Origin of the sequence: Streptomyces sp. NPDC059861 (assembly GCF_042731435.1) — a bacterium.
GTDB lineage: Bacteria > Actinomycetota > Actinomycetes > Streptomycetales > Streptomycetaceae > Streptomyces.
Genome location: NZ_JBHWJQ010000010.1, coordinates 115,215 through 170,312, shown reverse-complemented (window position 1 = coordinate 170,312; position 55,098 = coordinate 115,215). Strand labels below are relative to the sequence as shown.

Genomic DNA, 55,098 nt, shown 5'->3' with positions numbered 1-55,098 from the left:
CCTCCGTACGGAAAACAGTACCCCAATCACCAAGGGAAGGTAAAGCGCCTGGCAAAGCAAAGGTCAAGTTCCCTGGTCACATGGGCTTTACCGATGCTTGGTGCGGGCGGCGGCGACCCGGTCGAGCACCTGCTGGAGCACCCGGCTCCCGGGCGGCACCAGCGACGGCTCGTACGTCCAGGCGTGGCCCACCCACGGGTCGGCGAGGTGGTCGTCGGGCATCGGGGTCAGTCGCAGCAGCGAGCGCCACAGCGGGTCGAGCAGCGGCCCGTAGGCGGCGGCGTCCTCCCGGTCCGCGACCATCATCAGATGGACGCCGACTGCCGGGCCCTCGTCGGCCAGATAGCGCAGCTGGGTGACGGCCCGGTCGTCGAAGCCGTGCGGGAAGTCGTTGACCACCACCAGGTTCTGGGAGGTGTCGAAGCCCGGCGGGAGGGCGTCGGGCACACCGCCGCGCACCGCCATCTGCACCAGGTCGACCCGCTGCGTGAGCGTGCCCAGGACGTCCGCGACCCCCGCGGCACCGACCGCGGGCGGCGCCGCGAGCACTCCGCTCTGCACCAGCGGGACCAGCGTCTGCGCGCCCGATCCCGCGGCGTCGATGACGTACACGGTGAACTCGCCCGCCGGATGCACGGCGAGCAGCCGCGCCACATGCGCCACCGCCGACTCCATCGCCAGACGCCGCAGGTCGTGCGCGTCGCGGAACATGTCGTCGGACGAACCGGCACGTCCGCTGTCGATCCACAGACCACGCTCCAGCGGAAGCCGGACCAACAACGGGACGCGCAGCTCGGCGGACTCCGGCAGATACAGGTCCCCCAGCCGCAGGGCCATGGGCATCTCCATCGGCACGCGGTACCCGTGCCAGACCGGGTTGTCCCAGCGGGCGTAGGCCGGGGGCAGCGCGGGCTCGACGACGTCGGTCTCGGCGGTCAGCTGGGCGACGTCCCGGTCGAATGCCTGCCGGGCCTCGTCGACGAGCCGGCTGTGCCGGGCGCGGGCCGCCTCACGCGCGGCGTCGGCCTGTCCGCCGATCCGGCTGCGCGGGTCGGACAGGACCGCTTCCAACTCCTTGTCCATGCGCGACTCGGCGAAGTCCACGGCGCTGCGGTACGCGGCGGCGGTGCGGGCCAGGTCCTCGAACATGCCCCACACCTGGTTGTAGAGCCGCTCGTCCATGGACCAGCCGGTCGCGTCGCCCGCGACGGGCCGGGCGGGCTGACCGGGCGCCGCGGGGGGCGCGGCCGGCGGGGGCGGGGGCGGCGCCGAGTTGCGGCGGCGCGGGTGGTTGTAGTCGATCGGGCCGCCCGCCGGCACGGACGGCTGGGTGAGGGCGGAGGGGTCGGCCGGCGCGGAGGGGTCGGGGGGAACCGATCCTCCCGGGTAGCCCGTACCTCCCGCTGTGGTGCCCTGCGGCGTCTGCGTTCCGTAGGGCAAGCCGCTGTGCTCCTGACCACGGGTGGGTGCGGCGGTCTGGCGGGTGCGGTCGCCGTCCGCCGTACGGGGCGGGGGCGCCGCCACCGAGCGGGCCATGCCCTGGGCGACCGCGTCGTTGATGGCGGTGGCGAGTTGGTGAGCCTGGGGCACGCCCTGGTCGGCGAAGAGCTCGGCGAGGCCGCCGGCGTAGCCCTGGCCGACGGCGCGCACCTTCCAGACGCCCTGGCGGCGGTAGATCTCCAGGGCGACCACGGCCGTCTCGGCCTCCAGGCCGGTGATGGTGTAGCTGGCGACCTCGGTGCCGTCGAGCCCGGTGACCGCGACGAAGGGGGCGGCCACCGCGCCGAAGCGGGCCGGCCCCCCGGCGCCGGTGGGCAGGGCCAGCAGCACATGGACGCGATGCACGGTGTCCGGCATCGCGTCCAGGTCCACCGCGAGGCGGTGGGCCGCCGCCGCTTGGCGGGGCACCTCCAGGCCCGGCAGGGTGGGTGTGCCCGGGTGGGCCACCCGCTCCGTGTCCCGGACCTTGCCCTGCTCGTCGCTGAGCGTGGCCGCGGCCACGATCGGCTTGCCGGCCGAGACCCTGATTTCCAGGCGGGCCTGGGAGAGCGGATGGTTCTGCCCCCGCACCAGCTCGGCCGTCATCGCCTCAATCCCCCTGTGTGACTGTTGTTGTCGTGTGCCGCTCGCTCAGACCCTCAGGCCCGCCGCCTCAGAGGTGCGGCAGGACCGACGGCATCAGGTCCTGGAAGGTGCGGCCGTTGGCCGGGGTGCCGAGGGCCGTCATGGACCAGCCGGTGCCCACGCGGTGCACCTTCGCCATGATCTGGGCCGTGTAGGCGCCGCCGCCGGCGAGCGTGTAGCGGGCGAGCTCCTGGCCGTTGGTCTCGTCGACGAGGCGGCAGAAGGCGTTCTGCACCTCCTGGAAGGTCTGGCCCGTGAACGAGTTCACGGTGAAGACGATCTGGTCGATGTGGACCGGGAGGCGCTGCAGGTCGACGAGGATCGCCTCGTCGTCGCCGCCCTGGCCGACACCGCCGACGAGGTTGTCACCGGTGTGACGGACCGAGCCGTCGTCGCTCACCAGGTGGCGGAAGAAGACGACGTCGACCGGCTGCTTGTCCGCGAACAGGACGGCGGAGGCGTCGAGGTCGATCTCCCGCGTGCGCGAGCCGAACAGGCCGCGCCGCGGAGCCGCCTGCCAGCCCAGACCCATGCGCACCGCGGTCAGGGTGCCGCCGTCGTTCTTCTGCAGACTGATGGCCTGACCCTTGGTCATGTTGACGGTCACGCGCTGATTCCCCTCTCGAGCATTCCCCTGTTGCCGCGAAGCCGCGGATGACGAGCACCTTACGCAGGGGCACTGACAGCCACGTACTCCGCTCCGCACTTTGTGTCGGTCTTGCAACACAGCGCAGCCGCGGCGAGGTCACAGCGGGCCCGCCGGCCCATCAGGCCAGGCCGGCCTCCCTCATCTGACGCAGTTCCTTCTTCATCTCGGACACCTCGTCGCGCAGCCGCGCCGCGATCTCGAACTGCAGGTCCGCGGCGGCGGCGCGCATGCGCTCCGTCAGCTCCTCGATCTGCTCGGAGAGTTCCGCGGCGGGGCGGTCGGTCGGCACGGTCTCCTTGGCCTTGCCCTTGGCGCGCTTGGCGGGCTTCGCGTCCTTGACCGCGTGCTCCTTCAGCGAGGGCACGGGTGCCCTCGTGCCGCGGCCGTCCTTGCGGGACTGGCGGTAGCCCGTGCCGAGCAGCTGCTCGGTGTCGACGTCCTCGCGCGCGATCTGCGCGACGATGTCGTTGATCTTCTTGCGCAGCGGCTGCGGGTCGATGCCGTTCGCCGTGTTGTACGCGACCTGCTTCTCCCGGCGGCGGTTGGTCTCGTCGATGGCCTTCTCCATCGCCGGGGTGATCTTGTCGGCGTACATGTGGACCTGACCGGAGACGTTGCGCGCCGCGCGGCCGATGGTCTGGATCAGCGACGTGCCGGAGCGCAGGAAGCCCTCCTTGTCGGCGTCGAGGATCGCCACCAGGGAGACCTCGGGAAGGTCGAGACCCTCCCTGAGGAGGTTGATGCCGATCAGGACGTCGAACTCGCCCGCGCGCAGCTCGCGCAGCAGCTCGACGCGGCGCAGGGTGTCCACGTCGCTGTGGAGATAGCGGACGTGGATGCCGAGTTCCAGGAAGTAGTCGGTGAGGTCCTCGGCCATCTTCTTCGTGAGCGTGGTGACCAGGACGCGCTCGTCCTTGTCCACGCGCGTGCGGATCTCGTGCACCAGGTCGTCGATCTGGCCCTCGGTGGGCTTGACCACGACCTCCGGGTCGATCAGGCCGGTGGGCCGGATGATCTGCTCGACGACACCGTCGGAGCGGGACAGCTCGTACTGGCCGGGAGTCGCGGACAGGTAGACGGCCTGGCCGATGCGCTGCTGGAACTCCTCCCACTTCAGCGGGCGGTTGTCGAGGGCCGAGGGCAGCCGGAACCCGTGGTCCACGAGGGTGCGCTTGCGGGAGGCGTCGCCCTCGTACATGGCGCCGATCTGCGGCACCGTGACGTGCGACTCGTCGATGACGAGGAGGAAGTCCTCGGGGAAGTAGTCCAGCAGCGTGTTCGGCGCGGAGCCGGGGAGGCGGCCGTCGAAGTGCATCGAGTAGTTCTCCACGCCGGAGCAGGTGCCGATCTGGCGGAGCATCTCGAGGTCGTACGTCGTGCGCATCCGCAGCCGCTGGGCCTCCAGGAGCTTGCCCTGCTTCTCCAGCTCGCCGAGCCGCTCCGCCAGCTCCTTCTCGATGTCGTTGACGGCCCGCTCCATGCGCTCGGGGCCCGCGATGTAGTGGGAGGCGGGGAAGACGTACAGCTGCTGGTCGTCGCTGACGATCTCACCCGTGAGCGGGTGCAGCGTGGACAGCGCCTCGATCTCGTCGCCGAACATCTCGATGCGCACGGCCAGCTCCTCGTAGACCGGGAAGATCTCGATGGTGTCGCCGCGGACCCGGAAGGTGCCCCGGGTGAAGGCCATGTCGTTGCGCGTGTACTGGATGTCGACGAAGCGGCGCAGCAACTGGTCGCGGTCGATCTCGTCGCCGACGCGCAGCGGCACCATGCGGTCGACGTACTCCTGCGGCGTGCCGAGGCCGTAGATGCAGGACACCGAGGCGACGACGATGACGTCGCGGCGGGTGAGCAACGAGTTGGTCGCCGAGTGGCGCAGGCGCTCGACCTCCTCGTTGATCGAGGAGTCCTTCTCGATGTAGGTGTCCGACTGCGGGACGTACGCCTCGGGCTGGTAGTAGTCGTAGTACGAGACGAAGTACTCGACGGCGTTGTTCGGCAGGAGCTCGCGGAACTCGTTCGCCAGCTGGGCGGCCAGCGTCTTGTTCGGGGCCATCACCAGGGTAGGGCGCTGGAGCTTCTCGATCATCCACGCGGTGGTGGCGGACTTGCCGGTGCCGGTCGCGCCGAGGAGCACGACGTCCTTCTCGCCGGCTTCGATGCGCCGGGCGAGGTCGGCGATGGCCGCCGGCTGGTCGCCGTTGGGCTGGTAGGGACTGACGACCTCGAAGGGCGCCACCGTGCGTTCGATGCTGGAAACGGGCCGCATGGCATCAACCGTACGACCCCGCACTGACAACGGGCTCCGATCAGCGGTTCTGCGGGGTGCGGGAGCCGCTGCGGGCCGGAGGCCGGCGGGTGCGGAGCGCGATCCTGCGGGTCCGGTGCGGCAGGTGGGCCGGGACCCCCGGCTTGGGCTCGGGGCGGGGCGGGGCGGGTCTGCCCATGATCATCAATGGGTCGAACAGGACCACGACGCCCGCGAGGCACAGCAGTGCGAGCGGGCCGATCAGCATCGGGGCGAGCAGGGCGGCGGGCGCGTCGCCCGTGGTGGGGTCGGCGGCGCCGTGCACGTGGACCTTGAGTGCCGCCATGCCCGTGTAGTGCATGCCGCTGACCGCGAGACCCATGACGAGGCTGGCGCCCACGCTCCACAGGAGCCCTCTGACCTGCCCGGCCGCCCACAGGGCGGCGGTGGCGGCGGCCATGGCGATGAGCACGGAGGCGGCGACGGTGACCGTGTCGTACTCCAGCTTTCCGTCCAGCTCCAGGCCGGCCATGCCCAGGTAGTGCATGGACGCGATGCCGAGGCCGGTCACGGTGCCACCGGTGAACAGGGCGGTGCCGGACGCGCCCCGGTAACCGACGATGAAGATCCCGACGCCGACCATCAGGATGGCGACGCCCAGGCTGGCGTAGGTGAACGGCTTGTCGTAGTGGATCGGGGCCTCGTGGACCGTGAAGCCCATCATCCCGATGAAGTGCATGGTCCAGACGCCGGAGCCGATCGCCAGGGAGCCGAGGGCCAGCCAGCCGGGGCGCCAGGAGCCGCCCACGAGCTGGGCTCTGGTGGTGCAGCGCAGGCCGAGGGCACCGCCGAGGCAGGCCATGACGAAGGCCACCAGCGGTGTGACGAGGCCGTAGCTGAATCCATCGACCGTGCCCTGCATGCGCGGCTGCCCTTCCGCCCCATTCCGTCCCGGAATACCGTGAAATGCTCCCCCTCCCAGAACCGCCCGAGCGGTCAGGGTTGAGGCAGAGAGTATGACTCGCACCGGAATGGTCGAACGACTTTCCGGCAAAGAAACACGGCTCTGCCCCAGTTGTGCCGTACCGGTGAGTGGTCGCGGGCAACTCCATTCAATCTGTGTCCATCCTGTACCCCTCTGGCGTTGGCCCTCCGATGCCACGGTGGATCCTGTCCGTGATCGGTTCGACGCGAGGAGTACGCATGCACGCGCGCGCAGTTGCCGCCACGACCACCGCGCTCCTGGGGAGCATCGCCGTGCTGTTCCCCGCCTACGGCGCCGGGGCCGACGGCGATGCTGCCGGGCCTCCCGTGGTGCTGGCCCACCGGGGCGCCTCCGCCTATGCGCCCGAGAACACCCTGGCCGCCGTCGACAAGGCCGCCGAGCTGGGCATCGAGTGGGTCGAGAACGACGTGCAGCGCACCAAGGACGGCGAGCTCGTGGTGCTGCACGACGACACCCTGCGGCGCACCACCGACGTGGAGCAGGTGTTCCCCGGCCGAGCGCCGTGGAGGGTCAAGGACTTCACCGCCGCCGAGATCGCGCGCCTGGACGCGGGGAGCTGGTTCGGGTCCGCCCACGCGGGCGCGCGCGTGCCGACGCTCACGGAGTACCTGCGCCGGATCGAGCACCATCACCAGAAGCTGCTCCTGGAGATCAAGCAGTCGGAGCTGTACCCGGGCATCGAGGGCGAGACACTGAAGGTGCTCGGCAACGAGGGATGGCTGGACGGGCAGCACCTGGCGGACCGGCTGATCGTGCAGAGCTTCGACGTGGACAGCCTGCGCACCGTGCACGAGCTGGGGCCCGCGGTGAAGACCGGCTTCCTCGGTACGCCGTCCCTGGCCCAGGTGCGAAACTACGGGCGCTTCGTCGACCAGATCAATCCCTCCTACACGTCCCTGACGGCCGGCTACGTCTCCGCCGTGCACGCGATCACCGGTGCGCACGGCAGGCCGCTGGAGGTCTTCACCTGGACCGTCGACGACGCCGCGACGGCCCGCAAGGTCGCCGGGTACGCCGTCGACGGCGTCATCACCAACAAGCCCGACGTCGTCAGGGACGCGCTCGGCGGGCAGTGACGTTCCGGCACCGGAACCGGCGGGCGTTGTCGGTGGCGGGTCGTACGGTGGGCGCATGGACAGCCATGGGCAGTACGAGCAGCAGGTCGTGTGGGCCGTCGTCGCCGGCGACATCGGTCCGCTGCTGCTGGCCGCGACCGGCGAGGGCCTGGTCAACGTCGTGTTCCACGCCACGGCCCCGGTGCGTGACAAGGCGCTCGGGCGGCTGGCGTCCCGGCTGGGTGTCGAGCCGGTCGAGGCACCCGGCTCACCGCTGCTGACCGAGGCGATACGACAGGTCCAGGCCTACTTCGCGGGCGAGCGCCGCGCTTTCGAGCTGCCGTTGGACTGGTCGCTGATCTCGGGCTTCAACCGCGAGGTGCTGCGCGAACTGGCGTCCGGCGTGCCGTACGGCTCGGTCGTCGGGTACGGCGATCTGGCAGGCCGGGTCGGTCAGCCGGGCGCCGCCCAGGCGGTGGGGACGGCGATGGGCGCCAACCCGCTGCCCGTGGTCGTGCCCTGCCACCGGGTCGTGGAGAGCGACGGCGGCATCGGCGGGTTCGGCGGCGGTCTGGAGACCAAGCGGAAGCTGCTCGCGCTGGAGGGCGTACTGCCCGAGCCGCTGTTCTGAGACGGGCCGGGGGCCCACCCGCGGGCCCCCGGTGCGGGCGTCTCAGGCGTAGTGGCGCGCCTCGAAGAGGTTGCCGTCCGGGTCACGGAAGTAGAAGTTGCGCCGGGCGTTGCCGCGGGCGCCGAAGGAGTCGTGTCCCATGTCCGTCATGGGAACCCCGCGTTCCGCCAAGCGGTCGCGCAGGGCGTCGAAGTCGCCCTCGGGCAGGGCGAGGCAGACGTGGTTGACGGGATGCCCGGAACTCTCCGCAGCGCCCGGGAGCATCGTCATGCGCTCCGCCGCGCTGCGCGGCATGAGGTCGATGATCGTCTCCGCGTTCACGCGTACCGAGGGAAAGGGCACCTGCCCCGCGGCGAACTCGCTGCGCCTGACCGGCTCCAGACCGACCGCCTGCTCGTAGAAGTCGGCGGCGGCGACCGGATCGCGCACCCAGAGGACGACGTGGTCGAGACGTGCGGTGTTGTCGGTCATGCCCCCAGGCTGGTGCCGTCCGGCACCGGCCGCAAGGGTTTGACGGGGCGCGCCGCCCGCCAGAGATGAGGGAAGACCGACTGACAGGAGGCAGGCGCGTGACGCTGGTGGTGTCCGAAGAGGTCCGGGAGGCGGTCCACGCACGTCGGCCCGTGGTGGCGCTGGAATCCACGATCATCGCGCACGGGCTGCCGCGGCCCCGCAATCTGCGGGTGGCACGGGAGCTGGAGGAGGCGGTACGGCAGGAGGGCGCCGTACCGGCCACGATCGCCGTGCTGGACGGGCAGCCCCGGGTCGGCCTGGACAAGGAGCAGCTGGAGCGGGTCGCGAACGAGGACGACATCCGCAAGCTGGGCCACCGCGATCTGCCGCTCGCCGTGGCCGCCGGGGCGAGTGGGGCGACCACGGTGTCGGCGACCGCGCTGCTGGCGGCGCTGGCGGGCGTACGGGTGTTCGCGACCGGCGGGCTCGGCGGGGTGCACCGGCAGTGGACGGTGACGCAGGACGAGTCCGCCGACCTGGGCCTGCTGGCGCGGACGCGGATCACGGTGGTGTGCGCGGGCGTGAAGTCGATCCTGGACGTGCCGGCGACGTTGCAGCGGCTGGAGACGCTGGGCGTGGCGGTGGCCGGCTACGGCACGGACCGCTTTCCCGGCTTCTATCTGTCGGACTCCGGGCACCCTGTGGACTGGACGCTGGACAGCCCGCGGCAGGTCGCCGACGTGATGCGGGCGCAGGACGCGGTCGGCGGGCCGGAGTCGGCGCTGATCGTGGCCAACCCGGTGCCGGAGGCCGAGCAGCTCGATCCCGGCCTGCACGCGCGTGTGCTGGCCGACGCGCTGCAGGCGTGCGAGGCGGAGGGCATCACCGGACAGGCCGTCACACCGTTCCTGCTCGGCCACCTGGTGCGGCACACCGAGGGTGCGTCGCTGAGCGCCAACTTGGCCGCGGTGCGCGGCAACGTACGGCTGGCGGCGCGGATCGCGGCGGCGTGGGCCGGGGCGTGAGCGGACCGGGGGCCGGCGCGCCGGGCGGCGCTGTGCTGATCGTCGGGGACGTGGTGACGGACGTCGTGGCCCGGCACCGGGGACCGCTGTCCGGGGGCACGGACACCGCCGCCGTGATCCGGACGCTGCCCGGGGGCGCGGGCGCCAACGTGGCCTGCTGGGCGGCCCATTGGGGCTGCGCGGACGTACGGCTGCTGGGGCGGGTCGGGCCGGACGCGGCGGCGTGGCACGAGCGGGCGCTGACCGCGGCGGGGGTCAGGGCCCAGTTGGTGGTCGACCCACAGGCGCCGACGGGGACGGTGATCTGCCTGGTGGACACGGGCGCCGCGGCCGAGCGGACTTTCCTCACCGACAGTGGCGCGTCGTTGCGGCTCGGTCCCGGGGACTGGTCGGACGCGCTGCTCGACGGCGTGGCCTGGCTGCACCTCTCCGGCTACCTGCTCTTCTCCGAATCCGGCCGGGCGGTGGTGGCGGTGGCCCTGGCGGCGGCACGCGCGCGTGGGGTGCCGGTCAGCATGGACCCGGCGTCGGCAGGGTTCCTCGCGGAACTGGGAGTGGACCGTTTCCTCGCGCTCACCGACGGCGTGGCGGTGCTGCTGCCCAGCCGGGACGAGGCCTGCCTGCTCACCGGGTTGCCGGACGCGGCCGACGCGGCGGCGAAGCTGAGCCGCCACGTCCCGCTGGTGGTGGCCAAGCAGGGCGCCGACGGTGCTCTGGTGGCCCGCTCCGGCACCGTACGCGCCCACGTCCCCGCCGCAGCGGCCAGGCCCCTGGACACCACGGGTGCCGGTGACGCCTTCACCGGCGCCTTTCTCGCCGCCCTGGTCGCGGGAGCCGAACCGGAGGCGGCAGCGCACGAGGGATGCGCGGCGGGGGCGCGGGCGGTGGAGCAGGTGGGTGGGCGGCCACCCGTGGGACCGGCCGTTCGGTGAGCGAGGCCCGAGCCCGGGTCAGGCGACCGAACCGGGTCACCGGCACACCGTCCGCGCGCAGCTGGGCGGGAACGCATCTCAGTCCCCGGACGAGCCCCCGGATGAGCCCGCCGCACACCTACCTCTTACGCCCCCACGCCGAAATCATCGGAGCGGCCGCCAGATCCATCGTGCCGGAGGCGATGTTGGTCAGGTGCTGCTCGACATCCTGGTCGGTGGCGAACTTCCCGGCGACGAGGTCTCCCCGTACCTGACGGATCGTCGCGGCCTCCAGGTCGGCGCAGGCCGGCGCCGCGACCGGGAAGTACGCGTCGGCCTCGACACGGACCATGCCGGACTGACGGAGCAGACGCGGCAGCCTGCGGCCGTTCTCGAGGTCGGTGCCCTGCCCGGCGAGGAACCGGTGCAGGCCGCGCCGCATCCGGTTCGCCAGTTGCTCCTCCGGGCCGTACTCGTCGGGGCAGATGAGGGGTTGCAGGGTGAGGTCGGTGTCCTCGACGAGGAGCCGGCCGCCGGGGCGCAGCGCCTTGACCATCGACCGCAACGCCCGCGCGCGGTCCGGCACATGAACGAGGGCGAGTCGCGCGTGCACCAGGTCGAAGGCCTCCCCTGGCGGGTCCTGCGCACCCACGTCGTGCACGCGCCGCTCGACGGGCGAGCGGGACAGCCCCGAGGCCCACGAGCTGTCGGTGCCGGTCACGACGATCTTGCCGGTAGGACCGACCTTCTTGGCCAGCCAGGACTCCACGGAGGAACCGCCCGCGACCTCCCAGCAACACCAGCCGGGACCGACGCCGAGCGCTTCGAAGCGCCGGAACGTCGTCGGGTCGAAGAGGCTTGCGAGGGCGTCGGAGAACGAGACCACCCGGGACTGGCGGCTGTCGGGCCGATAGCTGTTCTCGGTTAGCGTCATACCCTGATCATCCCACTTGTCCTACTTGTCCGAAGTATCTGACGCTCCGGTACGACGAGTCGGCTACGACGTGTGGTCCACAAGGCGTCCTGCACACGGGGGTCCACGGCGAGGACCGCGCCGAGGGGGCCAACTCCCGTCGTCCACAACCGGGAACCAAGCGGAATCGGGGCTTTCCACAGGCTTACCCGCTGCTCACGCGGTCCTGGCACACTGGCGCGACAGGCGCAGGAATGCGGCGCGAGAGGATCCACGCGAGGAGATGCAGATGTCCATGGCAGGGAATCTGCGGAAGGTCACGGGCCTTGGCAGGGGCGGCGGCCTGCGCAAGGTCGCGCGGCTGGCCAGGAGGCGCCGGCGCGTCGACCTGAGCCACCCGGCGCGGTCCCCACTGGGCTCCTCGGTGGTCAACTGCGTGGCCTACGAGGAGGGGACCCGGCTCCCCCTCGGTGGTGACCTCGTCGAGACGGTGAGCCGGGTGCGCAAGAGCGGGGCGGGTTTCGTCTGGCTCGGCCTGCACGAGCCGACCGACCAGGAGTTCGCCGGTATCGCCGAGCTCTTCGACCTGCACCCGCTGGCGGTCGAGGACGCGATCGAGGCCCACCAGCGCCCGAAGGTGGAGCGGTACGGCGAGACGCTGTTCGCGGTGTTCAAGTCGGTCTGCTACGTCGAACACGAGGAACTCACGGCCACCAGCGAGGTGGTGAACACCGGCGAGATCATGGTCTTCGTCGGCCAGGATTTCGTGATCACGGTGCGGCACGGCCGGCACGGCTCGCTGGGCCCGCTGCGCGAGGAGCTGGAGGCCGACCCCCACCAGCTCACCAAGGGCCCCTCGGCGGTGCTGCACGCGGTCGCGGACCACGTCGTCGACGAGTACCTGAACGTCATCGACGCGGTGCAGGCGGACATCGAACAGGTGGAGACGGACGTCTTCGCGGAGAACGGCGCACGCGCGGACCCAGGCCGTATCTACCAGCTCAAGCGTGAACTGCTGGAGCTGAAGCGGGCCGTGGTCCCGCTCGGCCGGCCGTTGCTGGATCTCGCCGTCCGGCCGATGCGGGTGGTGGAGCCCGAGATACAGGCCTACTTCCGCGACGTCTCGGACCACCTGATGCGCGCGACGGAGCAGATCGCCGGATTCGACGAACTGCTCAACTCCATCCTGCAGGCCCACCTCGCGCAGGTCACGGTCGCGCAGAACGAGGACATGCGGAAGATCACGGCCTGGGCCGCGATAGTCGCCGTACCCACGATGGTCTGCGGGGTCTACGGCATGAACTTCGACCACATGCCCGAGCTGCACTGGAAATATGGTTACGGCATGGTCATCGGCGTCATATCAGTGGCCTGCCTGGCCCTGTACCGCGGATTCCGGCGCAACGGCTGGCTGTGACCGCCCGGTGCGGGTGAGGCAGGCCGACGGTCAGCGGCTCGCGCTCCTGGCGTAGACCCGCTCCGCCCAGTAGGCGATCTGGTCCTCCGTCAGGTGCTGGGCGAGGTCGGCCTCGCTGATCATGCCGACCAGGCGCTTGTTCTCGATGACGGGCAGCCGGCGGATCTGGTGATCCTCCATCTCCTGGAGCACCTCGCCCACGTCGGCGCTCGCGTCGACCCAGCGCGGCGTGCCCTGAGCCATCTCGCCCGCGGTGACCTTGGACGGGTCGTGCCCCATGGCGACACAGCCGACCACGATGTCGCGGTCGGTGAGGATGCCGCAGAGCCGTTCGTTCTGGTCGCTGATGGGCAGGGCCCCGACGTTGAGCTCACGCATCAGCTGGGCGGCGCGGTCCAGGGTCTCGTGATCGGGGATCCACTGAGCGCCCCGGTGCATGATCTCTCCGGCAGTGGTCATGGAGTACCTCCCGGTGCCGGACGGCCGGCGCGGCGCGGAACACACCGCTAGTCCCGGCGCCTTCATTCTCGTCGGGCCGTCCTGCGCACGCACCCGGGAGCGGTCAGGGAGAACCCGATGATCTTCCGCGGTACGACGCGGTTGATCACCCGGGGCTCCTCGCCCCTCTCCGTCGGGGGATCGATGCGGTCGACGGCCGGGAGGCGTTCAGCCGCTCCACGCCGGGCGGCGCGGGTCGTCGGCGCGGACGAGGACGTCGGCCGTGCCGGCGGGGTCGGTCTCCTGCTCGTAGCGCTCGAAGGCGGGGAGGGTCCAGTGGCCGGCCTCGGGGGTGCGGCGGCGCAGGGCGCCCGGGGAGAGCAGGAGGTGAACGGTCAGGTCGAAGGGGAACCAGTGGCGCAGCAGGAGGGGGCCGTGCAGCAACAGGATGCCGCCGGGCGGGAGTTGGATGTAGGGGCTGCGCGTGGCGCGGTCGGTGACCGGGTCCAGGAGGTCGGGCAGGACGCGACCGTCGCCGTCCGCTTCGAGGGGCCCGAACACCTCGCGCCACAGGGCGCCGGTGTCGAACCAGCCGTCGTAGTAGGCGTCCACGTCCTGGTGCCCGTGCTCCAGACGGACGGAGGCAGGGCGAAGGAAGCCCTCCGTGCCGACGACCAACGAGGGGCGGCCGCGGGTGCGCAGGACCTCGTGGACGCGAGCGGCGAGGTCTCCCGGCGCGGCCGCCGGGGCGCCGTCGAAGGCGACGCGTGGCCAGGGGCTGCCGTCGGCCGGCTTCAGGTCGAGCAGGCGCTCGGCGAGGCGGTCGACGAGCCGGTCCCAGGTGATCGCTTCGAGTCGCACACGACCATGATTACGGACGCGGGGGTGGTGACGGACAGGGCCGCCCTACGGGGGGGTGCGGGGCGTGGAAGCCAGGGGGCCGTGGGAATGAAGCGGACATGGCAGTGCGCGTGACTCCCTCGTCGGCCGGCGTAGGCGAGATCAGAACACTCACCGGCTCCGGTACCGCTCCCGTTGTCATCCAGTCGCTGAAGAAGAAGCGCTGCGCCCGCTGCCGGGGTGGGCCGCTGTCGCTGCTCGTCATGGAGGACAGGGCGCCCCGGTGCCTCCACTGTGCCGACCTCGGGCATCTGGTGTTCCTGCCGCGCGGCGACACGGCGCTGACGCGCCGGGCGCGGGAGGAGAGCTCGCTGTCGGTCGTCGTCGTGCGGTTCAACCGGCGCAAGAGCCGTTACGAACGGCAGGGCGTCCTCGTCGAGGAGGCGGGGCTCGCCCGGGCCGAGGAGCGGTGCCTGGCGGACGCGGAGGCCCGCCGCAGGCGCCGGGCGCGGGACGCGCAACGCCGGGCGGTCGCGGACTCACGGTTCGCGGAGGCGTTCGCGGCGGAGATCCTGCGGCTGTTTCCGCGGTGCCCTCCGGAGCGGGCACGGGCGATCGCGGCGTACGCGTCGCAGCGGGGCAGCGGGCGCGTGGGGCGGTCGTCGGCCGGGCGGGCGCTGACGGAGGGGGCGGTGACGTCGGCGGTGGTGGCGACGGTGCGGCATGTGGACACGCCGTACGACCAGCTGCTGATGAGGGGAGTGCACAGGTACGAGGCGCGGCGCAGGATCGCGGCGTCCGTGCAGACGGTGCTGCGGGAGTGGCGGGAGGCGGAGCTAGGGTCCGTGGGATGACGGGACGGGCTCGTGAGGTGACGGGGACCGGCCGTGGGATGACGGGGGTGCTGACGGAGCGCGTGACGCGACGCGGGCCTCCTCGCGTGGACGCTCGCGTATGGGCTTGCGGCGCTGAGGAATGGTCCGGGTCGGTCGGCCGGGATTCACTGAGGAGGAGCGGGGACGACCGGTGTGCCGGTCGGGGGCCCGATACGACAGGGGAGGAGTGGGTGACGTGATCGACGGGCCGTACTTTGTGCTGACGGTCGTGGGGCTGCTCGGGGCGGGGCTGGTGGCGGGGGTCTTCTGCGGCTTCTCGACCTTCGTGATGCAGGGGCTGGCCGCGCTGCCCGCGGCGCAGGGCGTCGCCGCGATGAAGGCGATCAATGTGACGGCGTTGCGGCGGCCGTTCATGTCGGTGTTCCTGGGATCGACGCTGGTCTGCGCGGTGATCGCGGTGGTGACCTTCGTGCTGTGGCCGGACGAGGGGGCCGTGGAGCTGCTGGTGGGCAGCGCGCTGTATCTGTTCGGGTGCTTCGGGGTGACCGTGCTGGCGAACGTGCCGCGCAACAACGCGCTGGTCAAGGTGGAAGCGGGCACCGGGGAGGCCGCCGCCTACTGGCCGACGTACGTGCGCGAGTGGACGGCGTGGAACCACGTGCGGACGGTCGCCGCGGCCGGTGCGGTGGTGGCGTACCTGCCGGCCCTCGTGTGAGCCGCCGGCGGGGGCTCTGCGCGGGTCGCCGACGGGACGTATCGTGGCCGAAAGGGTGCCGCCGATGACGTACGGCCCGTCGTACCCCGATGCAAGGAATGCCGGCCATGGCCGATCCCAAGGGTTTCATGACCACACCCCGCCAGGAATGGCCCAGGCGGCCGGTCGAGGAGCGAGTGCGCGACTGGAACGAGGTCTATGTCCCGGGGGCGCTCCTTCCCATCATCAACCAGCAGGCGGACCGCTGTATGGACTGCGGCATCCCCTTCTGCCACGAGGCGTGTCCCCTGGGCAATCTCATCCCGGAGTGGAACGACCTTGTCTCCCGGGACGACTGGCGGGCGGCGAGCGACCGGCTGCACGCCACGAACAACTTTCCCGAGTTCACGGGACGGTTGTGTCCGGCGCCCTGCGAGGCGGGCTGTGTGCTCGCCATCAACCAGCCGGCGGTCACCATCAAGAACGTCGAGTGCGCGATCGCCGACCGCGCCTGGGAGGAGGGCTTCGCGCGGCCCAGTCCCCCGGACCGGCTGAGCGGGCGGACGGTCGCGGTGATCGGGTCCGGGCCCACGGGGCTGGCGGCGGCACAGCAGCTCACGCGGGCGGGACACACCGTAGCCGTGTACGAGAAGGACGACCGGGCCGGCGGGCTGATGAGGTACGGCATCCCCGAGTTCAAGATGGAGAAGCACCATCTGGAACGGCGGCTGGAGCAGATGCGGGCCGAGGGGACCAGGTTCCGTACGTCGACGGCGGTCGGGCGGGACATCGGGGCGGCGGAGCTGCGGTCGCGGTACGACGCCGTGGTGATCGCGACCGGCGCGACGGCGTGGCGCGAACTCGCCGTGCCGGGGCGCGAGCTGGCCGGTGTGCATCAGGCGATGCAGTACCTGCCGCTGGCGAACCGGGTGTGCGCGGGAGATCTGGAGGCCTCGCCGATGTCCGCGGCCGGGAGACATGTCGTGATCGTCGGGGGTGGTGACACGGGGGCGGACTGCTTGGGGACGGCGGTACGGCAGCGTGCGGCCTCGGTGACACAGCTGGACATCTACGCCCTGCCGGGGACCGAGCGGGACGAGGACGTGGAGCCCTGGCCGACGTACCCGAAGATCTACCGGTTGTCGGGGGCGCACGAGGAGGCCGGCGAGCTGCGGACCGCACCGGCGGCGGACGCGGACGCGCGCCTGTTCGCGGCGTCGACGCTCCGCCTCTCGGGGGACGCCGAGGGGCATGTGCGGGCCCTGCACCTCGTGGAGGTGGACGCGCGACGGCAGCCGGTGTCCGGCACCGAGCGCGAGCTGCCCGTCGACATGGCGCTGCTCGCGCTCGGCTTCTCCGGGCCCGACCGGGAGGACGGGCTCATCGACCAGCTCGGCCTGGCGATGGAGCCGCGGGGCACGATCGCGCGGGACGCCGGGTTCGCGACCAACGTCCCGGGCGTCTTCGCCGCGGGGGACGCGGCGCGGGGGCAGTCGCTCATCGTGTGGGCGATCGCGGAGGGGCGGGCGGTGGCGGCGGCCGTCGATCGCTATCTGACGGGGAGCTCGGCACTGCCGGCGCCCATTGGACCGTACGACCGGCCGATGGTGGTGTGAGGGGACCTCGCGAGCCGGGGGTCCGTGAGGTTGGCGACCCCGGCGTGAGAATCCCGCTCACGCCGGTGGTCGCGAGGGAGGGCGCACCCCTTCCCTCAGCACGGTCAGCGGCGCCGCTCGTCCGTCCCCGCCACCTTCGCCGTGGACAGCGCAACCCGGTTCCAGGTGTTGATCGCGCAGATCAGGGCGATGACCTGGGCCAGTTCCTGGTCATCGAACCAGGCCGCCGCCTCGGCGTAGACGTCGTCGGGGACGCCCGCGTCGGCGACCGTGGTGAGCGCCTCGGTGAGGGCCAGGGCGGCCTGCTCCTTCGGGGTGAAGAAGTGCCGGGCCTCGCGCCAGACGGCGACCATGTGCAGCCGGTCCTCGCTCTCACCGGCCTTGCGGGCGTCGTTGGTGTGCATGTGCAGGCAGTACGCGCAGTGGTTGAGGTGCGAGGAGCGGATCTGGATCAGCTCGACGAGGGCCGGATCGAGACCGTCCCGCGCCGCCGCGTCGAAGCCGATGAGGGCGCGGAAGGCCTTCGGGGCGGACTTGGCGAAGTCGAGCCGGGCCCGGCCGGCCTCGGCGACGGCCGCAGCGGAGCCCACGGGAGCCGTGGTCGTCGTGGTCGCCGGGTCGGTCGCGTGGGTCGTGTCGGTCGGGGTCGTCGTATGCACCGTGTTCGTCGTCATGTCCTTCAACCTACGGGCCGCAAAGACCGACAGTAGGGTGCACTTCCATGGCAGAAACGTGGGTCAATTCCGCCCAAGGCATCGGCGCGGACCTGCACTTGGAACTCGACGGTCCGGGCGGTCGCCGCGCCGCCCTCATCCGGGCCCTGCGGGACGCCGTACGCAGCGGCCGGCTCGCCCCCGGCACCCGTCTGCCCCCGTACCGCTCGCTCGCCGCCGACCTCGGCGTCGCCCGCAACACGGTCGCCGACGCCTACGCGGAACTCGTCGCGGAGGGCTGGCTGACCGCCCGTCAGGGTTCGGGCACCCGCGTCGCCGAGCGCGCCGAGCCCCTCAAGGGCGGCCCCCGGGTCGCGAAGAAAGCGCCCGCACGCGCGCGTGGCCCCCGGCACGACCTCCGGCAGGGCACCCCGGACGCGTCCGCCTTTCCGCGCGCGGCCTGGCTCGCCTCCTACCGGCGGGCGCTTCAGCAGGCACCCAACGAGGTGTTCGGGCCGGGCGACCCCGCCGGCCGCCGGGAGTTGCGCGAGGCACTCACCGAGTACCTGGCACGCGCGCGTGGCGTGCGCACCGCGCCCGGCCGCATCGTGGTCTGCTCCGGCTTCGCGCACGCGCTGCGGCTGTTGTTCGGCGGTGGCGTCCTGCGCGGGCCGCTGGCCATGGAGGCGTACGGGCTCGGCTTCCACCGGGAGTTGCTGACGTCGGCCGGTGTCCGTACTGTCCCGCTTCCCCTGGACGAGGACGGCGCCCGCGTCGACCTGCTCGCGGGCGAGCGGGCCGTGCTGCTCACGCCCGCCCACCAGTTCCCGACCGGCGGCCCGCTGCACGCCACGCGCCGCGCCGCCGTCGTCGACTGGGCACGCGCGCGTGGGGCCGTGGTCCTGGAGGACGACTACGACGGTGAGTTCCGCTACGACCGCAAACCCGTCGGCGCCGTCCAGGGCCTCGACCCCGAGCGGGTGATCCTCGTCGGCTCGGTCAGCAAGAGCCTGTCACCGGCGCTGCGGCTGGGCTGGATGGTCCTGCCGGAGCGGTACGTCGACGGCGTCCTCGCGGCCAAGGGCGAGCGCGAGGCCTGGGCGAGCGTCCTGGACCAGCTCAGCCTCGCCGACTTCATCACCACGGGCTCCTACGACCGTCATGTGCGCCGGATGCGGCAGCGGTACCGCAGCCGCCGGGACCGCCTCGTCGCCGCGCTCGCCGAGCACGCCCCGCACGTCGAGGTCACCGGTGTCGCGGCCGGCCTGCACGCGGTGCTGCGGCTGCCGCCGGGCACCGAGCGCTCCACGGTCAAGGCCGCCGCCTGGCGGGGCGTCGCACTCGACGGCCTAGCCGCGTTCCGGCACCCGCGGACCGGCATGACCGCGGGGGACGGCCTGGTCGTCGGCTACGCGACCCCCTCGGAGCACGCGTACGGGGCGGCACTGGACGCGCTGTGCGGCGTTCTGCCGCCCCCGTGAGCCGTGACGAAGGCTGCCGCGCCCCCGTGACCCGTTACCCGTTACCCGTTACCCGTTACCCGTTACCCGTGACGAAGTCTGGACGTGGACACTTACGCCTTCCGCCCCACCGCGCCGTACCCCGGAATCACCCCGTCGTCCTGACCCGGCACCGGCTCCCCCAGCTCGGGACGCCATTCGGGCACCACCACGACGCCCGGCTCGACCAGTTCCAGCCCGCCGAAGAAGCCGGCGAACTCGTCCCGCGAGCGCAGTGCCAGCGTCACGCCCGCGGCCCGGAGCTGCTCGGTGGCCGCCGCGGACTCCTCCGGGGTGAAGTCGGCGGTGGCGTGGGTCATCATCAGGTAGCTGCCGGACGGCAGTACGGCCAGCAGCTTGGAGACCAGCTCGTGCGCGCCGTCCTCGTCGGGCACGAAGTGCAGCAGCGCGACGAGGGAGAGTGCCACGGGCCGGCTGAGGTCCAGGACCTTCGCGGCCCCCTCGATGATGGTGGCCGGATCCCGCACATCGGCCTGGAGGTACTCGGTCACGCCCTCGGGCGTGCCGCGCAGCAGGGCCGCCGCGTGGGCCAGCACGATCGGGTCGTTGTCGCAGTAGACCACGCGCGCGTCCGGCGCGACGGACTGCGCGACCTGGTGCAGGTTGGGCTCGGTCGGGATGCCGGTGCCGATGTCCAGGAACTGCCGTACGCCGTTCGTGGCCAGCCAGCGTGTGGCCCGGTGCATGAAGGCGCGGTTGACCCGCGCCATGACCGGCACCCGGGGGTCCAGGGCCAGCATCTGCCGGCCCATCTCCTCGTCGACGGGGTAGTTGTCCTTGCCGCCCAGATACCAGTCGTACATCCGTGCGGGATGGGGCTTGCTGGTGTCGATCGCGGTCATGAGGCGCTCCGTGGGCGTCGGACGTGATGTGTGATCAATTCAGCACCAGAATAAAGTAGTTGAGTTGTGAACAGGCAACCGAAGAAGCACCTCTACAAGCGAAAGTCCGTCAGGACAGCAGGAAGTCCGCTTCCCCCGCCTTCGCACCCTCGATGAACGCGGTCATCTCGTCGGAGGTGTAGATCAGCGCCGGCCCGTCGGGGTCGGTGGACTGCCGGACGGCGATACGGCCGTCGGCGAGCTTCATCGCCTCCAGACAGTTGCCGCCGTTGCCACCGCTCCACGGCTTGTGCCAGCCCTCGCTGCCCAGTTCCCGGGCGGGCATGCCGTTGTAGATCCGCTCTGCGCGGACCCGCGGCTTGGGCTGGGACGTGATGCGATCCATTCACAGCTCCTTGCGGAGATCCTCCAGGATCTCCTTCGTGCGATGTGCCGTAGCGGCCTGCGCCGCCATGCGGTCCATGACCTCCAGGTGGGTGGCCACCTCGACGCGCGCGTCCAGGTAGACGGCGCCGGTCAGGTACTCGCTGTAGACCATGTCCGGGAGTTCGGGCACGGCGAACCGGAACAGCACGAAGGGCCCGTACGTGCCGGGGTGCGGCCCCGTGGCGAACGGGGCGACCTGCAACGTCACGTTGGGCAGCTTCGTCGCGTCGAGCAGCCTTTCGATCTGGGCACGCATCACCTCCGGGCCGCCGACCGGGCGGCGCAGCACGGTCTCGTCCAGCACCGCCCACATCCTGGGCGCGTCCCTGCGGGTCAGCAGGTCCTGGCGTTGCATACGCAGTGCGACGTGTCGTTCGATGTCCTCGGGCCGGGTCTGACCGACGGCGCCCGACCTCAGGACCCCGCGCGCGTAGTCCTCCGTCTGCAGGAGCCCGGGTACGAAGTGGGGCTCGTAGCTGCGGATCAGGGAGGCGGCACCCTCCAGGCTCACGTACATCGAGAACCAGCCGGGCAGGATGTCGTGGTACCGCTGCCACCAGCCGGGTTTGTTGGCCTCCTCGGCCAGCTCCACGAAGGCGTCGGCCTCGTCGTCGGGGATCCCGTAGGCCTTCAGGAGCAGTTGGAGGTACGGGATCTTGAGGGATACCTCGGCCGTCTCCATACGGCGGATGGTGGCGGGGGCGACGCGCAGGACACGGGCCGCTTCCTCGCGTTTGAGCCCGGCGCGTTCGCGCAGGTCGAGCAGGCGCCTGCCGAGGACGACCTGGCCGACCGTCGGCGCCGACCGCGGCTCGCTCACGCTCCACCTCCGCCCATCGAAACCCTGACAACTGCGCGATCCGTAGGGATCCCGCAGTCATCCCGCATCGATCCCGTACGAATCCTGTACGAATCCTGACAGCCCAGCGGCGCCATTCGAAGACCTATTCGAAGGTCGGGGCCGACCTCGCAGATCTCAACTGGCGCCGCATCACATGCTGTTGCGAGCAGTGTGCCACGACCGTTCACCGCGTCACACAGCACTCTGCAATTTTCAGAGTGACACTTGCCAAGTTGTTCGCGGCAGGGCGATAGTGGCAAGCGTGATTCCGTCCGTGCCCTTAGGAACAGACGCCACCGCAGGCCTCTTCGGCCTCGGTGCCGATGGAGGTCCCTCCGCTCGCGCCGGTGCGAGAGTGGGGGAGGCAGCCGATCCCTTCGGGTCCGCCGCCGAGCGCCGGTTCCGCTTCGAGCTGGCCGCGCATCCGGGTTCTCCCGCGCAGGCCAGGCGCCTGACGCGGATCCGGCTGAACGGCTGGGCCGTGTGCGAGGACACCTGCGACACTGCCGCACTGGTGGTGTCGGAGCTGGTCACCAACGCGATCCTGCACACCGCGAGCGATGTCGTCGTCTGCGAGCTGCAGGACGAGGACGACCTGGTGCGCATAGCCGTGCGTGACCAAGGATGCGCCACCGGTGAGCCCCACCCGTCCTCGGTCAGGGCCGAGGAGGAGCACGGGAGGGGACTGCTCCTCGTCGACGCGCTCGCACAGGCCTGGGGCGCCCACGAACACGGCCCCGGCCTGCTGGTCTGGGCCGAGCTGCCGCGCCAGGCCGACAGCGCGCGCGGCGACCTCGGCTGGGGCGCCCGCCCCAAGCCGGACCCGTCCGGCGGCTCGGGCGAGGACGACGACGAGGCACACGCGCGCGTGTGCCGCCCGGCGCACGGCGAAACGGGGACCGAATGGGTGTGACGGCCGCCGCTCCCGGCGGCGGACAGGCACTCACCCTGGACACGTTGGTCCGCCTCAGCCGCGGGCTGCGCAGGCCGGAGGCGCCGTCGCTGCGGCTGTCCGTGCCCGACGGCATGACCGCCCCGCTTGGCTGCGACGCGGTGCAGGTGCCCGCCCGCTTCGGCCCGCTCGTCCTGCCCCGCCTCCCGCGCGTGGGCTGCGTCTACGCCGACGACGCGCACTGGTGGTGGCTGGTCCCGTCCGACTCGGACTACGCCCTGGAGTGGCCCGCCCCGGCGCGCTACGCGACCGGTGCGCTGGTCCCCGAGGCCCCCCGTCTCATCCACCGCCCCGACGGCACCCTCCCCTACACCCCGCCGATCCCGCTCTATCTGGCCCTGTGCCGCATCATCGGGACGGCACCGAGCTGGTCACGGGCCATCACCGCGTAGGGCTCCGCGGGGGCCTTCCGGGATACGGCCCCCGGACGTCGTAGGCGCCCCCGCGCCGTGGGCGTCCGCCCGCCGTACGGGCGAAGCGAGCCGGCACCACACGACCGACTGCCCCGGGCAGCCCTGATCCCCGGGGCGCACACCCTCCCCCCGCAAGCCCCACCCACCGGCACATCCGCCCGCGCGGTCCCTCTCCGTGCGCCCTCAACCCACGGCCCGCACCCCCACGCACCCGGGCGTACGCCCCCGCCCCCCACCCTGCGCCCTGCCCAGTCGCCGACCGTGCCGCGATAGTGGCCGTTCGTGCGCGTTCGGGGGAGGTCGACCGTGGGGACCAAGGGCGGCGTAGGCAAGCCGGAGGTGTCCGAGTCGGAGCGACTGCTCTTCGGCGGCCCCCTCCGCTACGACATGGGTTGGAACCAGCACGCGGACGCCTTCCTGGAGCTCGGCTTCCGGGCCATGATCACGCGGATGCCCGCCCTGCTCGCCGCGAGCCTCCGGCTGGCCCGGCAGGCCGACCCGGGTGCCGCGCGGATCGTGCTGGCGGCCGAGGTGGGCCGGGGGCTCGCGCAGGCGGTGAGTCTGTTCGCGGTCAACAGCGTGCTGAGCGGGCTGATGGGCACCGGCCCCATCGAGGACCGGCTGCGCGGCGCCGTCCCCGCGCTGATAGCCATCACCGTCGTCCTGCTGCTCGGCGCGCTGCTGCGGGCGGCGTCGACGTACGCCACCGGCCGACTGGAGCCCAAGGTGGAGCGCGTGGCCACCGAGCGGTACCTGGAGCGGGCCGCGGCCGTCGAGCTCGCGGCGATCGAGGACCACGCCTTCCACAAGCTGCTGGACACCGCGCAGTACGGCGCCTCCTCGGCCCGCCGCATGATCTTGTACGGCACACGGGTGGTGAACGCGATGATCTCGCTGGTCGCGGCGGCCGGCGTGCTCACCGTGCTGCATCCGCTGCTGCTCCCGCTGCTGGTGACGATGACGCTGCCGAGCGCCTGGAGCGCGCTGACGAACGCCCGGCGCCGCTACGAGTCGTTCCACACCTGGGTGCAGCACGCGCGCGCGGGTCACCTGATCAGCGGCCTGCTGACGGAACCGGAGGCGGCGCCCGAGATCCGTGTGCACGGTGTGGGCCCGTTCCTGCTGCGGCACTTCCGGGCGATGTCGGAGGCCGCTGAGGCGGAGCAGGCCAGGCTGGCGGGGCTCGCGGCCCGTACCGGCCTGATCGCGGCGGCCTGGACGGGCCTCGCGACGGTGTCGACGTACGCCACGCTGGGCGGTCTGCTGCTCGCGGAGGCGATGTCCCTGGCGGTGGCGGGCACGGCCGTGATCGCCATCCGGACCGGCTCGGCGAGCCTGGAGACGCTCGTCCTGGAGATCAACCAGCTGCACGAGGAGGCCCTCTTCGTGGGTGATCTGGAGCGGCTGTACGTCGAGGCCGCCGAACGGGCGATTCCGGTCGGCGGCGCGGCCCTGCCGGAGGACCCGCGGGAGATCCGCTTCGAGAACGTCACGTTCAGCTACCCGGGTGACGCCACCCGCCCCGCGCTCGACGACATCACCCTGACGCTGCCGCTGGGCCGGATCATCGCGCTGGTCGGCGAGAACGGATCCGGCAAGACCACCCTGGTCAAGCTGCTCGCCGGGCTGTACAAACCGGACCGGGGCCGGATCCTGTGGGACGGCGTCGACGCGGCGACCGCGGACCGGCACCGGCTGGCCGAGCGGGTCGCGATGGTGGCGCAGGACTTCAAGCGGTGGCCGTTCACGGCCCGGGTGAACGTGGCCGTGGGCCGCCCCTCGGCGCCGGTCACCGAGGAGCGGCTCGCCGCGGCGGTCGTGGAGGCGGGCGCCGAGGACGTGGTCGCGGATCTGCCGCGCGGTCTGGACACGCTGCTGGCCCGCAACTTCAGCGGCGGGCACGAGTTGTCCGGCGGCCAGTGGCAGCGGCTCGGCATCGCCCGGGCGGCGTACCGGCGGGGCAGCATCCTGATCGTGGACGAGCCGACGGCCGCCCTGGACGCCCGGGCCGAGCTGGAGGTGTTCGACAAGATTCGCGCGCTGGCCGGGACCGGCCAGACGGTCGTGCTCATCACCCACCGGCTGGCGTCCGTACGCCATGCGGACCTGGTGCACGTGCTGGACGAGGGCCGGCTCGTGGAATCGGGAACTCCGGAGGAACTGCTGGTCAAGGGCGGCGTCTACGCGGAGCTGTACGGGTTGCAGGCCGAGCAGTTCGCGATGCGGGCGCCCGCGCCGGAGGCGGGCTGACCCCTGCTCACTCCGCGCCGTCGCCACCTCGGACGATCACCAGGAACGTGTCCGTCGCGAGGTCCATCACGACCTCGGCGGGCAGCCCCTCCGAGCGACGTGCCTGCGCGAACTCCTCCGCCGGCCACGAGCCTCGCGGGCCGCCTGCGGGAAAGCGTTCGACCACCATTCGCCCGTTCACCATCCTGCACCTCCAGAAAGCGTCGTACTTGTAGGAGTTAACGCCGTCGGAAGGGAAATCGCCTCGCCAAGTGACACGACTGAGACGTAGTTGACACTCGTTCACCGTCAAACGTGCGGACGGCTTCCTCATTTCCGCGTTTACCGTTACCCTCCGCTTCACTCCTCGTACTCGTCGTGATAGCGGATCCGTTCACTGCCCGCGGGTGCCCCGAATGCCGACGCGCGCCCCTTGGGTTCCTCCCACTCCTCCTGCCGGCCCAGCGCGGTGAGGTCGAGAAAACTGGTGGTCGAGCCGAGCCCGTCGAGCCCGCGCTCGTACGTCGAATAGGTGTGGAACACCCGGTCCCGGTCCCGCAGGAAACAGCTCACGCCGGGCCGCTCGACAAGTTCACCCTCGTGCGTCAGCGTCGCCTCGAAGTCGACGTTGAAGTCGTTGCCGTACGACGAGTACCAGGGCAGCGTCCAGCCCATCCGTGCCTTGAACGGAAGGATCCTCGTGTACGGCGTCCGCGACACGGCGGCGAATGTCGTCCCGCGCGCGTGGAGATGCGCCAGATGGCCGACCTGGTCGAGGAACGCCGAGCAGCTGCGGCAGCCGGCCTCCCACTCGGGCGGAAACATGAAGTGGTAGACGACGAGCTGCTGCCGCCCCTCGAAGAGGTCGAGCAGGGTGGCCTTCCCGTCACCCCCCTCGAACACGTACTCCGTGTCGGCCTCCACCATCGGCAGCCGGCGGCGCTCGGCGTTGAGCGCGTCCCGCGCGCGTGTGGCCGCCTTCTCCTTGACCAGCAGTTCCTGACGCGCCCTGCGCCACTCCTCGCGCGAGGCGATCTCCGGAAGCGACATGGCCCCTCCTGTGCAACGGTCCCGTTGCGGGTGGTGACCGGTGGACGGGGCGGAACTCATCGCTGATCCACGAAATTTTTCGGGAGGTTTTCCCGGGCCCGGTGACCAAGGGCGCCGCGTCAGGTGTCGTACTCCTGGATACGGCGTCCGTGGCCACGGTCGACCAGCGCGGGCATCCGCTCGCACAACTCGCCCACGACCGCCCCCACGTCCAGGGTCAGCAGCTCGCGGTCCCGCATCAGGACCCGCCCGTCGACGACGGTCGTGCGGACGTCGCTGGAGCGGGCGCTGTGCACCAGGGTCGCGGCGAGGTCGTGCACGGGCTGGGTGTGCGGGCCGGTGAGGTCGACGAGGACGATGTCGGCGCGCCGCCCCGGGGCGAGGGAGCCGACGGTGTCCCCCAGGCCGACCGCCCGGGCGCTCTGCAGCGTGGCGTGGTGCAGGGCCTGACGCGCGGTCAGCCAGCGTGGGTCGCCCTCGGCGGACTTCTGGACGAGGGCGGTGAGCGCCATCGACTCCCACACGTCGAGGGAGTTGTTGGAGGCGGCGCCGTCGGTGGCGAGTCCGACGGGGATGCCGAGTGCGCGCAGGGCACGTACGGGTGTGGTGCCGGGCCAGCCGAACTTCAGATAGCCGCGGGGGGCGGTGGCGACGGCGATCCGGCCGGCCGCGCGTTCCAGGAGGGGCAGGTCCCGGTCGAGGATGCCCGTGCCGTGCGCGACGAGGAGGTCGGTGTCGAGCAGTCCGGTGCGCTCCAGGATGCCGATGGGGGTGACGCCGTGGCGGGCGAGGCTGGTGTCGGTCTGGTCGCGGTTCTCGGCGGCGTGGAGGTGCACCGGCAGGTGGTGGGCGCGGGCCAGGCCGGCGGTCGCGGCGAGGTCCGCGTCGTCGACGGTGTAGGGGGCGTGCGGGGCGAGGGCGGTGGTGATACGGCCGCCCGCGCGCCCCCGGTTGCGCAGCGCGAAGTCGAGACTGCGCTCGCGTCCTTCGGGCCCCTGCGAGGAGAAGAACGCCTCGCCCAGATGGGCCCGCATCCCGCACTCCTCGACGACGGCGGCGACCGCGTCCATCGTGAAGTAGTGGTCGGCGAAGCAGGTGACGCCGCCCCGGATCATCTCGGCGCAGGCCAGCCGCGCGCCCAACTCCACGGCCCTCTCGGTGAGATTGGATTCGACGGGCCAGACGACGTCGTTGAACCACGCCTCGGTGGGCAGATCCTCCGCGAGGCCGCGCAGGGCGACCATCGGGGCGTGGGTGTGGCAGTTGACGAGGCCGGGGAGGGCGACCTGGCCGGCGGCGTCGATGCGCTCGACGGCCGGCAGGTGCCGTACGGCGTCGGCGGTCGTGACGGATTCGACGACTCCGCCCCGTACGACGACCGCGGCGTTCTCCTCGAACCCGATCCGCTCCTGGTCGTCGTGCACGAGGACGGCGCACCCGGTGATGACGAGGTCCGCGGGGGCTTCTGCGCGCGGGTGCGTGGGGGCTTCTGCGGGAGAAGGCGTCATCCCGCCAACGTACGACGCGGCCGCCGGAGCGCGTGAAGTGAACGACGCATCATGTCGCGGGTCTGTCCAGGAACCGCGCGCACGGGCACGCTGGCCTCACCACAGACGTCGTCCGGCCGCTGAAAGGATCCCGGCATGCTGCTCGGCACCTGGAACCTGGAGAACCTGTACCGGCCCGGCGGGCCGTACGGCCCCAAGGACAAGGCAGCCTACGAGACCAAGCTCGCCGCCCTGGCCGACGTGATCGCGGAACTCGACCCGGCCCTGCTCGGCGTACAGGAGGTCGGGGATCCGGACGCGCTGGCGGACCTGGCCGGAATGCTGGCCGGCAACTGGCACATCGCCCTGTCCGGACACGCCGACAGCCGGGGCATCCGGGTCGGCTTCCTCAGCCGTACGCCCATGGTGGTGCTCTCCGACACGACGGGGTTCCCGGCACCGCTGCGGCCGGTGCAGGCGGACGACTCCGGACCGGAGGTGACGGCCGCGGGCCGGGGTCTGCTGGCGGTGCGCGCCGGTGAGCTGTCGGTGGCGGTGGCGCATCTGAAGTCGAAGCTGCTGTCGTACCCGGACGACCGTTTCCACCCCCGTGACGAGGGCGAACGCGCCCGCTACGGCGCCTACGCCCTCTTCCGGCGGACCGCCGAGGCGACGGCGCTGCGCGCGCTGGCCGACAAGCTGCTGGCGGGCGACGGGCGGGCGCGGGACGTGCTGGTGCTGGGCGATCTGAACGACGAGGCGCAGGCGGCGACCACGCAGATCCTGCTCGGCCCGCCCGGTTCGGAGATCGGCACGCCCGGCTTCAAGGCGGCCGACAAGGGCGACGCGGCCCGGCTGTGGAACGTGGCGCCGCTGATACCCGCCGAGCAGAGGTTCTCGCGGGTCAACTCCGGGCGGCGCGAGCTGATCGACCACCTGCTGTGCAGTCATCGGCTGGTCCGCCGGGTGACGGAGGCGGGGACGGGGCTGCCGGGGTCCAAGGCCCCGGACCTGCCGTCGGTGGGACCGGATCCGGCGGAGCGCCGGGGGGTGGCGGGATCGGATCACGCGCCGGTGTGGCTGCGGGTCGGGGTCTGATGGCCGGGTCGTGCGGGCGCGGGTAGGGGGCCTGATCGTCGCGTCGGGCCGACGCGGGTAAGCAGCCCGATCGTCGCATCGTGCGGGCGCGGGTAGGGGGCCTGATCGTCGCGTCGGGCCGACGCGGGTAAGGAGCCCGATCGTCGCATCGGGCCGACGCGGACAGGGAGTTTGATGGTCGCGTCAGGTCGGCGCGGTCATGTCGATGAGCGGCTGGTCGCGCCGCAGGCGACAAGCGGCCGTCTCGGCATAGGGGGACGGCGTCAGGCGGCGGCGACGGGCAGTTCCCGCACTCGCAGGCCGAGTCGGCGGCGCCCCGTCTCCAGTTCGTCGACGAGTTCGGCGAGCCGCCGGGCGTGACGGGGCGTGAGGCGGCCGGTGTCGTCGAGGTGGACGGCGCAGGCGGTGGTCATGTCGACGAGCCGTTCCAGGGTGCCGGCGACCTCGTCGGCACCCTCCGTGTGGCGGGCGAGCGCGGGCAGTTCGGCGGCGGCGCGGGCGACGGCGCCGCGGGCCTCGGCGAGCGTGCGGTACGCCTCGCGGCGCAGGCCCCAGCGGGCGGCGCGGTCGTCGGACTCGCTCATGACGTGGGCGAGGTAGGCCTGGGCCGCACCGCCGGCCGCCGCGAGCCGCGCCCGCACTCCACCACCGCGCTGCCCCGGCATCGGCAGATGCCCGGCGACGAGCACGATCGCGCAGGCCAGCAAGGTCTCCCCGATCCGGCTCGCGGAGGCCTGCGGTTCGCCGCCCACCATCACCAGGGCGAGGACGAGGACGGTCGCGACGGCGGTCTGGGCGGCGAAGTGCCGCGTGGCGACGGGGATGAGGGCGCCGCTGAGGGCGACGAGCGCGACGAGCCCCTCGGGCCGGGGCAGTACGGCGGCGAACGCGGCGAACGCGAGGGCCCCGAGGACAGTTCCGGCCGCCCGGCACAGCACACGGGACACCAGCGGCCCGAGGTCGGGCTTGACGAGGAAGACGACGGTGGCCGGGAGCCAATACCAGTGCTCGTGCGGTCCGTGCCACTGGGCGTGGCGCAGGGCCTGGGCGACGGCGACGCCGGCGCCGAAGCAGAGGGCGACGCGCAGCCCGTACTCGCGGCCGCCGGCACCGACGACGGCGCGCAGGAGGTCCTTGCCCGTGCGCCGCCGGGTGTGCAGGTCGCCGCCCTCGCCGTGGTCGAAGGCCTCGGCGGCGTGCAGCAGGGCGTCGTCGAGGGCGCGCAGGGCGGGCATCGACCGGGACGGCGCGGGGAGCGGCCCGGCGTCCGTGTTCCCCCGGACGGCCGCGGCCAGCCGCCGAGGCCCCGCGGAGGCCCGCCCGCACAGCCCCTTCCCCGCCCAGGCGAGCGCGGTGGCGGCTTCGGCGAGGGGCAGGGCGGCGGCGTACTGCGCGTGCAACCGCCGCTCGGTGGCCGAGGAGGCGTGGCGCCGCAGCCGGGGCCCGGTGAGGGCGTCCTGGGCGTGGTCGAGAGCGGCGGTCAGAGCGGAACGCCGGGCAGCGTCCTGCGCCGTTCCCACGGCGTCGAGCAGGCCGCCGACGGCGTCGTACACGTCGGCGACGGCTTCCCGCTCCCCGTCGAACCGGTAGTCCCCGGCGAGGGCGCCGGGCGTGGGCAGCGCGAGCCGCAGCGCGAGCAGCCACCCGGCCCCCACGAGGAAGGCGAGCGCCCGCTGCCACCCCGGCTCGGGCAACGGCATCCCGGCGCCGAACGCGCACCCGACGAGCAACTGCGTACCGGCCGCCGAGGCCACGGGCCCGACAGCGCTGACACCACCGGCGACGAGCCCGAGCCCGGTCAGAATCAGCGTCAGCACCGGGCCACCCGTGCCCTGCCCGGCGTACGTCCCGGCGAGCATCCCCACCGCACCCGCAAGCGCCGGCACCCCGAGCCGCCGCACGGACGCCCGTCGGCTGCCGGGCCGGTCGTTGATCCCGGCGAGCATGGCGGCGACGGCGGCGACGACACCGACGGAGGCGCGCCCCGTGACCACCGCGACAAGAAGCAACGGCCCGGCGGCCAGCGCCCCTCGGACAACGGCACTCCACGGCACGGGCCCACCCTGCGCCTGCGCGCGCAGGGCATGGGCCAGCCAGGGCGGAAGAACGCGGACGACACGGCGGTACACGCGGCTCCTGTCGGGACGAGGGCGGGGGTGGCTGCACTCGGGCGACGGTGGCCGGGCGGCGGACGGTGCTGTCCACCGTAGATCGCGTTCCTGGAGGGGATGGAACGGCCGTATTGCCGGGATGTGACGATGCCTGGATGCGCCACGTTCTTTATGAACGCAACGGTTGCGGAGCGTGAGGAGAGCCCGTGGTTCAGGGCTCTCCCAGCGCACTGCTTGCTTCAGCCCCCTACGGGTGGAGACCGGCTCTCGAGGTGTCAGCTGTGAGTTCGCGCCGTGAGGTAAGGATCCCGACGGAGAGCCTCACGACTGCCGAGGAGAGTGCCGGCGCAGAGGCCGACGGCGGGCAGGAGGAGTGCGGCGGCTGCCCAGGCGGGTCCGGGCAGGGCGTCGGTGATGGTGATGGGCAGGCCGAGCACGTCACTGAGCGGCCCGACCAGCGCGACGGAGAGCGCGGTCCCCAGGGCAGCCCCGGCCAAACCCGCCACCGTTCCGGACAGGATGGCTTCACCGAGCAGGATCCGGCGCAACTCCGGGCGTCCGGTTCCAAGGATGCGCAGGACGGCGAACTGACCTAGCCGCGCTCGCGCACTGTCCCCGGCACGCACGGCACCAAGCCCCAGTGCGCCCAGTGCCAGAACCAGAACCCCGCCCCGCATCGCGAGATCTGCCACGCCGAAGAGCCCCGGCAGATTGCGCACCCGGTCGGATACCGCGGACGCCGAGAACCCGTCGTCCTGCAACGTCTTCGTGACCGTGGCCACCTGTCGCTGATGCTCCACGACCACGACGGCGGACTGCGCGCCCTCCTTCTCCCGGAACACCTCCGCCTCCTGACCGGCACGCGCCGCGGCCAGGAATGCGGCGGTGTCCTCCGAGAGATAGGCGACACCGGGCCCGTCGACCTGCCAGGTCGGGTCGTACAGGGCAACAATTCTCAGCTGGATGACATCTGTGGTGCCGGACCCGGCCTCTGAGGCCTGGGTGTAACCGAAGGCGACGGTCCGCCCGACGAGCGGCGTGAAATCGGTCCCCTGCGCGTCGGTCGGCAGCACAACGTCCTTCGGCCCCAACTCCTCGGGGACGGCGCCTCCACGGACGGGAAGATCGTCGCCCGGGGTGAGGGTGCGGCTGGTCAGGTCGTACGTGCCGTTCTCCTCGGCGTACAACACGGAGGGGTAGTCGCCGACGACCTGCCGAACCCCTGGCACACTCCCGGCGTACCGCAGCGCCGCAGTGGTGAGCGATCGGACCGACGCATCGCCCTCGAACGATGAGAGCTCAATCTGAGTGAGCCCACCCGATCCCAGTACATCCCGCTCAACGGCCCCGGCAGCACCGCCCGCCACCCCGGCGGAGGCGGTGAGCAGCATGGCAAGCAGGGCCAGCGCCGGCACGGCCCTGCGCAGCGAACGCCCGTCCCGCTTCCAGGTGTAGAGGCTCCAGCGACTCATCCCAGTTTCTCCTTGGGAGCGTTCTCCGCACAACGTGTGTCCTTGCTCGCCGGTTGCCTGTCGCCGGTCTCGTTGCTGCCCGCCGACAGCACTCCCGCGTCGAGCAGATAGCGGCGGTCGCAGCGTGCGGCGACCGCCGAGTCGTGCGTGACGAGCAGCACGGCCGCACCGCGCTGGGTACTTGACCGCAGGGAGCTCATCACGGACTGAGCCGTGCTGGGGTCGAGTCCCGAGGTCGGTTCGTCGGCCAGGATGAGCACCGGTTCCTTCACGGCGGCACGGGCGACGGCGATGCGTTGCCGCTGGCCGCCGGAGAGCTCGCTCACCGGAGAGTCGGCGAGTTGCTCCATACCGAGGTCGCCGAGCAGATCGCGGGCCGCTGTACGGTGCCGGGCCAGACGGGGACCGAAGGCGGCGGCGACGTTCTCCCAGGCGTTGAGGAACGTGAGCAGCCCCAGGTCCTGGAGAACGATGCCGATCGAACGCCGACGCAGGAGGTCCCTGTCCGACGAGGCCAGGCAACCGGTGTCCGTACCGGCGATGCGCAGCGAGCCCGCGGCCGGTGCAAGGATCAGACCGAGCAGGGCGAGCAAGGTGCTCTTGCCCGAACCTGAAGGCCCTTCGACGGCGGCCATCATTCCTGTGTGAAGCGTGAGGTCGGCTCTGGTGAGTCCGGCGCCGGTGGCGTAGGCGAAGGCGAGGTCTTCGGCGACGACGGCGGGCGGGGATGCGGTGTCCGGCGGTGGGGAGGCCTTCATACGACGGGTGCCCTTCTGACGGGGGAAGCTGGGGCGGATCGGGGACTCGGTGTGTGGGGCTGGGGCTCCTCAGGCAAGGAGGTAGTACGCGGCTCTGGTCGCGTCCGCGGAGGCGGCACCGCCCGGCGAGGGTGCGTACAGGTCCGGAAATCTGACGTCGCGATACCGCTTCAGCAGGCCGGGAAGCTCAGCCCAGAAAGCCTGCGGGATGCTCTGATCGGAGACGAGTGCTGCCTGGACCGCGTCGGACGCTGCCACGAGATCCCCGTCTGCCAGAGCTTTCCGAGCCTGTGCCACCAGGTCGGTCCCCTCCGCGAGCCGTGCGACCTGAGCCGCACAGCCGGCGTCGGCGAGGAGGACGACGATGCGGAGCGAACTGGAGGAGAGCGTGGGGCGTTCGTCCGGGGGCAACGCGACGGAGGTTCGCCTGCAGTCGAGTCCGAACTCGGCGCGCGCGGCCATGGCGCCGTACCAGCCGCGCCGGTTCTCGGCCGTCAGGCGTGCCGGTACCTTCAGCGCGGCTGCCTCCTCGGCACCCTTCTCGGCCTGCGGCCCACAGGACATGGCCAGCCGGTGGCACGTCATGGCGAGCAGCACCCGGTCGGACGGGTCGAGGCGACGATCCGACCCCATCTGCTGCAGCCGCTCCCTCAACCAGTCAGGCGCCTGGGCTTGCTGGGCACGTGCGGTCAGGGCCCGTACGGCGTTGTAGGTGGCGGTGAGCGTGCCCAGTTGAGCCGGGGACTTGGCGACGAGGCCGTCGGACCGGATGCTGCTCACCGGAGCGGGAAGGGATGGGGCGGATCCGGAAGCGCCGACGGTGAGCGCGCGCCGGACCAGCCACCGCGTCTGAGGGTCGGGATCGTGCAGTGCTGGCTGGAGACAGATGCGTGTCGGCTGCGGCAGCCGTTGCCGCAGCAGGGCCAGAGCGGCTCGCTGAATGGGGTCGAGGCCGGCGCAGTCCCCGTGCAGCTGCACGTCGGCGTCGCGGAGAGCCCGGGTCGCCTGGCCGCGTACGCCTACCGCACGCAAAGCCTCGACCGCGTAGAGCACCGGTACGGGCTGGTCGGCACGAGCGGTGTCCGCCGCAAGGCGGTCCAGGCTGGCGCGAGGCACCTCTCCCTCGCGGCCCAGGCACGTCAAGGTGCTCAGAAATGCGGCACGGGTGGCGAGGGAGGTCAGACCATCATCCGCGTGGTCCGGCGTTCGCAGGTAGGCGTGCGCTTCTCCCTCGGCCTGCTCTCGAACTCCGGCCCGTGTCAGGACAGCTGCCGCATCGGCCGACTTCGGAGCCTTGACCCCAAAGGCCCCGGACAGCGACAAACACACGTAGTGGGCACGCCACGCGGGAGTGTCCAGCATGTCGGTCCGGGCGAGATCCGCCAGGGCGCCGGGTCGGATCCCTGGCACCGGGTCGCCGCTACGGCGCCCCGGCAGCGCTGCCTCCAGACGACCGTAGGCGGTCGGATACAGCGCGGGATCCCGTCCGGCATCGACACGCGAGGCACGCACGAGATCATTGGCACCACGCAGGGCGTCGAGTTGCTCGGCCAGGTCGCCACCGGGCGGGCCGGGCCGCTCGACCGCCCCGCCGCCGTACAAGGAGACGCCCAGCACCGTGGCGATCGCCACCGCGACGCCGGCGAGTACCTGGTGGCGACGGCCCGTGTGCTGGTGGAGACGGGTAATACTGTTCTTCACGGCGGATCGTCGGTCAGTCGTTCGCGCAGGCGGAAGCGAACGCCTTGACGCCGGCCTTGAAGGCCCCTCCGTCCGAGCAGGTTGTGATGCTCGTGTTCATCGATCCGCCCGGATCGGCGATGCCGCTGATGTCGGCGATCCACGTGTTCTTGTTGGTCCAGCTGACCTGACGGGTGTTCTCACTGACCTGCGTGCCGCTCGGACTCAGCGAGAGAGTGGCCTGCCATCCGTTGGCCTTCACCGTCGCCACATTGGTGATCTTGCTGACCTTGTACTTCGCTCCGCCCTTCGTGGTCTTGGTGGACGTCTTGAACGAACACTTGTCGGCGTAGGCATTGCAGTGCCAGGCATTGGCCACGACTTTCGCACCCGTGCCGGGCAGCGTCGTCGATCCGGTATCGGAAATGGCCAGCCCCGGCACGGCCGTCCCCATGACCAAAGTCCCGGCCAGTCCAGTGGTCAGCAGGGCGTTCTTCATTTGTCCTCCCCGTGTTCATGGCGCGCCCGCGCGCGTCGTACGTCGCCTTCTGGCGGAAGCCGGACTGTACATGCGGCGGAATCCATCAAGAACGACCGGAAAGGGGCGTATGAATGCCCAGGGGCTGGAGACATTCAGGCAGCACCGGCGTGATAAGCGTGACGGCCGGCGACGACTCGACGTTCCCCCCTACGGCGAACGCGATGATCGGTTGTCCGCGAGTCGGGTTCGCGCACTCTTCGCCCGAAGCTCAGGAAGGGCAGCTTCCAGCCACGCGGAGGACGCCGAGTTCACACGTCGGCGTGACGCACCCGGATGCGAAATGACGGTGCCATCTCGGTGTTGACGCCGCTGCGTCACGCACCAGTCGCCACCTCCTCCACCGCGTGCTCGAACAACTGCTCAGCGTTGGCAACGGCCTGGCTCAGTTGATCCGGCCTGGCCCTCAGACCGCCGATCACACCGTCGATGCCTCGCAACCCGGCCCGATCCAGCAACCGCTTCTCATTGGTCACCCACTCCCCCCGCGCCGCCAGCACGGCGTGTCCCGTCTGTACGGCGGCCGTGGCGATGGCGCCGGTCACCTCGGTGAGCCGGCCTGCGGGCGCGTGGTTGGCCTTGGCGTAGGCGAGGGTCGCGGCGGCGGTGCCAGACCAGCGGCGGCTCGCCGTGCGGCGCAGCTTCTCCGGGTACGACGCCGGCCTCGGCAGCTGTCCGCGCAGGACCTGGTTGATCGCCAGCTCGGCGACGATCAGATAGGTGGGGATTCCGGCGAGATGGAACAGCAGCGGCTCCACCCGGAACCGGCCCTCCTGCGCCTCTGTCAACTCCCGCTCCACGACGTCGAGGTCGCGGTAGTGAACGTCGACACGCCGCCCGTCGATCGTGAGCCACGCGCCCCCGTTGAACACGCCCCCGCCCCACTCGCCGACCTCGGACACCTCTCCTTCCCAGCCGAGGGCCCGGAGGTCGGCCGGCTCGAAGGGGCCGCGGTAGTAGACGGCCAGGTCCCAGTCGCTGTCGGGTCTGTGGGTGCCCTGGGCACGGGAGCCGCCGAGGGCCACGGCCTGGACGGTGGGGAGGGTGGCGAGGCGGTCGGCGGTGGTGTCGAGGAACGTGGTGTCGTCGGCGGGGATGGGCATGCGCGCAGCGTACGTAGTCGTGCGCCTTTGCCGCATGCGGGTGCGCCCTGGGAAGGGGGCGAGTGAGGCACCTCCGCCCGTGTGACCTCGGGGCCCGGAAATTCGGATGCGCGCGTCGGCGCGGGCGCGGATGATCGGCGGGTCGGCCACCGTACGCCCGTTCCGGTATGCCCAGTTGGCCGGTGTTTCAATGCAGCGACACGCCTGTACGCCCCGCCGTCGACGTCAGCAGGGAGCCCATGATCAAGCGCGTCACCGTCCCCTCCCTCTTCCCTCCCCCCACCTACTCCCACGCCTCCGTCGTCGAGGCCGGCACGAAGCTCGCCTTCCTGGCCGGCTCCGTGCCGCTCGACGCCGACGGAAAGCTTGTCGGGGAGGGGGATCCCGTGCGGCAGGCTCAGCAGGTGGTCGCCAATCTGGGGGAGCAACTGCGCGCCGTGGGCAGTGACTTGGCGCACGTGCTGGCGACCGAGGTGTACGTCGTGGGCAGCGAGCCCGCGGTGCTGTCCGCCGTGTGGGAGGTCGTCGAGGCGTCCGGGCTGAGCACCGGTCCGCACTCGTCGACGCTCCTCGGGGTGGCCTGCCTCGGGTACACGGGGCAGTTGGTGGAGATCACGGCCACCGCCGTCGTTCCCGACGGTTCTTGGCGATGAGCCGGGTCGCTCTCCGCCGCGCCGTGGCGGCGGATGCCGGTGCCGCGGCGGACGTCTGGCTGCGTTCGTTCGCCGCCGCGTTGCCGACGGTCGTCAGGCCGCGCTCCGACGACGAGGTGCGGGACTACTTCCGGGACGTGGTGGTGCCGCTGCGGGAAACCTGGGTGGCCGAGACCACGCAGGGTCTGATCGGCGTCATGGTGCTCCACGGTGACCAGCTCTCCCAGCTCTACCTCGATCCGGACTGGCGCGGCCGGGGCGTCGGGGACCGCTTCCTGGACCTCGCCCGACAGCGCCGGCCACACGGCCTGACCCTGTGGACCTTCCAGATCAACACCCCGGCCCACCGCTTCTACGAACGCCATGGCTTCGTCGCGGTCGAGCGCACCGACGGCAGCGGCAACGAGGAAGGGGAGCCGGACGTCCGGTACGAGTGGCGGCCCTGAGCAGCCATCCACCGCACAGTCCGGCCCGGCTCAGCGACTCGCGTACCGGTCCGTCGCCGCGACCAGCAACTCCGTGATCCCCGGCGCACCCGCGTTGTGTCCGGCCTCGTCGACCACCACCAACTCACTGCCGGGCCAGGCGTGGTGCAGGCGCCAGACGGTGCCGAGGAGGTTGCCGAAGTCCAGGCCGCCCTGGACGAGGATGCCGGGGATGCCCTTCAGCAGAGGCGCGTCGCGGAGCACCACTCCCCCGTCGTCGCCCCCGCCCAGGAAGTGGTCGTTGCCCCAGTAGTGCGTGACCGTACGCGCGAAGCCCATGCGGAACACCGGGTCCTCGTAACGCGGCACGGAGCGCGGCGGCGCGGGAACGCACGCCGTCTCCCAGTCCGTCCACGCCCGGGCTGCCCGCTCCCGCACCCTCGCGTCCGGGGACTCGAGCAGCCGGTTGTAGGCGGCGGCGAGGTTGCCTTCGCGATCACCTTCGGGCAGTTCGCCGACGAACATTTCGAAGGCCTCCGGCAAGAGCTTGCCAAGCCCCCGGGTCAACAGCGCCACCTCGGCGTTCGACCCCGTCGCCACCCCGGTCAGCACCAGCTCGGACACCGCGCCGGGGTGCGTCTGCGCATAGCGCAGCCCCAGCACCGACCCCCACGACACACCCCAGACGAGCCACCGCTCGATCCCGAGATGCCGCCGCAGCAGCTCCAGATCGGCGAGGAGACGATCCGTCGTGTTGACGCTCATGTCGGTGCCGTACGCACTGGCCCTCGGCGTCGAACGCCCGCACCCCCGCTGGTCCAGCAGCACGATCCGGTACGCCGCGGGGTCGAAGTAGCGCCGGAAGTTCGGGGAGCATCCGGTGCCGGGCCCTCCGTGCAGCATCACCGCGGGCTTGCCGTCCGGGTTGCCGCAGGTCTCCCAGTGGACACGGTTGCCGTCGCCGACGTCGAGCATGCCGTGGTCGTACGGCTCGATCTCCGCGTAGAGACTCATCGGAGCACCGTAGCCCCGCCACGACGGCCCCGTCCGGTCAATCTCGCACCGCCAGCCCCGCCGTACGCCCCGCCTCGCGCAGCACGTCCCGCAGCATCTCCGGGGTGAGACGGCCGGTGAAGGTGTTGCGCTGACTGACGTGGAAGCAGCCGTAAAGGTCGAGGGCGGGCAGTTGGTCGCGGGGTGGGGTGTGGGTGGGGGGTGGGGTGTCGGTGGGGGCGTTGGAGCGGCGGCGTGCGGTGAGGTCGGGGGATGCGCTCGGGTCGGCGGATGCGCTCGGGTCGGCCGGCGCGGCGAGCCTCACCTGTGCCCCGTGCGCGAATGCGGGCCTCGGTCGCGGCACCGTCCAGCCCGCCGCCGCGAACGCCGGCAACGCCGCCTGCCACCCGAAGGCGCCGAGTAGGACCACCGCCCGCAACGTCGACCGCAGCAGGCCCAGTTCCTGGACGAGCCAGGGTCGGCAGGTGTCGCGCTCCCCCGGCGTGGGCTTGTTGGCGGGCGGCGCGCAGTGCACGGGCGAGGTGACGCGGACGCCGTACAGCTCCAGGCCGTCGTCGGCCGTCACCGAGGTGGGCTGGGACGCGAGCCCCACGTCGTACAGCGCCTCGTACAGCACGTCGCCCGACCGGTCCCCGGTGAACATCCGGCCGGTGCGGTTGCCGCCGTGCGCCGCCGGAGCAAGGCCCACGATCAGCAGCCGGGCGTCCGGCGGGCCGAAGCCCGGCACCGGCCGCCCCCAGTACGTCCAGTCGGCGAAGGCGGCGCGCTTGGTACGGGCCACCTCCTCGCGCCAGGCGACCAGCCGAGGGCAAGCCCGGCAGCCCGCGATCCGCTGATCGAGGCCGGCGAGACCGGCAGGGGCGCTGCTGTCCATGCGTCCACCGTAGATCCGCGCCCCCGGCCTGCGGCGACCGCAACGGTGGCCGGCCCGGACCCGAGCTGGAGGAAACGCCCTCCAGCGCACCGGGCCAGGCGGGCTAAGGTCAAGGAATGGCTTCCGATCGCATGGACGAGGCGGGCAGCGGCGGGACCAGCCGGTACTCCCCGGACCGCACCGCGCCCCCGGCCGACGAACGTGCTCTTGAGACACTCCGGACCCGAAAGGCCGAGGCGGTACGAGGGACGACCGGCTCGTCCGCCCCGCCCGCCCCCACCCCGTCCGCCGACGCCCCGCAGGCGGACGACCCTGCCCCCGCCGCCGAGGACCAGGGCGCCCCCGCCGCAGGGGATCAGGGTGCCGACGCCCCCGGGACCGAGCACCCCGGCGCCGACGACCCGAAGGCCGCCGCCACAGCCGCCGCGATCGCCGCCGCCAAGGCGGCCGGTCCGGCGAACGGCGAGAGCGTCCGCATCGACAGCTGGATCTGGTCCGTACGGCTGGTCAAGACCCGCTCCCAGGGCGCCGCGGCCTGCCGTGGCGGCCATGTGCGGCTGAACGGCGAACGGGTCAAGCCCGCCCACGCCGTACGCGTCGGAGACGAGGTACGGCTCCGGCAGGAGGGCTGGGAGCGCGTCGTCGTCGTCAAGCGGCTGATCCGCAAGCGGGTCGGCGCCCCCGTGGCCGTCGAGTGCTACATCGACAACAGCCCACCGCGTCCGCCCAGGGACCTCCTCGCCCCGGCCGGCATCCGTGACCGCGGCACGGGCCGCCCGACGAAGCGCGACCGCCGCGAACTGGAGCGCCTGCGCGGACTTGGCGGCCTCGGCGGCCCGGCGGGTCCAGGTGGTCCGGGTGGTTCAGGTGGACTCGGAGGTGCTGGCGGCCGAGGTGTGCCGGATGGAGAGGGAGGCCCGGGCGGAAAGGGAAGTCCGGGCGGTAGGGGAGGCTCGGTCGGCCTCGGAGGCCCAGACGGGCTTGGCGGGCTGGGCGGGACGGGTGGGCTCGGAGGCCCGGGTGGAGGCTTCGGCCGGCCGGGTGGCCGTGGTGGCCGCACCGGAGGGCGCTGACCTGCGGGCATAGCGGAGAAGGCAGGGTGAAGGGGCCCGGCGGAGGGGGCCCGGCGGAGGGTGCCCGGCGGCGGAGGCACAGCGGCGGAGGCACAGCGGAGCGGTGCGACGCGCTGTTACGGCCCTGCGGTGACGGCCGGTGTCATCCACCCATCGCCACCGCCGCCGTACGCTCCCCGCCCGCCGCACCCCCGCCGTACGGTCGGCCATGCCGGGCGCCCCGTCCGTCACGCCCGTCGCCGCAGCATCCGCAGCAGCTCCGTGTTCTGGCCCCGCCGTGCCCAGGCGATCAGGGCGAGCGGCACCAGCAGGATCACCGGTGTTGCCGCGTTCTGCCCGTCGAACACCGTGAGCTGCGTGACGAACGCACCCACCATCAGCGCGCCCAGCGACATCGCGGCGACGGACTGGAGCGGCCGCACCAACAGGGCGACGGCACCCGCCAGTTCGAGGATGCCGACGCAGTACATCCCCGCGTTGCCCCAGCCCATGTCGGCGAAGGTCTCCGCGGCCGAGGAGTGCGCGATCAGCTTGGGCAACGCGCTCGCGACGGCGTAGAAGAGCGCGAGGGCCACCTGGAGGGCCCGAAGGGCGATACGGGCCCGGCGGCCCCGAGCGGTCGCGGACTCGGCCACCACGACGGGCGAGGGAGCGGGCGAGACGGACGCGTTGGACGCGACGGAGGCTACGGATGCGGTGGTCTCGGACATGGGGGTCTCCTGTGTGAAGCGGTATGCGTTGCTGTCACAGAGACAGACCCGCCGCAGGTCGGGAACTCATCGCCCTCAGGCCGGAATTTCGCTCACCTCATTCGCTCGCTCCCCGGTTCAGCCCCCTTCCACCATCACGGCCTTCACCCACACCCGGTCCTCCGTCAGGTACGCGTCCACTCTCAGGCCCACCTCGCCCAGCGCGGCCTCGAACTCCCCCTTGGTCAGCGGCCGGGCCCGGAACGTCTGTGTCCACGCCGCGTCCGGGAAGTCGTACTCCGCGCGCACCGAGTTAGTGCCGTCGCCGACCGGTTCCGAGGAGACGATCCGCACGGTGAAGCCACTCGGGTCGACCCGCTCGCGCGGCACGTTCGTGTGGTGGTCCTCGCCCTCCCGCTGGATCAGCACACAGCCGCCGTCCGCGAGGTGCCGCGCGCACGTCCGCAGCAGGCCGCGCCGCACCTCCTCGTCACCGGTGTGCACGAGGAACGACGCCAGCAGCACCGCGTCGAACCGCTCCCCCAGGTCGAGCTTCTCGATGGGGCTGCATATCGTGCGCGCTCCGCGGACGCGCTCCAGCATGTCCGGGGACTCGTCCACCGCCGTGACCGTGTAGCCCCGCTCCAGCAGCGGGTGCGTCATCCGGCCGACCCCGCTGCCCAGCTCCAGAATGTGCGCCCCGGCCGGCACCGCGCCGGCGATGACCTCCGGCTCGTCCCCCACCGGAAGCCGCGAGTAGAGCTCGACCGCGCAGCCGTCCGGCGTGATCGCCCCCGGTCCCGTCCCCTGATGTCCCGCTCGCATTTTCAGCCCCATGCCCGTCCAACGGCACGCGTCCGCACAGCCGTTCCCACCCACCCGCACTTCACCCGTTCGAGTGATTGCACCCGGCCGCACGGGCCCGAGCCCCATACCTGGAGAACGGCCGGGCCGAAGAGTAAGTTGCGAGTAGGGAGTGATGATCCGGATGCGTACGGGCAGTGAGCCGATGACCGCGCGCAGTGCGCTGCGGGCGCGGTTCTGGCTGAGCGTGTGGGGGGTGGCCTGGGCGATCTTCGGCACGATCGCCTTCATGCTGGTCGGCCGCCCGGGCTGGGCGATCGCCTGTGGCGTGCTGTGGCTGGTGATCACCGTCGACCTGGCCGTCATCGTCCGGCACATCCGCCAGGGCCCGCACTTCCAGCCGGGCCGGGACGTCCCGCCGTACCGGCCGGTGGAGAACCGCGCACCCCACCGGCCCCCGGAGGACCACACTCCGTAGCCCGCCCTGCGGCTCACCGGTCGAATGGCGCCGTCTGCAGACGGATCGGACGCATCAGCCGCCTCGGACGGCTCACCCGTCGAACCGCGCCGCCTTCAGGTACTCCGGGTTCGGATCCAGCGCGGCCGCCAGCCGGAAATGCCGTGTGGCCTGGTCAGGCCGACCCTGCCGCTCATAGGTGCGGGCGAGCGCGAAATGCGCGAACGCGTTGTCCGGCTCCCGCTCCAGAACGATCGTGAACTCCAGCTCCGCGGGCCGCAGTTGCGCGGCGGCGAAGAACGCACGCGCCCGCAGCAGCCGGGCCGCCGTGTTCTCGGGGTGGGCGGCGATGACGGGGTCGAGCAGCTTCACCGCGCCTCGGGGATCGCGCGCGGCGAGCAGTTGCTCGGCGGCGCGGTAGTCGATGACATGCGTCTCCGGCGAACGTCCGGTCGAACCGCTGGTCTCGGGCACGGCAGAGTCCTTCCCTTACTGCCTCGTTTCAACGCCCGCTCCCGTAGCCGCTATTCCCGGGGCCCTTCCTGGGACGAACCCCGAGGCGCGTGCGCCCGGCGCACCAGCTCCGCCCACACCTCCTTCACGCGCCCCTGCAGCTCCGGCAGCGGTACGTCGTTGTCGATCACGATGTCCGCGATCTGGAGGCGCTTCTCGCGCGTCGCCTGAGCGGCCATACGCGCGCGTGCGTCCTCCTCGGTCATACCCCGCAGCCGTACGAGCCGGTCCAGCTGGGTCTCGGGGCCGGCGTCCACGACGATCACGAGGTCGTACAGCGGCGCCAGGCCGTTCTCGGTGAGGAGCGGTACGTCGTGGACGACGACGGCGTCCTCGGCCGCCGCGGACTCCAGCTCGCCGGACCGGGCACCCACCAAGGGGTGCACGATCGAGTTCAGGACGGCCAGCTTCTCCGGGTCGGCGAAGACGATCGAGCCGAGCCTCGGCCGGTCCAGGCCGCCGTCCGGTGCGAGCACCTCCTCGCCGAAGGCCGCCACCACGGCGGCCAGGCCGGGAGTGCCGGGCGCGACCACCTCACGCGCGATGCGGTCCGCGTCGATCAGCACGGCCCCGCACTCGACGAGCAGCCGCGACACCTCGCTCTTGCCGGCGCCGATCCCGCCGGTCAGGCCCACCTTCAACATGAGCGGAAGCTTAGGCCCTGCCGGTGACGAGGCACCGAGCGGTGACGGACGACGACACGGCCCCCGGCCGACTCGCCCGACCCCCCGAGCCCCGCGGACGGCCCGCACCCCCAGGCCACCCGACCACCGGGCTCACCCCGCCACCCGCGTCCGCCCCGACCACCGGGCTCACCCCGCCACCCGCGTCCGCCCCGACCACCCGGCCACCCGTCAGTTCTCCCCTTCACGCTCCGCCAGGAACCGCTCGAACTCCTGCCCGATCTCGTCGGCCGACGGAATCTCCACCGGCTCGGCGAGCATGTTGCCGCGGCTCTCGGCGCCCGCGACGGCGTCGTACTGGTGCTCGAGCCCCTGCACGAGGGCGGTGAGTTCCTCGTCGCCCTCCTGGATCTGCCGGTCGATCTCCGACTGGGTGCGATGGGCGTCCGTGCGCAGGGAGTGCGCGATGCCGGGCAGCACCAGCCCCGTGGCGGCCGTGATGGCCTCCAGGACGGTCAGCGCCGCGTCCGGATAGGCGGAGCGGGCGATGTAGTGCGGGACGTGGGCGGCGACGCCCAGGACGTCGTGCCCGGCCTCCATGAGGCGGTACTCGACGAGGGACTCGGCGCTGCCGGGCACCTGGGCCTCGTCGAAGGGGCTGCGGTAGCCCGGCACGAGGTCGGTGCGGTTGCCGTGCGGGGTGAGGCCGACCGGGCGGGTGTGCGGGACGCCCATGGGGATGCCTTGGAAGTTGACGGCGATGCGGACGCCGAGGCGCTCCGCGATCTGGTCCACGGCCGCGGCGAAGCGCTCCCACTCCACGTCCGGCTCGGGGCCGGACAGCAGCAGGAAGGGCGCCCCGGTGGTGTCCTGGACGAGCCGCACGGCGAGCGTGGGCTCCTCGTAGTCGGTGTAGCGGTCGCGCTTGAAGGTCAGTAGTGGACGGCGGGCGCGGTAGTCGACGAGCCGGTCGTGGTCGAAACGGGCGACCACCTGGTGGGGCAACGCGTCGAGGAGCCGGTCGACGATCTGGTCGCCGGTCTCGCCCGCGTCGATGTATCCGTCGAAGTGATAGAGCATGACAAGTCCGGCCGACTCCTGGGCGAGCGCCATGTCGACGACGGCCAGCCCCTTCGGCTCCCACGTGTACAAACCCTGCGGATCAAGCACAGTGACCGCTCCTCCTCGTGTCCGTACTCGACAACGCCGCCCGCAGGACGGGCATTCCCGCCCGGCTCCCCAAGATCGGCTGGTGCCGGAGCCGGCGAACGCGTCGGAGGAAGGGCCGAGTTCGCGGCTTGCCGCAGACACACCAAGGGCCCGCACCACGAAGGTACGGGCCCTTGGCTATCGGCTAGGCCTCAGCGGTGAGCGTTCAGCTCTGGCCGCCCGCCAGCTTCTCGCGCAGCGCGGCAAGCGCCTCGTCCGAGGCCAGCGCACCGGAGTTGTCCGGGCCCTCGGAGGAGTACGAACCGCCGGACGCGGCCGGAGCCGCACCCGCCGCGTCGCCGCCCTCGGCCGCCGCAGCGGCGTCGGCCTCGCGGGACTTGATGACCTGCTGCTGGTGCTGCTCGAAGCGGGTCTGCGCCTCGGCGTACTGGCGCTCCCACTCCTCACGCTGCTTCTCGTAGCCCTCGAGCCAGTCGTTGGTCTCGGGGTCGAAGCCCTCGGGGTAGATGTAGTTGCCCTGGTCGTCGTACGACGCGGCCATGCCGTACAGGGTCGGGTCGAACTCGACCGAGGCCGGGTCGGCACCGAAGGACTCGTTGGCCTGCTTCAGCGAGAGGCTGATGCGGCGGCGCTCGAGGTCGATGTCGATGACCTTGACGAAGATCTCGTCGTTGACCTGGACGACCTGCTCCGGGATCTCCACGTGGCGCTCGGCCAGCTCGGAGATGTGGACCAGACCCTCGATGTCCTCGTCCACGCGGACGAACGCACCGAACGGAACCAGCTTCGTGACCTTACCGGGCACGACCTGGCCGATCTGGTGGGTGCGGGCGAACTGCTGCCACGGGTCTTCCTGGGTCGCCTTCAGCGACAGGGAGACGCGCTCGCGGTCCATGTCGACGTCGAGGACCTCGACGGTGACTTCCTGGCCGACCTCGACAACCTCGGAGGGGTGGTCGATGTGCTTCCAGGACAGCTCGGACACGTGGACCAGACCGTCGACGCCACCCAGGTCCACGAAGGCACCGAAGTTGACGATCGAGGAGACGACGCCGGAACGGACCTGACCCTTCTGGAGGGTCGTGAGGAACGTCTGGCGGACCTCGGACTGGGTCTGCTCCAGCCAGGCACGGCGGGACAGGACCACGTTGTTGCGGTTCTTGTCCAGCTCGATGATCTTGGCCTCGAGCTCCTTGCCCACGTAGGGCTGGAGGTCGCGAACACGGCGCATCTCGACCAGGGAGGCCGGGAGGAAGCCGCGGAGGCCGATGTCGAGGATGAGACCACCCTTGACGACCTCGATGACGGTACCGGTGACGATCCCGTCCTCTTCCTTGATCTTCTCGATGGTGCCCCAGGCACGCTCGTACTGGGCGCGCTTCTTCGAGAGGATCAGGCGGCCTTCCTTGTCCTCCTTCTGGAGAACAAGGGCCTCGATCTCGTCACCGACGGCGACGACCTCGTTGGGGTCGACGTCGTGCTTGATGGAGAGCTCGCGGCTCGGGATAACGCCTTCGGTCTTGTAACCGATGTCGAGCAGGACCTCGTCCCGGTCGACCTTCACGATGACGCCGTCGACGATGTCGCCGTCGTTGAAGTACTTGATCGTCTCGTCGATCGCGGCGAGGAAGGCTTCCTCGTTACCGATGTCGTTGACCGCTACCTGCGGGGTGGTGGCGGTGGTCTCGGTGCTGCTCGTCATGTGGGAAAGGGCTCCGGTACGGACATTGAAGTCGTAGGTACTGCTTACGCCGGGAGCCCGTTTCGCCTCTGCAGAAGCCGGACAGCCAAGGAAGCGTCTCACCGGTACCCGGTGATGACGCCTCGACAACCGAGGGGACATACAACAGATGCGAGCGCAGCCTGCTACGTCTGAGGTGCGCAGGCCCGCAGCGCAACTTGTAGCATACGGGGGCAGCCGGACAGGGTCAATGCGCGAAGGCGCACACCCGGGGCGGATCACCCCATACCCGGCACAAAACCTGTCTCCTGAGGCCACGCGGGCCGTGAGGCGCCCCTCCAGTGACACCCCCGGGACGGGTTGGACGGCAGATTACGACGAGGGAGCCGATCATCCAAGAGCCGGAAGCGTTCGAGCCGGAAGCCACCCGGCGTACCGCGGATGTCACGGAGAGCGCCCGGGCCAACCGGGGCTGGTGGGACCGCAACGCGGACGAGTACCAGACCGAACACGGCACGTTCCTCGGTGACGACCGATTCGTGTGGGGTCCCGAGGGCCTCGACGAGGTGGAGGCGGAGCTGCTCGGCCCGCCGGAGGAGCTGAAGGGCAAGCACGTCCTGGAGATCGGCGCCGGCGCGGCCCAGTGCGCGCGCTGGCTGGCGGCCCAGGGTGCCCATCCGGTGGCCCTGGACGTCTCCCACCGCCAGCTGCAGCACGCGCTGCGCATCGGCGGAGCGTTCCCTCTGGTGTGCGCCGACGCGGCCACCCTGCCCTTCGCGGACGCCTCTTTCGACCTGGCGTGCTCGGCGTACGGGGCGCTGCCCTTCGTAGCGGATCCCCGGATGGTGCTGCGGGAGGTGCGGCGGACCCTGCGGCCGGGTGGTCGCTTCGTGTTCTCGGTGACGCATCCGATCCGCTGGGCGTTCCCGGACGAGCCCGGTCCCGAGGGTCTGAGCGTGTCGGGTTCGTACTTCGACCGCACGCCCTACGTGGAGCAGGACGAGCACGGCCGGGCGGTGTACGTCGAGCACCACAGGACGCTCGGTGACCGTGTCCGGGACGTCGTGGCGTCCGGGTTCCGGCTCGTGGACCTGGTGGAGCCGCAGTGGCCGGCCTGGAACACCGCCGAGTGGGGTGGCTGGTCGCCGCTGCGCGGGAACCTGATCCCCGGTACGGCGATCTTCGTGTGCGAACGGGACTGAGCCCCCTCCCCTCAAGCGCACGCACGCACGCGCGCGTAGGTGGCGGCTTGGCGGCCGTACGACACTAGGGTGCGTGATCCGTTACGAAGCCCTGGACGCGCTGCCCGTACGTACCGCTCTGCCCACGCTGCGCGAGGCCCTGGACGGGCACGGCACGGCCGTCCTCGTCGCGCCGCCCGGCACCGGCAAGACGACGCTGGTGCCGCTCGCGCTGGCGGGGCTGCTCGGCGAGGGGCCGGCCCGGCGGGTGGTCGTGGCCGAGCCGCGGCGGATCGCGGCACGGGCGGCGGCCCGCCGGATGGCCTGGCTGCTGGGCGAGCAGGTCGGCGAGAGCGTCGGCCACACCGTGCGGGGGGAACGGGTCGTCGGTCGACACGCGCGCGTGGAGGTCGTCACGACCGGGGTGTTGCTGCAGCGGCTCCAGCGGGACCAGGAGCTGAGGGGCGTCGACGTGGTGATCCTCGACGAGTGCCACGAGCGGCATCTGGACGCGGACACGGTGGCGGCGTTCCTGTGGGACGTACGGGAGGCGCTGCGGCCCGAGCTGCGGCTGGTGGCCGCGTCGGCGACGACCGACGCGGAGGGCTGGGCCCGGCTGCTCGGCGGGGCTCCCGTGGTCGCGGCCCAGGGCGCCTCGTACCCGGTCGAGGTGGTGTGGGCGCCGCCGGCGCGTCCCGTGCGGCCGCCGCACGGCATGCGCGTCGATCCGGCGCTGCTCGGCCATGTGGCGTCGGTGGTGCGGCGGGCGCTGGCCGAGCGGGCGGGGGACGTGCTGTGTTTTCTGCCGGGGGTCGGGGAGATCGCGAGGGTCGCCGGGCAGCTCGGGGACGTGGGGGACGTCGATGTGCTCCAGGTGCACGGGCGGGCGCCGGCGGCCGTGCAGGACGCGGTGCTGTCGGCGGGGGCGCGGCGTCGGGTGGTGCTGGCGACGGCGGTGGCCGAGTCGTCCCTGACGGTCCCCGGGGTGCGCGTGGTCGTCGACTCGGGGCTCGCGCGTGAGCCGCGGGTGGACCACGCGCGCGGGCTGAGCGCGCTGACGACGGTTCGGGCCTCGCAGGCGTCCGGGCGGCAGCGGGCGGGGCGGGCCGGGCGCGAGGCGCCGGGGGCCGTGTACCGGTGCTGGGCGGAGGCCGAGGACGCGCGTCTGACGCGGTTCCCGGCGCCGGAGATCCAGGTGGCCGACCTGACGGCGTTCGCCCTGCAGGCGGCCTGCTGGGGGGATCCGGAGGCGTCCGGGCTGGCGTTGCTGGATCCGCCGCCCGGTGGGGCCATGGCGGCGGCGCGGGGGGTTCTGCGGGCTGTGGGGGCTGTCGACTCCGACGGCCGGGCGACGGAGCGGGGGGCGCGGCTGGCTCGGCTGGGGTTGCATCCCCGGCTGGGGCGGGCGCTGCTCGACGCGGCTGCGTACGTCGGGGCCGAGCGGTCGGCGGAGGTCGTCGCCCTGCTCAGTGAGGAGCCCCCTCGGGAGTACGGGGACGATCTCGCCGCGGCCTTGCGGGCGGCGCGGCGCGGCGGTGACGCCTACGCCGGCCGGTGGCGTGCCGAGGTCCGGCGGCTGCGGGCCCTCCTGGGAGAGTCCGCCGACCCGCCCGCCCGTCGTCGCCGGTCGGTGGACGTGGAGGCCGTAGGCGTGGTCGCCGCGCTCGCCTTCCCCGAGCGGGTCGCCAGGGCGGACGGTGGGTCGTACCTCATGGTCTCCGGCACCCGGGCCGAGCTCGGAGAGGCCTCACCGCTGCGGGGGGCGCCCTGGCTCGCCGTCGCCGTGGCCGACCGCCCTCTCGGCAAGGGGCACGCGCGTGTGCGGCTCGCCGCCGAGGTGGACGAGGAGGTCGCCGGGCTGGCCGCGGGGGCCTTCCGCAGTGACGCGCAGGAGGTCCACTGGGCCGACGGCGATGTCGTCGCGCGGCGGGTCGAGCGGCTCGGGGCGGTCGAGCTGGCGGTGCGGCCGCTGTCCGACGCTGCCCCCGGCCTCGTACGGGATGCGCTGGTGGACGGGTTGCGGCGGGAAGGGTTCGGGCTGTTGCGGTGGTCGCCGGAGGCGGAGGTGCTGCGCCTGCGGCTCGGCTTTCTGCGGGCGCGGCTCGGGGAGCCGTGGCCGGACGTGTCCGACGGGGCGCTCCACGCGCGCGTGGAGGAGTGGCTGGAGCCCGAGCTGAGCCGGGCGCGGCGGCGGGCCGATCTGGCGCGGATCGATGCCGGGCAGGCGCTGGGCCGGTTGCTGCCCTGGGCCTCCGGGGAGGCGGCGCGGCTCGACGAGCTCGCCCCCGAGCGGATCACCGTACCGAGTGGGTCCAGGATCCGGGTGGACTACGGGGATCCCGAACGGCCCGTCCTGGCCGTGAAGCTGCAGGAGATGTTCGGACTGCAGGAGTCGCCCGCCCTCGCGGGGGTTCCCGTGCTCGTGCATCTGCTCTCCCCCGCCGGCCGTCCCGCCGCGGTCACCGCCGACCTGGCCTCCTTCTGGCGGGACGGCTACAAGGGCGTACGGGCGGAGCTGCGCGGCCGCTACCCCAGGCATCCCTGGCCCGAGGACCCGGCCACGGCCGAGCCGACCCGGCACACCAGCGCGCGGCTCAGGCGCTGACCGGTTCCGGTTCCGTCGTCCGCCCGGGGGCCGGGTCGCCGGGGCGGCGGCCACGGGCCTCCAGGTAGAGGGCGAGGACGAGCAGCAGGACGCCGAGGGTCAGGAAGCCCCAGGGCAGGTACGAGGTCAGCAGCAGGACGAGGGTGCGGTTGGAGTCGACCAGGTCGACCGTGTGGTCGATGTAGTCCTCGCGCATCTTCACATGTCCGGCGAACGCCGTGACCCTGTCACGGTCGCCGAGCAGGGTGCCGCCGCGGAGTTCCTCTTCGTGGAACTCCTCGCCGTAGACGGGGGCGCCGGTCAGTGGTTCCACCCAGAACCTGCGGACCGTGGTGTACCAGCGTGTCGTGCCCGTCGCGGCGACGGACTCGGGCGTGATGCCCGCGACGGGCATGGCCTTGGGGAACGGGACCTTCGTCCACGGGATCGTCTGCTCGAAGTAGTAGACCTCGACGCCGCGGAAGGTCTGTGTGCCTTTGTAGTGGATGGGTGCGGTGACGCGTGCCTGTGCGTCGAAGTACTCGTAGTTCCGTTTCTCCGTCAGGAACGGCCATTTGAACTCGATGCCCTCACGCCGGACGGGGTCGCCGTCGACCATCTCGCCGGTGGCGTGGACGGGTTCCTGGGTGTGCGCGTCGAAGATGTACCGCTCGGGGATCCTGGAGACCATCTTGCCGTCGGGGCCCTGGACGTAGGACAGGCCGTCCCAGACGACGACGTCCCGTCCCGCCGTCCGTTCGATCCGCTCGGAGGCCTCCACGTTGCCCTTGAGGGTCTGCACGATGGTCACCTTGGGGACCTTGCGGGCCCGCATGGTGCCGTAGTCGAGCAGGGTGGCGTCCTTCGCCTCGAGGACCATGTCCTGGTACTGGTTCGGCGGGATCTTGGCCAGGCGCGGGAAGGCGTACCAACGCAGCAGTGGGGACAGCGCCGCGAAGAACACGGCGAGGGCTAGCAGTACGAGGCTGATCCTGCGGCGCATCTCGGTCTCCCTCCGCCGGGGTCACGGGTGTGCCGGCACCGTCGTCAACAGCGGTTTCGGGGACGTCGCGCCGGTCGGCGCACCCATGGCCGTGATCGTGAGCACCAGGGCGACGGCGACGGCGAGACCGGTCGCGGCGGCGATCAGGGCGCGCATGCCTGCCTCCCGGCGAGCTGGAGCTGATACTTCGTCAGATCCGGCACCGTAGCAACGAGCGGGCGAGATGAGAACACGTCGCACACACGGCGGCGGCGCCCAGCCCTTTCGGGAGGGGCGCCGCCGCCGTGCGTCCGGGGGCCGGGCGGTTACGCGTCCGGGGCCGCCGGCTCGCCGGTGCTCTCGGACGGGCTGGGCGCGGGCGTCTCGGCCGCGGTCACGTTCAGCAGCACGTTGAGCGTCGCGCCGCCCTCGGTGGTGAGGCGGAGCATGTACGAGCCGGCGTTGTCGTCGGCGTACAGCTTGGGCAGCTTCAGCAGGCCGTTCGCGTCCGTCTCCAGGCCCGTGAGGGTGCGTACGGTCTTGCCCTCGGCGTCCTTGAAGTACGGACCCTTGTCGTTCTCGGTCGGGTCGAGCACCGACTTGATGAGGGAGGCGGTGACCGCCACCCCGTCCGCCGCGGCGCCCTGGTACGTCGCCTTCACCTCGACCTGGTCGGCGAACTCGCCGCCCACCGGGCAGGTCAGCGGGGCGTCGCCGGTGCGGGAGAGGGCGTCCGCGGCACGGGCGGTGACGGTCGCGGTGTAGTCGACGCCAGCGATCGAACGGCCCACGACGGTGGCCCGCACGGTGAACGAGCCGGTCTTCTCACCCGCCTTCAGCGCCGGCGCGACGGCGACGCCCGCGGTGCCGGTGACGACCGTGGCGACCTTCTCACCGCCGGTGAAGGTGGCGTCGGTGTCGCCCACGATCGTGAAGCGGACCCGTACCTTGGCGACGCCCTTGCCCACCTTGCTCTCGGCGCGGGTGCTGACCCGCTCGGCGAAGGCGTCTCCCGCCATCGTCGTGAGCTGCGCGGTGCCCCCGTCCTCCAGGTGGTGCACCGTGTCGGTGGGGGTCGGCGGGGTGACCGGCGGCTTGGGTGTCGGCGGGGTGGGGTTGCCGCCCGACGGCGGCTTCGGCGAGCCGGTCTGCGGCTTGTGGGGCGGCTTCGGCGACGGCTTCGGCGACGGGCTCTCCCCGCCGGGGACGTCGCTGCGGCTCCCGGGCAGGTCGCCGGTGCCGTCGGGGATCTCGTGCGTGCCCTTGCGGTAGAACTCCAGCCAGGACAGGACGGTGTTCAGGTAGTCCGTGGAGTTGTTGTAGCTGAGGATCGCGCGGTGCAGGTCGTCCTCGACGGAGAGGTCCCAGCCGAAGCGGCACAGGTAGTGGCCGGCGGCGAGGGCGGCGTCGTAGATGTTGTTCGGGTTCGCGGCCCCGTCGCCGTTGCCGTCGCGGCCCGCCCAGGCCCAGGTGGAGGGGATGAACTGCATCGGGCCCACGGCCCGGTCGTACGTGCTGTCGCCGTCGAACGCGCCGTTGTCGGTGTCGCTGATGTGCGCGAAGCCGTCGCCGTTCAGGGCGGGGCCGAGGATCGGGGTGATCGTGTCGCCGGCGGCGTTGACGTTGCCGCCACCCGCCTGGCCCGACTCGACCTTGCCTATGGCGGCGAGGAGTTCCCAGGGCAGGTTGCAGCCGGGCTTGGCCTCGCCCAGGGCGGACTCCGCCTTCTTGTAGGCGTCGAGGACGGTCGCGGGTATGCCCGCGGCGGCGTCGCCCGTGACGGTCGGGTCGGCGGTGGGGCCGACGGTGGGCGCGGGGCTGGGGCTCTCCAGCGGCGGCAGGTCCGTGTAGTACGGCGAGTTACCGGTCGCGCTGTCCTCTGTGAGCGTGTCGGGCGAGGGCTGGGTCCCGGTGGTGCTCTGTCTGCCGGCGTCGTCGGTCTCGACCCCCGGGGCCTGGGAGGCGACCAGTGCCGCCGCCACAGCCGCGGCCACGGCGGTGTTCGTCGCGCCCTTGCGCAGCCTCCTGCCGAAATGCGCCGCCATGAAGTGAACCCCTCCCGTGGGCGCCCGAGTCGCCCGCATATACCCTGTTGCTACTGCCCTGTAGACGCTGTTCTGTTGAAGCTGTTCTGTTGAAGCCGCTCTCTTGCAACTGCCCCGTTGACGCTGCCCGCCGGTGCTCCAAGACTGTTGTCGCCCCGGTCGCGGTTGCACGCACTGCCCGGTACGTCAACCCACGCGACCCTACGGCAACTTCGTTCGCGCGGGCACCCGTACCTGCCCGATTTTCACCGCTTGGCCATACGGCGTTGTGGCGTTGGCCTCACCTCGGGTTCGCGGGTCCGTCGCGTCCGGTCGTCGATACTGGACGCCAACGTCCGCCCTGAGGAGCACCGTTGCCGTTCACCCTCAGTCATGCGGCAGCCGTGCTGCCCGTCGTCCGTCCCGATGGAACCGGCCGTGGCCCACTGGTGCCGGCCGTGCTCGTCGCGGGGTCCTTTTCTCCCGACATGACCTATTACGTGGCGAGTGTGCTGTCCGGCGCGATGGAGTTCGGCGACGTGACGCATTCCTTCGCGGGTGTGTTCACGATCGATGTGCTCATCGCCTGGGCGCTGGTGTGGGTGTGGTTGCTGGTGCGCGAACCGCTGGTGGCGCTGCTGCCGCGCCGGCGGCAGCGCCGGCTGGCCGCGCTGCTGCGCTGCGGCGCGGCACGCGCGCGCGTACGGCCCGCCCTGGTGGCGCGGTGGTACGTGTCCGCCGTGCTCGGCGTGCTGACGCACGTCGTCTGGGACGCGTTCACGCATCTCGACCGATGGGGGATGCGGCTGTTTCCGGTGCTGGGTCAGGAGGTCGCGGGCTCGCCGCTGTACTGGTACCTGCAGTACGGCGGTTCCGCGGTGGCCGCGGTCGTGATCGCCGTGTTCGTGGCTGTCGCGCTACGGCGGATGCCCGTGGCCGAGCCGGCAGGGGTCCCGGTGCTGCCGGTACGGGACCGGTGGCTGGCCGGCCTCGTGATCGGCGGCTGTGCGGCGCTCGCGGCGGCGCATCGGGCGGCGCGGTGGTGGGCGTACTGGGGGTCCTCGGCGAAACCCTGGGAACTGATCCCGACGCTGTGTTTCGGCGCGGGGGCGGGACTGGCGCTCGGCGTGCCGGCGTACGCCGTGGCCGTGCGGCTGTGGCGGCCTGCTCGCGTGCCTAGCGATTCGGGAGAGGCCGGCAGGGAGCGGGACCTGAGCCGTCAGGAGGCTTGATCACTCCGGCGACGGTGGGGAGCGGAGCGACGAACACGGTGAGTGTGCGGGCCGGGCGTGGGGCGCGGGGCAGCAGGGTGAGGCAGAGGGCCAGATAGCTGCGGGCCAGATCGGCCCACAGGCGCCACGCGGCGGTGTCGCCGGGGCGGAAGGCAGCGGTCTTGCGTCTCTCCCAGTCGACGGCGACGCGGCGGCGGAGGTCCAGCGCGGTGTGACACAGGGCCTTCGCGGGGCCTACGGGGATGCGGGCGGTGCTTGCGCCGACCGCGTGCGGCGGGGGCGCGGGCGGGGGCTGAGCCGGGGCCGGCCGGCGGCTGAGCATGCGTATACCCATGGCGGCATCTTGACGGGCGCGAGCACCGGGGGGCTTTTTCGCGGGGGCCACGCGGGTGAAGGTCCCTCCGGGGGTGGGGCGGGGGGGCGGGGGTTGCGGGGCGGGGGTGCGCAAAGGCGCACGGAGGTGCTGCCAGGCGGAGCTCCTGGTGGGCGTTTCCCCTGTTCACGGGGGTTCGGCCGCAGGGGGACACCGAGGGCGCCTGGTTTCGAAAGGCTGCGTCGGGGGCTGGGCACCAGGGCGCTGCGCCGGGGAGACGCCTGAGCGCCGAGGGGCTACGCAGGAGGGACGCCTGTGCGTCCGGGGCTCCGCGCCGGGGAGACGCCTGAGCGCCGAGAGGCTGCGCAGAAGGGACGCCTGGGCGTCCCGAACTCTGCGCCGGGGAGACACCTGAGCGCCGAGGGGCTGCACCGCCCCGCGCCACATGCCCGCCCCCGTCAAAACCGCCCCCACGTCCCGGTGGGGCCCGCGCGGGCCCGGCTCCCGGCGCCCGCAGAGCCGCCTGCGCGAACCGCGGGCGCCAAGGCGGGCCCCGTGGCGCGCCAGTAGCCCCCGGCGGCGGCGCCGGGGGCTACTGGGCGGGCTGGAGTCGGCTGGACTTCTGTCCGCCGGGTGACGGCTAGTGTGCCGCCGACTCCCAGTCGGGACCCACGCCCACCGAGACGTCCAGGGGTGCCCTGAGGTCGACCGCGTCGGCCATCTCGCGGCGGACCAGGGCCTCCGTCACCTCGCGCTCGCCGGGTGCGATCTCCAGGA

Annotated in this window: 54 protein-coding genes (1 of these 54 cut by a window edge); 20 read left to right on the top strand and 34 right to left on the bottom strand. The window is 72.0% G+C overall.

What is annotated here, in order from left to right:
- Positions 1-87: 87 nt before the first annotated feature.
- The 4 genes from ACFV6X_RS12085 to ACFV6X_RS12070 form a co-directional block, all read right to left on the bottom strand.
- Positions 88-2,085: a TerD family protein gene (locus tag ACFV6X_RS12085; RefSeq protein WP_385381345.1), complete on the bottom strand. Its 1,998-nt coding sequence runs from the start codon at positions 2,083-2,085 to the stop codon at positions 88-90.
- A 67-nt stretch (positions 2,086-2,152) separates the two neighbouring features.
- Complete coding sequence (locus tag ACFV6X_RS12080; protein ID WP_385381341.1) at positions 2,153-2,731, bottom strand: TerD family protein; 579 nt, start codon at positions 2,729-2,731, stop codon at positions 2,153-2,155.
- A 160-nt stretch (positions 2,732-2,891) separates the two neighbouring features.
- Complete coding sequence (uvrB, locus tag ACFV6X_RS12075; RefSeq protein WP_385381339.1) at positions 2,892-5,042, bottom strand: excinuclease ABC subunit UvrB; 2,151 nt, start codon at positions 5,040-5,042, stop codon at positions 2,892-2,894.
- A gap of 40 nt (positions 5,043-5,082) precedes the next feature.
- A complete protein-coding gene (locus tag ACFV6X_RS12070; RefSeq protein ID WP_385381336.1) occupies positions 5,083-5,943 on the bottom strand; it encodes an MHYT domain-containing protein in 861 nt (286 codons plus the stop codon).
- A gap of 281 nt (positions 5,944-6,224) precedes the next feature.
- Between ACFV6X_RS12070 and ACFV6X_RS12065 the strand changes: the two genes are divergently transcribed.
- Together ACFV6X_RS12065 and ACFV6X_RS12060 are read left to right on the top strand one after the other, a co-directional pair.
- Positions 6,225-7,103: a glycerophosphodiester phosphodiesterase gene (locus tag ACFV6X_RS12065; RefSeq protein ID WP_385381333.1), complete on the top strand. Its 879-nt coding sequence runs from the start codon at positions 6,225-6,227 to the stop codon at positions 7,101-7,103.
- A gap of 55 nt (positions 7,104-7,158) precedes the next feature.
- A complete protein-coding gene (locus ACFV6X_RS12060; protein ID WP_385381330.1) occupies positions 7,159-7,713 on the top strand; it encodes a methylated-DNA--[protein]-cysteine S-methyltransferase in 555 nt (184 codons plus the stop codon).
- 42 nt (positions 7,714-7,755) lie between these two features.
- Here the strand turns inward: ACFV6X_RS12060 and ACFV6X_RS12055 are convergent, their stop codons facing one another.
- Entirely contained in the window at positions 7,756-8,184 is a 429-nt protein-coding gene (locus ACFV6X_RS12055) for a VOC family protein (protein ID WP_385381327.1), read from the bottom strand.
- Positions 8,185-8,282: 98 nt separating this feature from the next.
- Between ACFV6X_RS12055 and ACFV6X_RS12050 the strand changes: the two genes are divergently transcribed.
- Together ACFV6X_RS12050 and ACFV6X_RS12045 are read left to right on the top strand one after the other, a co-directional pair.
- Positions 8,283-9,191 (top strand): pseudouridine-5'-phosphate glycosidase, encoded by a 909-nt coding sequence (locus ACFV6X_RS12050; RefSeq protein ID WP_385381324.1) that lies wholly within the window; start codon positions 8,283-8,285, stop codon positions 9,189-9,191.
- Positions 9,188-10,123, top strand: coding sequence for a carbohydrate kinase family protein (locus ACFV6X_RS12045; RefSeq protein WP_385381321.1), 936 nt, complete (start codon positions 9,188-9,190; stop codon positions 10,121-10,123). The genes ACFV6X_RS12050 and ACFV6X_RS12045 overlap by 4 nt, the downstream gene beginning before the upstream one ends.
- Positions 10,124-10,241: 118 nt before the next feature.
- On the opposite strand, the gene ACFV6X_RS12040 is transcribed toward ACFV6X_RS12045, so the two are convergent.
- Positions 10,242-11,036: a methyltransferase domain-containing protein gene (locus ACFV6X_RS12040; protein ID WP_385381318.1), complete on the bottom strand. Its 795-nt coding sequence runs from the start codon at positions 11,034-11,036 to the stop codon at positions 10,242-10,244.
- Between the two features lie 268 nt (positions 11,037-11,304).
- Here ACFV6X_RS12040 and ACFV6X_RS12035 point away from each other — a divergent pair, with 268 nt between their 5' ends.
- Positions 11,305-12,432 (top strand): magnesium and cobalt transport protein CorA, encoded by a 1,128-nt coding sequence (locus ACFV6X_RS12035; protein WP_385381315.1) that lies wholly within the window; start codon positions 11,305-11,307, stop codon positions 12,430-12,432.
- A 30-nt stretch (positions 12,433-12,462) separates the two neighbouring features.
- Here the strand turns inward: ACFV6X_RS12035 and ACFV6X_RS12030 are convergent, their stop codons facing one another.
- Both ACFV6X_RS12030 and ACFV6X_RS12025 read right to left on the bottom strand, forming a co-directional pair.
- On the bottom strand, positions 12,463-12,891 hold the full coding sequence (locus tag ACFV6X_RS12030; protein WP_385381312.1) for a CBS domain-containing protein: 429 nt from the start codon (positions 12,889-12,891) through the stop codon (positions 12,463-12,465).
- Between the two features lie 207 nt (positions 12,892-13,098).
- Positions 13,099-13,731, bottom strand: coding sequence for a uridine kinase (locus ACFV6X_RS12025; RefSeq protein ID WP_385381309.1), 633 nt, complete (start codon positions 13,729-13,731; stop codon positions 13,099-13,101).
- Between the two features lie 98 nt (positions 13,732-13,829).
- Between ACFV6X_RS12025 and ACFV6X_RS12020 the strand changes: the two genes are divergently transcribed.
- The 3 genes from ACFV6X_RS12020 (at position 13,830) to ACFV6X_RS12010 (ending at position 16,856) form a co-directional block, all read left to right on the top strand.
- Complete coding sequence (locus tag ACFV6X_RS12020) at positions 13,830-14,564, top strand: DUF2293 domain-containing protein (RefSeq protein WP_385381306.1); 735 nt, start codon at positions 13,830-13,832, stop codon at positions 14,562-14,564.
- A 217-nt stretch (positions 14,565-14,781) separates the two neighbouring features.
- Entirely contained in the window at positions 14,782-15,261 is a 480-nt protein-coding gene (locus ACFV6X_RS12015) for a DUF1772 domain-containing protein (RefSeq protein WP_385381303.1), read from the top strand.
- A 107-nt stretch (positions 15,262-15,368) separates the two neighbouring features.
- Positions 15,369-16,856 (top strand): glutamate synthase subunit beta, encoded by a 1,488-nt coding sequence (locus ACFV6X_RS12010; RefSeq protein WP_385381300.1) that lies wholly within the window; start codon positions 15,369-15,371, stop codon positions 16,854-16,856.
- Positions 16,857-16,960: 104 nt separating this feature from the next.
- Here the strand turns inward: ACFV6X_RS12010 and ACFV6X_RS12005 are convergent, their stop codons facing one another.
- A complete protein-coding gene (locus ACFV6X_RS12005; protein WP_385381297.1) occupies positions 16,961-17,530 on the bottom strand; it encodes a carboxymuconolactone decarboxylase family protein in 570 nt (189 codons plus the stop codon).
- Positions 17,531-17,577: 47 nt separating this feature from the next.
- On the opposite strand from ACFV6X_RS12005, the gene ACFV6X_RS12000 reads away from it, so the two are divergent.
- Positions 17,578-18,990 (top strand): PLP-dependent aminotransferase family protein, encoded by a 1,413-nt coding sequence (locus ACFV6X_RS12000; protein ID WP_385381294.1) that lies wholly within the window; start codon positions 17,578-17,580, stop codon positions 18,988-18,990.
- Between the two features lie 92 nt (positions 18,991-19,082).
- Here ACFV6X_RS12000 and ACFV6X_RS11995 read toward each other — a convergent pair whose 3' ends face one another.
- The 3 genes from ACFV6X_RS11995 to ACFV6X_RS11985 form a co-directional block, all read right to left on the bottom strand.
- Positions 19,083-19,871, bottom strand: coding sequence for an SAM-dependent methyltransferase (locus ACFV6X_RS11995; RefSeq protein ID WP_385381291.1), 789 nt, complete (start codon positions 19,869-19,871; stop codon positions 19,083-19,085).
- 109 nt (positions 19,872-19,980) lie between these two features.
- Positions 19,981-20,256, bottom strand: coding sequence for a DUF397 domain-containing protein (locus ACFV6X_RS11990; protein ID WP_365451652.1), 276 nt, complete (start codon positions 20,254-20,256; stop codon positions 19,981-19,983).
- On the bottom strand, positions 20,257-21,117 hold the full coding sequence (locus ACFV6X_RS11985) for a helix-turn-helix domain-containing protein (RefSeq protein WP_385381288.1): 861 nt from the start codon (positions 21,115-21,117) through the stop codon (positions 20,257-20,259). It lies immediately after the preceding gene.
- A gap of 274 nt (positions 21,118-21,391) precedes the next feature.
- Here ACFV6X_RS11985 and ACFV6X_RS11980 point away from each other — a divergent pair, with 274 nt between their 5' ends.
- From ACFV6X_RS11980 to ACFV6X_RS11970, 3 genes are all read left to right on the top strand, one after another.
- Positions 21,392-22,051: an ATP-binding protein gene (locus ACFV6X_RS11980; RefSeq protein WP_385381285.1), complete on the top strand. Its 660-nt coding sequence runs from the start codon at positions 21,392-21,394 to the stop codon at positions 22,049-22,051.
- Complete coding sequence (locus ACFV6X_RS11975; protein WP_385381282.1) at positions 22,042-22,482, top strand: hypothetical protein; 441 nt, start codon at positions 22,042-22,044, stop codon at positions 22,480-22,482. Before ACFV6X_RS11980 ends, ACFV6X_RS11975 begins: the two co-directional genes overlap by 10 nt.
- A 327-nt stretch (positions 22,483-22,809) precedes the next feature.
- Positions 22,810-24,753 carry an ABC transporter ATP-binding protein gene (locus tag ACFV6X_RS11970; protein ID WP_385381279.1) on the top strand — a complete coding sequence of 648 codons (1,944 nt, stop codon included), beginning with the start codon at positions 22,810-22,812 and terminating at the stop codon, positions 24,751-24,753.
- 7 nt (positions 24,754-24,760) lie between these two features.
- On the opposite strand, the gene ACFV6X_RS11965 is transcribed toward ACFV6X_RS11970, so the two are convergent.
- The 3 genes from ACFV6X_RS11965 to ACFV6X_RS11955 form a co-directional block, all read right to left on the bottom strand.
- On the bottom strand, positions 24,761-24,937 hold the full coding sequence (locus ACFV6X_RS11965; protein ID WP_385381276.1) for a hypothetical protein: 177 nt from the start codon (positions 24,935-24,937) through the stop codon (positions 24,761-24,763).
- 155 nt (positions 24,938-25,092) lie between these two features.
- Positions 25,093-25,782 (bottom strand): DUF899 domain-containing protein, encoded by a 690-nt coding sequence (locus tag ACFV6X_RS11960; RefSeq protein WP_385381274.1) that lies wholly within the window; start codon positions 25,780-25,782, stop codon positions 25,093-25,095.
- Positions 25,783-25,901: 119 nt separating this feature from the next.
- On the bottom strand, positions 25,902-27,290 hold the full coding sequence (locus tag ACFV6X_RS11955; protein ID WP_385381271.1) for an amidohydrolase: 1,389 nt from the start codon (positions 27,288-27,290) through the stop codon (positions 25,902-25,904).
- A 135-nt stretch (positions 27,291-27,425) separates the two neighbouring features.
- Here ACFV6X_RS11955 and ACFV6X_RS11950 point away from each other — a divergent pair, with 135 nt between their 5' ends.
- Positions 27,426-28,367 carry an endonuclease/exonuclease/phosphatase family protein gene (locus ACFV6X_RS11950; protein ID WP_385381268.1) on the top strand — a complete coding sequence of 314 codons (942 nt, stop codon included), beginning with the start codon at positions 27,426-27,428 and terminating at the stop codon, positions 28,365-28,367.
- Between the two features lie 263 nt (positions 28,368-28,630).
- Here the strand turns inward: ACFV6X_RS11950 and ACFV6X_RS11945 are convergent, their stop codons facing one another.
- From ACFV6X_RS11945 to ACFV6X_RS11920, 6 genes are all read right to left on the bottom strand, one after another.
- Complete coding sequence (locus ACFV6X_RS11945) at positions 28,631-30,496, bottom strand: FUSC family protein (protein ID WP_385381266.1); 1,866 nt, start codon at positions 30,494-30,496, stop codon at positions 28,631-28,633.
- A 257-nt stretch (positions 30,497-30,753) separates the two neighbouring features.
- On the bottom strand, positions 30,754-31,869 hold the full coding sequence (locus ACFV6X_RS11940; protein WP_385381263.1) for an FtsX-like permease family protein: 1,116 nt from the start codon (positions 31,867-31,869) through the stop codon (positions 30,754-30,756).
- Between the two features lie 77 nt (positions 31,870-31,946).
- The gene (locus tag ACFV6X_RS11935; protein WP_385381260.1) at positions 31,947-32,708 is read right to left on the bottom strand and encodes an ABC transporter ATP-binding protein; all 762 of its coding nucleotides are present in this window, start codon (positions 32,706-32,708) and stop codon (positions 31,947-31,949) included.
- Between the two features lie 69 nt (positions 32,709-32,777).
- Positions 32,778-34,340 (bottom strand): hypothetical protein, encoded by a 1,563-nt coding sequence (locus tag ACFV6X_RS11930; RefSeq protein WP_385381257.1) that lies wholly within the window; start codon positions 34,338-34,340, stop codon positions 32,778-32,780.
- Positions 34,341-34,422: 82 nt separating this feature from the next.
- Positions 34,423-34,887 (bottom strand): hypothetical protein, encoded by a 465-nt coding sequence (locus tag ACFV6X_RS11925; protein WP_385381254.1) that lies wholly within the window; start codon positions 34,885-34,887, stop codon positions 34,423-34,425.
- A 356-nt stretch (positions 34,888-35,243) separates the two neighbouring features.
- Positions 35,244-36,029 (bottom strand): nucleotidyltransferase domain-containing protein, encoded by a 786-nt coding sequence (locus ACFV6X_RS11920; RefSeq protein ID WP_385381251.1) that lies wholly within the window; start codon positions 36,027-36,029, stop codon positions 35,244-35,246.
- A gap of 239 nt (positions 36,030-36,268) precedes the next feature.
- Between ACFV6X_RS11920 and ACFV6X_RS11915 the strand changes: the two genes are divergently transcribed.
- Together ACFV6X_RS11915 and ACFV6X_RS11910 are read left to right on the top strand one after the other, a co-directional pair.
- On the top strand, positions 36,269-36,682 hold the full coding sequence (locus ACFV6X_RS11915) for a RidA family protein (protein ID WP_385381248.1): 414 nt from the start codon (positions 36,269-36,271) through the stop codon (positions 36,680-36,682).
- Positions 36,679-37,128 carry a GNAT family N-acetyltransferase gene (locus tag ACFV6X_RS11910; RefSeq protein ID WP_385381245.1) on the top strand — a complete coding sequence of 150 codons (450 nt, stop codon included), beginning with the start codon at positions 36,679-36,681 and terminating at the stop codon, positions 37,126-37,128. Before ACFV6X_RS11915 ends, ACFV6X_RS11910 begins: the two co-directional genes overlap by 4 nt.
- A gap of 30 nt (positions 37,129-37,158) precedes the next feature.
- Here ACFV6X_RS11910 and pip read toward each other — a convergent pair whose 3' ends face one another.
- Complete coding sequence (gene pip / locus ACFV6X_RS11905; protein WP_385381242.1) at positions 37,159-38,121, bottom strand: prolyl aminopeptidase; 963 nt, start codon at positions 38,119-38,121, stop codon at positions 37,159-37,161.
- Between the two features lie 37 nt (positions 38,122-38,158).
- Complete coding sequence (locus ACFV6X_RS11900) at positions 38,159-38,995, bottom strand: uracil-DNA glycosylase (protein WP_385381240.1); 837 nt, start codon at positions 38,993-38,995, stop codon at positions 38,159-38,161.
- Between the two features lie 116 nt (positions 38,996-39,111).
- Here ACFV6X_RS11900 and ACFV6X_RS11895 point away from each other — a divergent pair, with 116 nt between their 5' ends.
- A complete protein-coding gene (locus ACFV6X_RS11895; RefSeq protein WP_385381237.1) occupies positions 39,112-40,068 on the top strand; it encodes a S4 domain-containing protein in 957 nt (318 codons plus the stop codon).
- 227 nt (positions 40,069-40,295) lie between these two features.
- Here the strand turns inward: ACFV6X_RS11895 and ACFV6X_RS11890 are convergent, their stop codons facing one another.
- On the bottom strand, positions 40,296-40,778 hold the full coding sequence (locus ACFV6X_RS11890; RefSeq protein ID WP_385381234.1) for a DoxX family protein: 483 nt from the start codon (positions 40,776-40,778) through the stop codon (positions 40,296-40,298).
- Positions 40,779-40,895: 117 nt separating this feature from the next.
- Positions 40,896-41,582, bottom strand: coding sequence for a class I SAM-dependent methyltransferase (locus tag ACFV6X_RS11885; RefSeq protein WP_385381231.1), 687 nt, complete (start codon positions 41,580-41,582; stop codon positions 40,896-40,898).
- A 154-nt stretch (positions 41,583-41,736) separates the two neighbouring features.
- Here ACFV6X_RS11885 and ACFV6X_RS11880 point away from each other — a divergent pair, with 154 nt between their 5' ends.
- Entirely contained in the window at positions 41,737-42,039 is a 303-nt protein-coding gene (locus ACFV6X_RS11880; protein WP_385381228.1) for a DUF6343 family protein, read from the top strand.
- 72 nt (positions 42,040-42,111) lie between these two features.
- On the opposite strand, the gene ACFV6X_RS11875 is transcribed toward ACFV6X_RS11880, so the two are convergent.
- From ACFV6X_RS11875 to rpsA, 4 genes are all read right to left on the bottom strand, one after another.
- Positions 42,112-42,492 carry a tetratricopeptide repeat protein gene (locus ACFV6X_RS11875; RefSeq protein WP_365451681.1) on the bottom strand — a complete coding sequence of 127 codons (381 nt, stop codon included), beginning with the start codon at positions 42,490-42,492 and terminating at the stop codon, positions 42,112-42,114.
- A gap of 50 nt (positions 42,493-42,542) precedes the next feature.
- Positions 42,543-43,175 (bottom strand): dephospho-CoA kinase, encoded by a 633-nt coding sequence (coaE, locus tag ACFV6X_RS11870; RefSeq protein WP_385381225.1) that lies wholly within the window; start codon positions 43,173-43,175, stop codon positions 42,543-42,545.
- A gap of 210 nt (positions 43,176-43,385) precedes the next feature.
- Positions 43,386-44,324, bottom strand: a complete 939-nt coding sequence (locus ACFV6X_RS11865; RefSeq protein WP_385381222.1) for a PAC2 family protein — start codon at positions 44,322-44,324, stop codon at positions 43,386-43,388.
- A gap of 205 nt (positions 44,325-44,529) precedes the next feature.
- Positions 44,530-46,026 carry a 30S ribosomal protein S1 gene (gene rpsA, locus ACFV6X_RS11860; RefSeq protein ID WP_385381219.1) on the bottom strand — a complete coding sequence of 499 codons (1,497 nt, stop codon included), beginning with the start codon at positions 46,024-46,026 and terminating at the stop codon, positions 44,530-44,532.
- Between the two features lie 320 nt (positions 46,027-46,346).
- Between rpsA and ACFV6X_RS11855 the strand changes: the two genes are divergently transcribed.
- Positions 46,347-47,207, top strand: a complete 861-nt coding sequence (locus tag ACFV6X_RS11855) for a class I SAM-dependent methyltransferase (RefSeq protein WP_385381218.1) — start codon at positions 46,347-46,349, stop codon at positions 47,205-47,207.
- Positions 47,208-47,280: 73 nt separating this feature from the next.
- A complete protein-coding gene (gene hrpB / locus ACFV6X_RS11850; RefSeq protein WP_385381215.1) occupies positions 47,281-49,791 on the top strand; it encodes an ATP-dependent helicase HrpB in 2,511 nt (836 codons plus the stop codon).
- Here hrpB and ACFV6X_RS11845 read toward each other — a convergent pair.
- From ACFV6X_RS11845 to ACFV6X_RS11835, 3 genes are all read right to left on the bottom strand, one after another.
- Complete coding sequence (locus ACFV6X_RS11845) at positions 49,781-50,773, bottom strand: DUF3068 domain-containing protein (protein ID WP_385381212.1); 993 nt, start codon at positions 50,771-50,773, stop codon at positions 49,781-49,783. The two genes, hrpB and ACFV6X_RS11845, sit on opposite strands and share 11 nt — an antisense overlap.
- A 21-nt stretch (positions 50,774-50,794) precedes the next feature.
- Positions 50,795-50,929 (bottom strand): SPW_0924 family protein, encoded by a 135-nt coding sequence (locus ACFV6X_RS11840; protein ID WP_385381209.1) that lies wholly within the window; start codon positions 50,927-50,929, stop codon positions 50,795-50,797.
- 149 nt (positions 50,930-51,078) lie between these two features.
- Positions 51,079-52,797, bottom strand: a complete 1,719-nt coding sequence (locus tag ACFV6X_RS11835; protein WP_385381206.1) for a lytic transglycosylase domain-containing protein — start codon at positions 52,795-52,797, stop codon at positions 51,079-51,081.
- Positions 52,798-53,150: 353 nt separating this feature from the next.
- Between ACFV6X_RS11835 and ACFV6X_RS11830 the strand changes: the two genes are divergently transcribed.
- On the top strand, positions 53,151-54,008 hold the full coding sequence (locus ACFV6X_RS11830; protein WP_385381203.1) for a DUF4184 family protein: 858 nt from the start codon (positions 53,151-53,153) through the stop codon (positions 54,006-54,008).
- Here ACFV6X_RS11830 and ACFV6X_RS11825 read toward each other — a convergent pair.
- Both ACFV6X_RS11825 and polA read right to left on the bottom strand, forming a co-directional pair.
- Positions 53,953-54,342, bottom strand: coding sequence for a hypothetical protein (locus ACFV6X_RS11825; protein WP_385381201.1), 390 nt, complete (start codon positions 54,340-54,342; stop codon positions 53,953-53,955). The genes ACFV6X_RS11830 and ACFV6X_RS11825 overlap by 56 nt on opposite strands.
- A 619-nt stretch (positions 54,343-54,961) precedes the next feature.
- Positions 54,962-55,098 carry the 3' portion of a DNA polymerase I gene (gene polA / locus ACFV6X_RS11820; RefSeq protein WP_385381199.1) on the bottom strand. 2,590 nt of this gene lie beyond the right edge of the window, so the window shows 137 of its 2,727 coding nt (coding positions 2,591-2,727); its start codon lies off the right edge, out of view; its stop codon occupies positions 54,962-54,964.

What these genes read in the sequence shown, in the direction of transcription:
- coaE (WP_385381225.1), bottom strand. Translation starts at nt 43,175, where the DNA reads ATGTTGAAGGTGGGCCTGACCGGCGGGATCGGCGCCGGCAAGAGCGAG.
- ACFV6X_RS11915 (WP_385381248.1), top strand. Translation starts at nt 36,269, where the DNA reads ATGATCAAGCGCGTCACCGTCCCCTCCCTCTTCCCTCCCCCCACCTAC.
- ACFV6X_RS12035 (WP_385381315.1), top strand. Translation starts at nt 11,305, where the DNA reads ATGTCCATGGCAGGGAATCTGCGGAAGGTCACGGGCCTTGGCAGGGGC.
- ACFV6X_RS12060 (WP_385381330.1), top strand. Translation starts at nt 7,159, where the DNA reads ATGGACAGCCATGGGCAGTACGAGCAGCAGGTCGTGTGGGCCGTCGTC.
- ACFV6X_RS11910 (WP_385381245.1), top strand. Translation starts at nt 36,679, where the DNA reads ATGAGCCGGGTCGCTCTCCGCCGCGCCGTGGCGGCGGATGCCGGTGCC.
- pip (WP_385381242.1), bottom strand. Translation starts at nt 38,121, where the DNA reads ATGAGTCTCTACGCGGAGATCGAGCCGTACGACCACGGCATGCTCGAC.
- ACFV6X_RS11995 (WP_385381291.1), bottom strand. Translation starts at nt 19,871, where the DNA reads ATGACCGCGATCGACACCAGCAAGCCCCATCCCGCACGGATGTACGAC.
- ACFV6X_RS11920 (WP_385381251.1), bottom strand. Translation starts at nt 36,029, where the DNA reads ATGCCCATCCCCGCCGACGACACCACGTTCCTCGACACCACCGCCGAC.
- ACFV6X_RS11895 (WP_385381237.1), top strand. Translation starts at nt 39,112, where the DNA reads ATGGCTTCCGATCGCATGGACGAGGCGGGCAGCGGCGGGACCAGCCGG.
- ACFV6X_RS11900 (WP_385381240.1), bottom strand. Translation starts at nt 38,995, where the DNA reads ATGGACAGCAGCGCCCCTGCCGGTCTCGCCGGCCTCGATCAGCGGATC.
- ACFV6X_RS11940 (WP_385381263.1), bottom strand. Translation starts at nt 31,869, where the DNA reads ATGCTGCTCACCGCCTCCGCCGGGGTGGCGGGCGGTGCTGCCGGGGCC.
- ACFV6X_RS11885 (WP_385381231.1), bottom strand. Translation starts at nt 41,582, where the DNA reads ATGCGAGCGGGACATCAGGGGACGGGACCGGGGGCGATCACGCCGGAC.
- ACFV6X_RS11935 (WP_385381260.1), bottom strand. Translation starts at nt 32,708, where the DNA reads ATGAAGGCCTCCCCACCGCCGGACACCGCATCCCCGCCCGCCGTCGTC.
- ACFV6X_RS11825 (WP_385381201.1), bottom strand. Translation starts at nt 54,342, where the DNA reads ATGGGTATACGCATGCTCAGCCGCCGGCCGGCCCCGGCTCAGCCCCCG.
- ACFV6X_RS12070 (WP_385381336.1), bottom strand. Translation starts at nt 5,943, where the DNA reads ATGCAGGGCACGGTCGATGGATTCAGCTACGGCCTCGTCACACCGCTG.
- ACFV6X_RS11955 (WP_385381271.1), bottom strand. Translation starts at nt 27,290, where the DNA reads ATGACGCCTTCTCCCGCAGAAGCCCCCACGCACCCGCGCGCAGAAGCC.
- ACFV6X_RS12055 (WP_385381327.1), bottom strand. Translation starts at nt 8,184, where the DNA reads ATGACCGACAACACCGCACGTCTCGACCACGTCGTCCTCTGGGTGCGC.
- ACFV6X_RS12020 (WP_385381306.1), top strand. Translation starts at nt 13,830, where the DNA reads ATGGCAGTGCGCGTGACTCCCTCGTCGGCCGGCGTAGGCGAGATCAGA.
- ACFV6X_RS12040 (WP_385381318.1), bottom strand. Translation starts at nt 11,036, where the DNA reads ATGACGCTAACCGAGAACAGCTATCGGCCCGACAGCCGCCAGTCCCGG.
- ACFV6X_RS11950 (WP_385381268.1), top strand. Translation starts at nt 27,426, where the DNA reads ATGCTGCTCGGCACCTGGAACCTGGAGAACCTGTACCGGCCCGGCGGG.
- ACFV6X_RS11890 (WP_385381234.1), bottom strand. Translation starts at nt 40,778, where the DNA reads ATGTCCGAGACCACCGCATCCGTAGCCTCCGTCGCGTCCAACGCGTCC.
- ACFV6X_RS11975 (WP_385381282.1), top strand. Translation starts at nt 22,042, where the DNA reads ATGGGTGTGACGGCCGCCGCTCCCGGCGGCGGACAGGCACTCACCCTG.
- ACFV6X_RS12065 (WP_385381333.1), top strand. Translation starts at nt 6,225, where the DNA reads ATGCACGCGCGCGCAGTTGCCGCCACGACCACCGCGCTCCTGGGGAGC.
- ACFV6X_RS12000 (WP_385381294.1), top strand. Translation starts at nt 17,578, where the DNA reads ATGGCAGAAACGTGGGTCAATTCCGCCCAAGGCATCGGCGCGGACCTG.
- ACFV6X_RS11840 (WP_385381209.1), bottom strand. Translation starts at nt 50,929, where the DNA reads ATGCGCGCCCTGATCGCCGCCGCGACCGGTCTCGCCGTCGCCGTCGCC.
- ACFV6X_RS12085 (WP_385381345.1), bottom strand. Translation starts at nt 2,085, where the DNA reads ATGACGGCCGAGCTGGTGCGGGGGCAGAACCATCCGCTCTCCCAGGCC.
- ACFV6X_RS11835 (WP_385381206.1), bottom strand. Translation starts at nt 52,797, where the DNA reads ATGGCGGCGCATTTCGGCAGGAGGCTGCGCAAGGGCGCGACGAACACC.
- ACFV6X_RS11960 (WP_385381274.1), bottom strand. Translation starts at nt 25,782, where the DNA reads ATGTCGCTTCCGGAGATCGCCTCGCGCGAGGAGTGGCGCAGGGCGCGT.
- ACFV6X_RS12010 (WP_385381300.1), top strand. Translation starts at nt 15,369, where the DNA reads ATGGCCGATCCCAAGGGTTTCATGACCACACCCCGCCAGGAATGGCCC.
- ACFV6X_RS11990 (WP_365451652.1), bottom strand. Translation starts at nt 20,256, where the DNA reads ATGGATCGCATCACGTCCCAGCCCAAGCCGCGGGTCCGCGCAGAGCGG.
- ACFV6X_RS11845 (WP_385381212.1), bottom strand. Translation starts at nt 50,773, where the DNA reads ATGCGCCGCAGGATCAGCCTCGTACTGCTAGCCCTCGCCGTGTTCTTC.
- uvrB (WP_385381339.1), bottom strand. Translation starts at nt 5,042, where the DNA reads ATGCGGCCCGTTTCCAGCATCGAACGCACGGTGGCGCCCTTCGAGGTC.
- ACFV6X_RS11880 (WP_385381228.1), top strand. Translation starts at nt 41,737, where the DNA reads ATGATCCGGATGCGTACGGGCAGTGAGCCGATGACCGCGCGCAGTGCG.
- rpsA (WP_385381219.1), bottom strand. Translation starts at nt 46,026, where the DNA reads ATGACGAGCAGCACCGAGACCACCGCCACCACCCCGCAGGTAGCGGTC.
- ACFV6X_RS11925 (WP_385381254.1), bottom strand. Translation starts at nt 34,887, where the DNA reads ATGAAGAACGCCCTGCTGACCACTGGACTGGCCGGGACTTTGGTCATG.
- ACFV6X_RS12030 (WP_385381312.1), bottom strand. Translation starts at nt 12,891, where the DNA reads ATGACCACTGCCGGAGAGATCATGCACCGGGGCGCTCAGTGGATCCCC.
- ACFV6X_RS11965 (WP_385381276.1), bottom strand. Translation starts at nt 24,937, where the DNA reads ATGGTGAACGGGCGAATGGTGGTCGAACGCTTTCCCGCAGGCGGCCCG.
- ACFV6X_RS12005 (WP_385381297.1), bottom strand. Translation starts at nt 17,530, where the DNA reads ATGACGACGAACACGGTGCATACGACGACCCCGACCGACACGACCCAC.